The sequence below is a fragment of the Kitasatospora sp. CM 4170 genome, assembly GCF_032110285.1.
Classification (GTDB): domain Bacteria; phylum Actinomycetota; class Actinomycetes; order Streptomycetales; family Streptomycetaceae; genus Kitasatospora; species Kitasatospora aburaviensis.
In genome coordinates this window covers 2,625,317-2,681,870 of the sequence record NZ_CP134877.1, presented here as the reverse complement: position 1 = coordinate 2,681,870, position 56,554 = coordinate 2,625,317, and the positions used below count along the sequence as shown (strand labels likewise).

Below are 56,554 nucleotides of genomic sequence, written 5' to 3'. Positions count from 1 at the left end.
CCGCCGCCGGCGATCTGCGCGGCCGGGCCGGTGGAGCAGACCAGGTCGGCCCACTCCGGGCGGCCGGCGCAGGCGCCGGTGCCGGTGGCGCCGTAGTACGCGGTCACCGTGGTGGCGGCGTCGGAGCCGTTGGAGTTCGGACGGCTCTGCGAGGTCACCCGGCCGCCGGCGTCGTAGCCGGTGGCGGTGGTGATCTTCAGACCGGCCGGGTCCTGGACGGACTGGGTGGGCAGGCCCTGGGCCCAGTCGTAGGAGGTGGCGGTGGTGCGGGTGTCGGCGTCGGCGGTGTAGCCGTCGATCCGGGCGCCGACCGTGCTGGAGGTCGCGCGGTCGCTGACCGCGGCGCCGGCCGGGCGGCCCTCGTCGTAGCCGGTCACGGTGTGGGCGCGGGCCGCGACCTCGGCGCCGGCCGTGAGGGCCGGGCTGCTGCCGGAGGCGGCCAGGTCGTGCTCCAGGGTGACCAGCTGCAGCGGGTCGAACTGCTCGGTGAGGCGCTTGCCGTCGGCGGAGAAGACCGAGGCCGAGGAGAGCAGCTGGGCGCGGTCGGCGGTCGAGCGGCCGGCGATCCCGAGCGCCTGGAGCTTGGCCAGGCCCTCACCGGTGGTGGCCAGGGCGAGGATGCGGTTCTCCGCGGAGAGGGTCCGCACCGGGCTGCCGTAGGCGTTGTACTCGGTGGTGGTGATGCCGCCGCCGGGGGTGGCGGTGTTGACCTCGCGCCCGGAGGCGTTGGTGTAGGTCAGCGAGGCGCGGGCGTACGCGGCGGTGCCGAGCACCTTGCCGTCGTGGCCCGCCGGGACGGCGTCGGGCGGGAGCACCGCGGTGGCGTCGGTGGGGGCGTCGGTCTGGCCCCAGGCCGCGACGTCGGACGGCGCCAGCGGGTAGGGCGCGTTGGCGCCGCTCAGCGGCACGTCGTAGACCACCGAGGTGGTCGCGGTGCCGTCGGTGACGTCCTTGCTGCCCTGCTTGAGGGTGGGCCGGGAGGCGGCGAGCAGCATGCCGTCACCCGCGGTGGCGGCGTTGCCGGCCTTGCCGTACTCCAGGGTCCACGGCAGCTCGCCGGCCTCGGTGACGGTGGTGACCCGGCCGGCGGCGTCGTAGGCGTAGGCGGTCTTCAGCGCCGGGCTGATCCGCGGGTCCCAGACCTCGCGCAGTCGGCCCTGGTCGTCGTAGGCGTACTGCGAGACCACGACGGGGGTGGCGGCGGAGGCGCCCGGGTCGGTGGACCAGAGCCGGATCTGCTTCACCTGGCCGGCCGTGTCGCCGAGGGCGGACGCGGTGGCGGTGGTGGTGTCGGCGTACACGTACTCCAGCACCCGGCAGCCGGCCGTGGACGGCACGGCGGCGCAGTTGGCGGAGGCGGTCGCCGAGGTCGGCGCGACCACGTACTTCGGGCGGGCCAGGGTCTTGCCGCCGGCCACGACCTTCTCCGAGACCACCGAGGTGGTGGAGTTGTCGCTGGGCAGCGAGGAGCCGGAGGCCTGCCAGGTGGTGGCGGCCGGGTCGACCTTGGCGAAGGTGACCGTGGTGCCGGCGGTGTCCTTCAGGGTGAAGGCACCGCTGAGCGCGCCGGTCAGGGTGAGGTCCTCGGCCCCCGGCTCGGGCTTCCAGCCGCCGGCGCCGGTGGCGGTGAAGCCGACCTCGGAGCCGTCCGCGGAGACCACCGAGAGCGAGGTCGCCGAGGTCTGGCGGAGGTAGGAGTAGTCGGCGTCGGTGATCTCGGCGGTGGTGCCGGAGCTCCACTGCGGGCCGAAGATCGCCGCCTGGCCCTCCTGCGCCGAGCCGTTCAGCGGCCGGCGGGAGGAGAAGGAGCGCTCGGCGCTCAGGCCGAAGCCCTCGGCGTCGGTGGCGGAGAGGCCGAGGTCACCGGTGAGGGTGTTCACCTCGCCCGGGCCGACCTTGGTCTCCGGCGCGGTGCCGGCGTTGCGGTCCACCGTGATGGTGTTCGGCTCGGTGGCGTCGGTGGCGGTGCCGTCGGTGAAGACCGCGCGGACGTCCACCGGGCCGTTCTCGGCCAGGGTGTCGGTGATGTTCCAGTTCAGCGCGGCCGGCCTGCCGCCGGGGGCGGCGAACGGCCAGGCGGACACCGGCTTGCCGTCGGTGGTGGTGACGTTGGCGACCGGGACGTCCTTCCAGGCGTCCGTCTCGCCGCGGCGGTACTGGTAGCGCACACCGGTGTAGGTGGAGTTGCCCTCGGCCTGCAGCGAGGTGCGGCGGGCCGGGCGCTCGCCGGCGCCGGGGGCGACCAGCGCCGAGCCCTTGCCCGCGAAGAAGGCGTACGTCCGGTCGGCGGAGACGTTGCCCGCGGCGTCCCGGCTGTGCGCGGTGACGGTGTGGGCGCCCGCCTTGAAGGTGAGCCTGGCCGTGACCGGGGCGCCGGTGGTGGCCGCGGTCACCCAGGCGCCGCCGTCCAGCTTGTACTGGACGTCCTTCACGTCGCCGGTGGGCGGGGTGAAGGTGAAGTTGCCGCTGTAGTCGCCGTTGGCGTCCGGGGCGCCCGCCCACTGGCCGGCCGGGAAGTCCCCGGAGGCGATGGTGGTGGCGCCGGGCGCGGTGGTGTCCACCGTGAAGGTGCGGAAGGCGGACCAGGCGCTGTTCGCGGTGCCGTCCCAGGAGCGGGAGCGCCACTTGTAGCCGCCGGCGGGCAGCGCGGTGCCCGGCGTCCAGGTGAACGTGGAGCCGGAGGCCGCGTAGGCGGTGTGGCCGGACTGCAGCGCGGCGGTGCCGTTGGACGCCCAGACCTCGAAGTCCAGCAGGACGTTGCCGCCGTCGGGGTCGGTCGCCTTGGCGGAGAGCGTCGGGGTGGAGTCGCCGGTCAGCGCGCCGTCGGCCGGGGAGACCAGGGTGGAGACACCCGGCGCGGTGTTGAAGGTGACCGACAGGTACGGCGTGTTCGAGGACGCGTTGCCGGAGTTGAACTTCTTCCAGCCGTACGGGTCGGTCTCGTCGGTGGCCCGGATGCCCAGGGTGTTGTTGGACTTGCCGTTGGCGGCCCAGGCCTGCACCAGCGAGGTGATGTCGGTGTTCACCCAGCCGTCGTTGCAGGAGCTGGAGTAGCCCTTGGTGGCCGTGGAGGTGGCCCACTTGCGGTTCCAGGTCGGCTGCGCCGTCCACCGGGTGGCGGTGCTCGCCGAGTTGGTGTCCCAGACCTCCCAGCTCTTGGCCGTGCAGGACCAGGAGTGGAAGTTCCACAGGTTGAGCTTGCCGCTGGTGATCTGCTTCCCGGCGATCTGGGCCATCGGGAACTGCAGGAACGAGCGGGCGACCTGGCCGGAGCCGTTGTTGCCCAGCTTCAGCTCGGTCTGCGAGGAGACGTCGGTGGCGTAGCCCTGCTGGACGAAGGTGTCGAAGCCGACTCCGATGTTGACCGCCGGGTCGACGGTGACCGGGTACCTGGTCTTCGGGTCGTTCAGGAAGGCCGCGTCCGGGGTGAGCGTGAGGTCGACGGCGTCGCCGTTCTGGGTGACCTTCAGCCCGACCGGGGCGGTGTGGGTGTGGTCGCCGCTGCGCTCGTCGACCTGGGCGTCCCACATCACCGGCGCGGGCAGCTGGCCGGCCTCCTGGCCGGTCCCGGGGTCGATGAACGAGACGGAGCCGTCCGCGTTCTGGCGCGCCCGGAGACCGGCCGCGTTCAGGGTGAGGGTGACGCTGCCGTTGGCGGCCACGGCCGAGCGGTCCTTGAGCTCCAGGAACTGCTCGAAGCCGGTGCGGGTGGACTCGATGACCAGGTCGGTGGCGGTCAGCGCGTCGGCGTACCGGGCCCTGGTGCCGTCGACGGTCGGCGCGGGCAGGGCGCCGCGCCAGGACAGCGACATGCTGGTGCCGTTGCCGTTGTCCAGCGAGACCAGCGGGGTGGCGGGGGCCTGGGCGTCGCCCGCGGGGGCGCCGGAGGCCTTGAACTTCGACGCCGCGGCGGCCGGGGTGGCGCCGGCGAGGGAGAGGTTCAGCGGGTGGCCCTTGGCCTTGACGCTGCCGTCCGGCTGCTTGGCCAGGTCGATGTCGATCGGCTGCAGCTTGCCGGACCCGTCCTTGTACCGGACCGGGCCGGAGGCCATGTCCAGGGTGGTGGTGCCGTCCGGGTTGATCCAGGTGGTGGTGGACTCGGTGCGCTCGTCGACCACCTCGATCCGGCGGTTCTCCAGCCGGGCCTTGAGGTGGGCGGTGGCGACGTCCTTGGCCTCGGCCGGGCCGAACGCCTCGGCCGGCCTGGGGGCGGGGGCCTCCGGGGTCACCGCGACGGCCTGACCGGTCGTCATGATGACGGCGGCGGACTCGGCGGCGAGCACCACGGCGAGGGCGACGGCGGTCCTGCCGAGGACGCCGCGCCGGCGGCGTGCGGACGATACGGGCGGGGCGGCGTCCCCGGCCCGGAGCCGGGGCCGGGGATCGCCGTTCGGGCGTGACATGGAACTCCTCGACGGTCTGGTGGTGCGGTGGGATGAGAGGTCTTGCGGGGGTTCTTGTCGTGGATATGTCAGTCGGGTCGGAACGGGCGGCCGATGCGAATCGGCCAAGTTTCCGAGGGGTCGGGATCGGTGGGGACCCCGGCGGAGGACCGCCTGCTCCCCGCCCGTCGGCGCGGTGGAGGCGGTCGGTGGAGACGGCTGGTGGAGGCGGCCGGTGGGTCGGTCGAGACGGCCGGGGTGCCGGGCGGGGTCAGTCCCAGCCGATGCCCGGGGTCCCGGCCGGCGCGACGTCCCAGCCGATCGGTCCGCGGGCGGCGGTGCCGGCGGCCGGGGTGTCCCAGCCGATGCCGCCGTCGTCCGCGGCGGTGACGGCGACGACGGTCGAGGTGGCGGCGGCCGGGGCGGCGGGCCGGGCGGTGGCGGGTGCGACGGCGGTGGCGACGGCGAGTGCGAGGGCGGTGGCGGCGAGCAGACGGACGGTCTCGGGCACGACGGGTCCTGTTCTGTACGGGCGGTTCGGCGTCGGTTCAGGGCGGTGGAGCGGGGTGGGAGGTGGAGCGGAAGGGCGGCGGTGCGGTGGAGGGGGAGCGCGCGCAGGGGAGATCCTTCCGGTACGGACGCGCCGGCGGGGAGGGGGGGCTGCAGGCAGCATCAGGACAGGCAGGATGCTGCAACCCCCCGGAGGGCCGGCCCGGAGGTCCCGGAGGCGCGGTCGAGCGCCGGGGGCGCGAGTGGCCGGATCGCGCGCCCGGTTCGAGCGCCGACCGTGCGTCAAGTCGCGTGACCGGATCATGTCTTGTGGTTCCGCTCCCCCCGGCGGCATGATCGGGGCCGGCGGACCGTTCGGACATTCCCTCACATCCCTCCACGACGATTCAGGGGTCGTTGAACAGTGCTGGAACTGCTGGGGCTGGACTCCGTCGCCGAAGCCGTCTACCGCGAGATGCTGACCGACCCCGAAGGCGGCGTCCCCGAACTCTGCGCACACCTGCGGCTGTCCGAATCCGCCGTGCGCGAGGCCCTGGACCGGCTCGCCGACCTCACCCTGCTGCGCGCCTCCCGGGAGCGCCCCGGCGCGCTCTGGCCGGTCAGCCCGGAGCGCGGGCTGGAGCTGCTGCTGCGCCGGCAGGAGGAGGAACTCGCCCGACGGCAGCAGGAGTTGGCCGTCTCCAAGGCGGCCGTCGCACGCGCCGTCGCCGAGTACGCGACGCTGCGCACCAGCAGCCTGGTGGACGGCGGCGAGCGGCTGGTCGGCCTGGACGCGATCCAGGCCAAGCTGGAGGTGCTGACCGCCCGGCTCACCGACGAGTGCCTGGCCGTGATGCCCGGCGGCGCGCAGTCCGCCGCGAGCCTGGCCGCCTCCCGGCCGCTGGACGAGGACGCCCTGGTCCGCGGGGTGACCCTGCGCACCATCTACCAGGACAGCGTCCGCAACGACCCGGAGACCTTCGGGTACGTGCAGTGGATGACCGGCCTCGGCGGCAAGGTGCGCACCGCGCCGGTACTGCCGCCGCGGATGCTGGTCTTCGACCGCGCCACCGCGGTGGTGCCGATCGACCCGGAGAACACCCGGATCGGCGCCCTGTGCACCGAGGAGCCGGGGATCGTCGCCTCGCTGGTCGCGCTGTTCGAGCAGACCTGGGAGACGGCCGTCCCGCTCGGGGCCGACCAGCCGGAGGACGCCGGGACCGGCCTGAGCGCCGGCGAGCGCGAGCTGCTGCGGCTGCTCTCCACCGGCCTGACCGACGACGCGGCGGCCAAGCGGCTCGGCGTCTCGGTCCGGACGGTGCGTCGGCAGATGGCCGCGCTGATGGAGCGTCTCGACGCGGCCAGCCGCTTCGAGGCCGGCCTGAAGGCGGCTCAGCGCGGCTGGCTGTAGGGCCTGATCTGCGGAAATGGGCTGTAACCGGGCGCCGAGTCTGTAGTCAACCTCACAGTGTGGTCTTTCACTCCTCCGGCGGAATCAAAAGTTCACCGCCGGGGTCTTGTCGCGTCATTTTCTACGCGCGTATCTTCTAGCGCTGCGGGGGGCGTTCCGGCTCCCGTGCTGCCTTCTACGCGGGTAGCGCACCAGCTGCGCCTACCTGACCCACCCTCACGGCCCGTCGGCCCCACGCCGGACGGACGCCACATGTGCCACCCCCACCGCCTGCCACGGCCACGCCGGCCGGCAGAACGAAGGAGTCCTGCCCGGTGACCACGCCCTCCGCCTCCCGCCGCCCGCGTCGTGCGCTGCTGCGCGCGACCCTCGTCCCGGCCGGTCTGGCCGCCTCGCTGGTGCTCGTCCCGCTTCCGGTCGCCTCCGCCGCGACCGCCGCCGGGCCGACCGAGCCCGGCAGCCTGCGCATCCACGACATCCAGGGCGGTACCCGGATATCGCCGCAGGCCGGCAAGACCGTCACCGGCGTGCCCGGCATCGTCACCGGCGTGCGCACGTACGGCTCCAAGGGCTTCTGGATCCAGGACCCGAACCCGGACGCCGACCCGGCCACCAGCGAGGGCGTCTTCGTCTTCACCGGCGGCGCGCCGACCGTCAAGGTGGGCGACTCGGTGCTGGTCAGCGGCAAGGTGACGGAGTACTACCCGAACTTCGGCGGCGGCTCGCAGTCGCTCACCGAGATCAGCTCCCCGGCCGTCACGGTGCTCTCCTCGGGCAACCCGCTGCCCGCGTCGGTCGTGGTGGACACCCGCAACATCCCGGGCACCTACACCCCGCAGACCCCGGCCGGCGCCACCACCATCGAGGGCCTGGCGCTGAACCCGGAGAAGTACACCCTGGACTTCTACGAGTCGCTGGAGGGCATGCTCGTCGAGGTCAAGGACGTCCGGGTGATCCAGGCGACCGACAAGTACAACGAGCTCTGGGTCGCCGCCGACAAGCAGGACCAGAAGAGCAAGCGCGGCGGCGTGCTCTACGAGTCCTACGCCGAGCCCAACGTCGGCCGTCTGATGGTGCAGCAGCTGGCTCCGGTCGCGCAGCAGCCGTTCCCGGTCGCCAACGTCGGCGACGTGCTCACCGGCACCACCAGCGGCCCGCTGGACTACAACCAGTTCGGCGGCTACACCCTGGTGGCCGGCACCCTCGGTGCGCTCCAGGACAACCACCTGCAGCGCGAGGTGACCGCCCCGGCCACCGACCGCGAGCTGACCATCGCCACCTACAACGTGGAGAACCTGGCCCCGGGCAACCCGGACGGCAAGTTCGCCGAGCTGGCCCAGGCCGTCGTCACCAACCTGCGCTCGCCCGACGTCCTCGCCCTGGAGGAGATCCAGGACAACAACGGCGCCAAGAACGACGGCACGGTGGACGCGAGCCAGACCGTGGCCAAGTTCATCGCCGCGATCAAGGCGGCCGGCGGCCCGGCGTACGAGTGGCGCTCGATCGACCCGGAGAACGGCAAGGACGGCGGCGAGCCCGGCGGCAACATCCGCCAGGTGTTCCTGTTCAACCCGCAGCGGGTCTCCTTCACCGACGTCCCCGGCGGCAACGCCACCACCGCGGTGGACGTGGCCGGCACCGGCGCGGCCACCGCGCTGACCGCCTCGCCCGGCCGGATCGCCCCGGCCGACGAGGCCTGGGCCAACAGCCGCAAGCCGCTGGTGGGCCAGTTCTCCTTCCGCGGCAAGAAGGTCTTCGTCATCGCCAACCACTTCAACAGCAAGGGTGGCGACCAGGGCATCGACAGCCGGTTCCAGGAGCCGACCCGTAGCTCCGAGGTGCAGCGGATCAAGCAGGCGACCGTCGAGCAGGCCTTCGTGGCCAAGCTGCTGGCCGCCGACAAGGAGGCCAAGGTGGTCTCGCTCGGCGACTTCAACGACTACCAGTTCTCGCCCGCCCTGGCCACGCTCACCAAGGACGGCGTGCTGCGCGACCTGGTGAACGAGCTGCCGGAGAAGGAGCAGTACTCGTACGTCTACCAGGGCAACTCGCAGGTGCTGGACCACATCCTGGTCAGCCCCGAGGTCGGGTACGCCAAGTACGACGTGGTGCACATCAACAGCGAGTTCGCCCAGCAGGCGAGCGACCACGACCCGCAGGTGGTCCGCATCAAGCCGTGACGTCCGTCGGGGCGTGACCGAGGGGGCGGTGACCGGGGTCTGGTCACCGCCCCCTCGGGGTCTTCGGACGCGGGCGGGCCCGGCCGGCGCAGGGCCGTCGGCGCCGCGCGGCCTACCGCAGGGCGGCGAGCACCGCGTCCGCCATCACCTTCTCGCCGGTGGCGTTCGGGTGGAACGGGACGGCGGGGGAGCCGGGCAGCGCGCCCTCGATCCACCGGTCGTCCGAGCAGACGTCGTGGCCGGCGGTCGGGGCCGCGGTGTCCACGTAGGTGGCGCCGTTGGCGGCGGCGGTGGACTTCAGCATCGCGTTGAGCTCGCCCAGCACGCCGTGCAGGTACGGGACGTCGCCCGGGGCGATCGGCTGGCGGAAGACGCACGACGCGCCGTCGGCCGGCAGCACGGACGGGTACCCGACCAGCAGCACCCTGGCGTTCGGGGCTTTGGCGTGGATCCGCTTCAGCACGTCGGCGACCTGCGGCCGGGCCGCCTCGATCCGGTCGGCCAGGTCGTCGTTGCCGTACTGCCAGGACCAGCTGGACCAGTCCCAGTAGCCGTGGTGGAAGACGTCCTTGCAGGGGGTGCCGAGCGGGTTGACCACCGCTCCGGCGATGCAGGTGGCGACGAGGTCGCCCAGCCCGAGGTCGGTGACGCCGAGGTCGTTGCCGCCGATGCCCAGGGTCACCAGGTCGGTGTCGGCGGTGACGGCGTCCAGCTGCGGGTCGTTGACCCGGATGAACGCGTCGTACTGGGCCTGCGTCATCGCCTTCACCTTGGCGGCCGCGCAGGTGACGTCGGTGTAGTTCGCGGCCTTGAGCGCGGCGGCCACCAGGTGGCCGTAGTTGCGGTCCGAGCGCAGGCAGAGGCCGGCCGACTGGCCGGGTACGCCGGCGCCGGCGGCGTAGGAGTCGCCGAGGGCGACGTAGTGCCGGGGCGCGGGGGTGGCGGCCTGCGCGCTGGTGGAGGTCAGCGCGAGCGCGGCGCCCAGCGCGGCGGCGCCGAGCAGGGCGGACTTCCGGGGGGTCCGGGAGTTCCGCGCGGAGTTCCGGACGGGGTGGGGGCCGGAGGCGGTGCGGAGTTTCCGGGCAGGGCGGAGCACGGTTCCTCCTGGGGGAGAGAAACGACGGTGGGTGGGGGTCGTGCCAGCCGCGGCCACAGCTACTCACAGGTAAGTTACTTCCAGGTTTCGCAGGCGTCCATGCCTGTCGCTGAAATTTCCGAAATTCCGTCAGACGGTATTTCGAATTTCGCTCCACGGCGTATCGGAGGTATTTCCGGTACGCAGTGGAGCGGAATTGCCGCCGGGTCCGGTTACCGACCGGTTGACGGTCCGTCGCCGCAGGCCGCAGTATCGGGCGCACGCCGCAGTATCGGGCGCACACCGCACCGCCGGAGCACCGATGGAGGATCCCGCATGGCCCTGGACGCCGACGTCATCGTCATCGGAGCCGGACTCGCGGGGCTCGCCGCGACCGCCGAACTCGCCGACGCCGGACGGAAGGTGATCCTGCTCGACCAGGAGCCCGCGGCCTCGTTCGGCGGCCAGGCGCACTGGTCCTTCGGCGGCCTCTTCCTGGTCGACTCGCCGGAGCAGCGCCGGATGCGGATCCGCGACTCGCACGCGCTCGCCTGGCAGGACTGGCTCGGCACGGCCGGCTTCGACCGCGCCGAGGACGCCTGGCCGCGCCGCTGGGCCGAGGCCTACGTCGCGTTCGCCGCCGGCGAGAAGCGGGCCTGGCTGCGGGAGATGGGCGTCCGGTTCTTCCCGGTCGTCGGCTGGGCCGAGCGCGGCGGCCTGCTCGCCGACGGCCCCGGCAACTCCGTGCCGCGCTTCCACATCACCTGGGGCACCGGCCCCGGACTGCTCGAACCCTTCGTCCGCCGGGTCCGCGACGCCGCCCGGCGCGGCCTGGTCGACCTGCGGTTCCGCCACCGCGTCACCGGGCTGGCCGCCACGGCCGGGGCCACCGACACGGTCAGCGGCGAGGTGCTGGTGCCCAGTCCGGCGGGGCGCGGGGAGGCCAGCTCGCGCGAGGTGGCCGACCACTTCGAGCTGCGCGCCCAGGCCGTGGTCATCACCTCCGGCGGTATCGGCGGCAACCACGACCTGGTCCGCAAGTCCTGGCCGGCCCGGCTCGGCACCCCGCCGGAGCGGCTGCTCTCCGGCGTCCCCGCGCACGTGGACGGGCTGATGCTGGGCATCGCCGGCGAGGCCGGGGCCAGTCTGATCAACGGCGACCGGATGTGGCACTACACCGAGGGCATAGAGAACTGGGACCCGATCTGGGCGCGGCACGGCATCCGCATCCTGCCCGGCCCGTCCTCGCTCTGGCTGGACGCCCGCGGCCGCCGGCTGCCCGTCCCGCTCTTCCCCGGCTTCGACACCCTCGGCACCCTGGAGCACATCCGCTCCACCGGGTACGACCACACCTGGTTCGTGCTCAGCCAGAAGATCATCGAGAAGGAGTTCACCCTCTCCGGCTCCGAGCAGAACCCCGACCTCACCGGGCGCTCGCTGCGCGGCGTCCTCGGCCGGGCGCTGCCCGGCGCCCCCGGCCTGGTCCGGGCCCACCTGCGGCACGGGCCGGACTTCGTGGTCGCGAGCAACCTCGGGGACCTCGTCCGCGGGATGAACGCCAAGACCCGCGAGCCGCTGATCGACCCGGACGAGCTGCGCCGCACCGTCGAGGCCCGGGACCGGCAGCTGGCCAACCCGTTCGCCAAGGACCTCCAGGTCACCGCGATCCACGGCGCCCGCCGCTACCTCGGCGACAAGCTGATCCGCACCGCGGCGCCGCACCGGATCCTCGACCCGGCCGCCGCCCCGCTGATCGCCGTCCGGCTGGGCATCCTCACCCGCAAGTCGCTCGGCGGGCTGGAGACCGACCTCTCGGCCCGCGTCCTGCGGCCCGGCGGCGAGGTGCTGGACGGCGTCTACGCGGCGGGCGAGGCGGCCGGCTTCGGCGGCGGCGGTGTGCACGGCTACCGCTCGCTGGAGGGGACCTTCCTCGGCGGCTGCCTGTTCTCCGGGCGGACGGCGGGTCGGGCGGCGGCGGCCGCGACGGCGTAGCGCCCGGCGGTCGGGGCCGGTCGTTCAGGGCCGGCCGTTCAGGGCTGGGCGCCCGGCGGCCGGCGCTCGTCGGCCTGTGCTCGTCGGACTTTGCTCGTCGGCCTGTGTTCGGCGCTCAGCGCTCGTCGGTCAGGCCGAGGCGCAGGTGGTCGACGTGGTAGACCGCATGGTCCAGCAGGGCGGCGACGTGGTCGTCGTGCAGGGAGTAGACCACCGAGCGGCCGCGGCGCTCGCCGACGACCAGGCCGAGGTTGCGCAGCAGGCGCAGCTGGTGGGAACAGGCGGACTGCTCCATGCCGACGGCGTCGGCGAGTTCGGTGGCGGCCCGCGGCCCTTCCCGGAGCTGGGCGAGTATCAGCAGGCGGGAGGGGGCGGCGAGGGCCTGGAGGGTGTTCGCCACCTTGGCCGCGTTGGACGCGTCCAGGCGCATCTGCGGCACGGCGTTCTCGGCGGCTGCGTGTCCCATGGGGGAATCCTACGGGGCCGGTCCGCGGCCGCCCCGGGCGAAAGCCGCGGTGCGATCTACATATGAAAGCTTGTTCATGTGTTCCTGTATGGTGGCGTCCATGCCCGCCACCCCCGCGTCCAGCGCCCTGCTCACCCGGCCGCCCGGCCCCGCGGCCCCCGCGCCACCGCGACCGCGCCGCACCCGGGTGCTGGCCCTGCCGGAGGCGCGCTGGGCGGCCGTGGCCACCGCCGCCTTCCTGGCCGCGCTCGGCGTCCAGCTGCTCGGCGGTCCGGGCTGGGCGGCCGGCCCGCTGTACGCCGCCGCCTACCTGGCGGGCGGCTGGGAGCCGGCCCTGGCCGGGCTGGCGGCCCTGCGCGTGCGGACCCTCGACGTCGATCTGCTGATGGTGGTCGCCGCGCTCGGCGCCGCCGCGATCGGCGAGGTGGTGGACGGCGCCCTGCTGATCGTGATCTTCGCGACCAGCGGCGCCCTGGAGGCGCTCGCCACGGCCCGCACCGCCGACTCCGTCCGCGGCCTGCTCGACCTCGCCCCCGCCACCGCGACCCGGCTGCGCGAGGACGGCGGCGAGGAGGCCGTCCCCACCGCGGAGCTGGCCGTCGGCGACGTCGTGCTGATCCGCCCCGGGGAGCGGGTCGGCGCCGACGGGACGGTCCTGGACGGCGCGAGCGAGGTCGACCAGTCCACCATCACCGGCGAACCTCTGCCCGCCGCCAAGACGGTCGGCCACGAGGTGTACGCCGGGACGCTCAACGGCTCCGGCGCGCTGCGGGTCCGGGTCGCCCGGGACGCCGCCGACACCGTGATCGCCCGGATCGTCGCCCTGGTGGCGGAGGCCTCCGGGACCAAGGCGCCCACCCAGCTCTTCGTCGAGCGGATCGAGCAGCGCTACGCCGCCGGGCTGGTGGCGGCCACCCTGCTGCTGTTCGCCGTCCCGCTCGTACTCGGCGCCGAACTGGACGGCGCCCTGCTGCGCGCGATGACCTTCATGATCGTGGCCTCGCCGTGCGCGGTGGTGCTGGCCACCATGCCGCCGCTGCTCTGCGCCATCGCCAACGCCGGCCGGCACGGTGTGCTGGTCAAGTCGGCGGTGGTGATGGAACGTCTCGGGCAGGTCGACGCCGTCGCCCTGGACAAGACCGGCACCCTCACCGAGGGCACGCCCCGGGTCACCGAGCTGCGCCCGCTCGACGGGGTGACGGCGGAGCAGCTGCTGGCCCTCGCGGCCGCCGCCGAGCACGGCTCCGAGCACCCGCTGGGCCGGGCCGTGGTCGCCGCCGCCCGCGGGCGCGGCCTGCCGCTGCCGCCGGCCGAGGGCTTCACCGCCACCCCCGGCGTCGGGGTGCGGGCGCTGGTGGACGGATCGGTGGTCGCGGTGGGCGCGCCCGGCCCGCACCGCTCCCGGGGGCCGGCCGCCGCCCCGGTCGCCGAGCTGGAGCAGGCCGGCCGGACCGCGGTCGTGGTGCTGCGCGACGGCGAGCCGGCCGGGGTGCTGGGGCTCGCCGACCGGCCGCGCGGGCAGGCCGCCGCCGCGGTCCGCGCGCTCGCCGTGCTGACCGGGCGTCCGCCGGTGCTGCTCACCGGCGACAACCCGCGCGCCGCCGACCGCCTGGCCCGCGAGGTCGGCCTGACCGACGTCCGGGGCGGGCTGCTGCCGCACGACAAGCTGGCCGCGGTGCGCGACCTCGCCGCGGGCGGCCACCGGGTGCTGATGGTCGGTGACGGGGTCAACGACGCACCCGCGCTGGCCGCCGCGCACAGCGGCGTCGCGATGGGCCGGGCCGGTGCGGACCTCGCGCTGGAGACCGCCGACGCCGTCGTCGTGCGGGACGAACTGGCCGCCGTCCCGGCCGTGGTGGCGCTCTCCCGGCGGGCGCGGCGGCTGGTCGTGCAGAACCTGGTGATCGCCGGCAGCTGCATCGCCGTGCTGGTGGTCTGGGACCTGGCCGGTACGCTGCCGTTGCCGCTCGGCGTCGCCGGGCACGAGGGCTCCACCGTGATCGTCGGCCTCAACGGCCTGCGACTGCTGCGCGAACGGGCGTGGCGGCGGGCCCTGCCGCACGAGGCCCTGGGCCGGGAGGAGAGCTGAACCGATGAGCCGTCGGGACCGGGACCGCGAGCGGGACCACACGCGCGGACGGACGGGGGCCGGAGCCCCGGTGACCGTCACCGTCTGCCGCGGCTGCTGCTGCGGCACCCAGGAGAAGCACCCGGGCGTGGACCACGCCGGCCAGTTCGAGCGGCTGCGCGCGGCGGTCGGTTCGGCGGGCACCGTCCGGGCGGTGAAGTGCCTGGACGCGTGCGCGCACTCCAACGTGGTGGTGGTCGGCCCGTCCAGCGAGGGTCGCGCGGCCGGTGGCCGCCCGGTCTGGCTCGGCTGGGTGCTGGAGGACGACATGGTCGGCGAGATAGCCGAGTGGGTGCACGCGGGCGGCCCCGGCCTCGCCGACCCGCCGGGGCTGCTCGACCTCCAGCTGATCAGCGTCTCCCGGCGGGTCCGGGACGGCCTCCCCGGCTGACCGGAGCGGCCCCACGGCCCGCCGTCGCCCGCCGCCCGGCCGCCGTCCGACCCGGTCCGGCCGCCGTCCGACCCGGTCCGGTCGGCGGGCCGGGGCACTACCATTTCCCGGGGCGCCCCGGCTTGGGAGGAATCACAACGTGACCACGGTCTGCCGCATCTGCGCGGGCACCGGCCGCACCGCCGGCCTCAGCTGCCGCACCTGCCAGGGCACCGGCACCACCGAGGTCGGCGGCGGGGGCGGCAACTGCTTCCTCTGCGACGGCACCGGCGTTTACGTCCGCTACCGGGTCGACGCGGCCGGCGCCAAGCACGCCTACCGGGACGAGATCTGCCGCACCTGCGACGGCACCGGCAACCGCTCGGCCTCCACCTGGGACGAGATCGCCTGACCCGGCGTCCGCGCCGCGCTCGCCTTCCCCGCCGGCCGCCGTTTCCCGCCCGTCGCTCCCGCGGGCCACGACGGCGCATCAGGGACCGTGCCGTGACGGATGATCCGGCCACGACCGGTTCCGTGGGGGCGGCTTTGCCGAGGCATGGTCGAACATTGGCGTTCGACTGACCGGCACGCCGGGGCTCGTTCACCGTACGTCCGTGTCCGGTCAACTCGCCGGTGGAAGAGTCCCGTCCATGGATATCCCCAACATGGGCGTGCCCGCGAAGCTCGCCGACCGCATGAGCATGGCCGAGCAGCACGAGTACCTGCGGGCCCGCTTCTCCCGCCGCCGGATGCTGCGCGCCGGTGCCGTCAGCGTCGGCGCCCTCGCGGTGGGCGGTGCGCTGGGCAGCGGCACCGCGGCCGCCGCCCCGGCCTCCCCGCAGCTGCTGACCGGCGGCACCGCCGACGGCGTCGACGGCTCGCTGGTCGCCCCGATCGGCCGTCACCTCGCCTTCGGCCCCGAGCCGGACACCCAGTTCCGGGTCTCCTGGCAGGTCCCGGCCCCGGTCAAGAAGCCGTTCCTGCGCTTCGGCAAGCACCCGTGGGACCTCGGTCACAAGGTCCAGGCCGAGGTGCGCGCCCTGCACACCCCGGCGCTGACCCCGACCGGCCAGCCGGTCGACCAGTTCTACCTGCACGTGGCGCTGGAGGACCTCCAGCCCGACACCACGTACTACTACGGCGTCGGCCACCAGGGCTTCGACCCGGCCTCGCAGCAGGCGATCTCCACCCTGAGCACCTTCCGCACCGCCCCCTCGCGCGACCACCGCTGGGGCAAGGTCTACGAGCCGTTCACCTTCACCGCCTTCGGAGACCAGGGCGTCAGCTCCCACGCGGCCGGCAACGACCACGTCATCCTGGCCCAGAACCCGGCCTTCCACCTGCACGCCGGCGACATCTGCTACGCCGACCCGGCCGGCTCCGGCCAGGACTCCGACAAGTCGGTCTACGACGCCCGCACCTGGGACGCCTTCCTGGTGCAGACCGAGACCGTCGCCTCGAAGGTGCCGTGGATGGTCTCCTACGGCAACCACGACATGGAGGCCTGGTACTCGCACAACGGCTACGGCGGCGAGAACGCCCGCTTCCACCTGCCCGACAACGGCCCCGACCCGCGGACCGTCCCGGGCGTCTACAGCTTCCGGTACAAGAACGTCGGCGTCATCTCCCTGGACGCCAACGACGTCTCCTACGAGATCCCGGCCAACCTGGGCGTCTCGGCGGGCAAGCAGACCACGTGGCTGCAGCGCACGCTCAAGGACCTGCGCAACGACGAGACCGTCGACTTCATCGTGGTCTTCTTCCACCACTGCGCCTTCTCCACCACCCACCAGCACGCCTCCGAGGGCGGGGTCCGCGAGGCCTGGGTGCCGCTGTTCGAGAAGTACCGGGTCGACCTGGTGATCAACGGTCACAACCACGTCTACGAGCGCACCGACGCGATCCTCGGCAACAAGGTCGCCAAGGCGGTGCCCAGCGGCGCCACCGTCGAGCCGGCCACGGACGGCGTGGTGTACGTGACGGCGGGCGCGGCCGGCCGCAGCCTGTACCGCTTCGACGCCCCGGACACCTACGAGGGCCACGAGAACCGCGTCGACTCGGTGGATACCTACTACTTCGCCAAGGGCGGCGGCAAGGTGACCGAGAAGGTCGAGTGGTCGCGGGTCCGCTACACCGGCTACTCCTTCATCAAGGTCGACGTCACCCCCGCCCACCTGGGCGCGAAGTCGTCCATGAAGGTGACGGCATTGGCCGAGGACGGCACGCAGGTGGACCACTACACGATCCTGCGCAAGGTCGGCGAGGGCTGGGACGGCGACCGCGACGACGACGGCGAGGGCGGCGGCTGGGGCTGGTAGCCCGCCCCGCGCGGTGATCCCCGAGGGCCCCGGTGCTGAACGCGGAGCAGTGGTTCAGCGCCGGGGCCCGTACATGATCACAGCGACCCCGGCGAGGCAGATCAGCGCCCCGAGGACGTCGTAGCGGGTCGGGCGGAAGCCGTCCACCAGCACGCCCCAGAGCAGCGAGCCGGCCACGAAGACGCCGCCGTAGGCGGCCAGCACCCGGCCGAACTGGCTGTCCGGCTGGAGGGCGGCGACGAAGCCGTACCCGCCGAGCACGACCACGCCCAGCCCGGCCAGCCACCACGGCCGGGACTCGCGCACGCTCTGCCAGATCAGCCAGCAGCCGCCGATCTCGGCGAGGGCGGCGAGGGCGAACAGGGCGGCGGAGCGCAGGACGGTCATGGTCGCCAAGCCTACGGACGGCCGGCCGCGGGGCGTACCCGCGGGGCGTACGGGCGTACCTACGGGGCGTAGAGGTCGCCCCCGTAGTTCGGCCCGTAGTACTCGACCAGCTTCTCCAGCGGCTCGTCCGTGCGCTCCAGCGCCTTGGAGATGACCGCGCGGGAGGGCGCCGCGTCCGGCGCCCAGGTCTCGGGCTTCCAGAGCGCGGAGCGCAGGAACGCCTTCGAGCAGTGGTAGAAGACCGCCTCGATCTCGACCAGGACGGCGAGCCGCGGACGGTGGCCCTTGACGGTCATGGCGTCGAAGAACGGCGCTTCGCGCACCAGCCGGGCCCGCCCGTTGACCCGCAGGGTGTCGCCGCGGCCGGGGACGATGTAGATCAGCCCGATGTGCGGGTTGGCCAGGATGTTGTGGAAGCCGTCCGCGCGCCGGTTGCCGGGGCGCTCCGGGATCGCGATCGTCCGGTCGTCCAGGACGAGGGTGAAGCCGGCGGGGTCGCCCTTGGGTGAGGCATCGCAGGTGCCGTCGGCGCCGGCGGTGGCCATGATGCAGAGCGGCGCGGCGGCGATGAAGGCCCGGTCGTGCTCGTGCAGGGCGCGACGCTCCTTGGCGGCGTCGCGGGCGCTCGGTTCGCCGAGCAGGGCGCGCAGTTCAGCGGCGTCGGTGATCTCGGTGATCCCCTCCCGCCCGGTGGCTTCGGTGCGTGTGCCGGTGCGTGTGCCGGTGTCCATCGGTCGTCCCCCTTCGATCCGGTGCGGGACCGATGGTACGCCCGGACCCCGCGGTGTCCGCGGGGACCGGGCGGCGGCGCGACGCCGGGTCAGACCTGGCGGTAGGTGGCGAGGAAGCGGCCGATCCGGTTGATCGCCGTCTCCAGGTCGTCGGCCCGGGGGAGGGTGACGAAGCGGAAGTGGTCCGGGCGGGGCCAGTTGAAGCCGGTGCCCTGGACGACGTGGATCTTCTCCCGGAGCAGCAGGTCCAGCACGAACTGCTCGTCGTCGACGATCCGGTGCACCGCCGGGTCGAGCCTGGCGAACGCGTACAGCGCGCCCTTGGGCTTGACGCAGCTGACGCCCGGGATCTCGTTCAGCGCCTTGTACGCCACGTCGCGCTGCTCGGTGAGCCGGCCGCCGGGCAGCACCAGGTCCTGGATGGACTGGTGGCCGCCGAGCGCGGCCTGCACCGCGTACTGGGCCGGGACGTTGGGGCAGAGCCGCATGCCGGAGAGCATGGTGAGGCCCTCCAGGTAGTCGGCGGCGTGCTGCTTCGGCCCGGAGACGACCAGCCAGCCGCTGCGGAAGCCGGCGACCCGGTAGGACTTGGAGAGGCCGTTGAAGGTGAGGGTGAGCACGTCGTCGGCGAGCGCGGCGAGGCAGTGGTGCTCGGTGCCGTCGTAGAGGATCTTGTCGTAGATCTCGTCGGCCAGGACCATCAGCCCGTGCCGACGGGCGAGGTCGAGGACGCCCTCCAGCAGTTCCTTCGGGTAGACCGCGCCGGTGGGGTTGTTGGGGTTGATCACCACGATGGCCTTGGTCCGGGCGGTGATCTTGGCGGCGATGTCGTCGAGGTCGGGGTACCACTCCGCCTCCTCGTCGCACACGTAGTGCACCGCCTTGCCGCCGGCCAGCCGCACCACGGCCGTCCAGAGCGGGTAGTCCGGCATCGGGACGAGCACCTCGTCGCCGTCGTCCACCAGTGCGGTGACGGCCATCTGGATCAGCTCGGAGACGCCGTTGCCGAGGAACACGTCGTTGACGGTGACCCCGGAGACGCCGCGCTGCTGGTAGTACTGCACGACCGCGCGGCGGGCCGGCAGGATGCCGCGGGAGTCGCTGTAGCCGTGCGCGTTGGGGAGGTTGCGGATGATGTCCTGGACGATCTCCTCCGGCGCCTCGAAGCCGAACGTGGCCGGATTGCCGGTGTTCAGCCGGAGCACGCTGTGCCCGGCCTCCTCCAGCGCGTTGGCCCGGTCGACCACCGGGCCGCGGATCTCGTAGCACACGTCCTTCAGCTTGCTGGACTGCCGAAACTCCATCTGCGGCCTCCCGACCGTCGCCCGCCGTCGCTGCTGCGCGCCGACCGGCACGCCGTCCTGGTTGCTTTGTTCTACCAAGTAACCACTTGGAAAGTCCAACCTTTTGGCTATGCTGATCCACATGTCACGCCGAAGCTACGACCAGTACTGCGCCGTTGCCCGCGCCCTGGACGCGGTGGGGGAGCGCTGGAGCCTCCTGATCGTCCGTGAACTCCTCGCCGGTCCGCGCCGCTACACCGACCTGCACGCCGACCTGCCCGGCGTCTCCACCGACATCCTCGCGGCGCGGCTCAAGCAGCTGGAGGGCGAGGGCCTGGTGCTGCGCCGGCGGCTCGAACGGCCGGCCAACGCCACGGTCTACGAGCTCACCGACCGCGGGGCGGCGCTCCGTCAGGTGATCGAGGCCCTCGGCGCGTGGGGCCTGCCGTCCCTCGGCGAGCAGCGGCCCACCGACGCCGTCCGCGCCCACTGGGTGACCGCCCCGGCCGGCTGACCCGGGGCGGCCGGGGCGCGGTGGCCGCCGGGGTGGCGGGAACGGAACGGGCCGCGGCCCACCGCCCTCCCGGAGGGGGCGATGGACCGCGGCCGGGTCCGCGGGGGAGCGGTCAGCTGCCCCACGCCGAGAACTCGACGACGGCGTTGTTGCCGGAGCCGCCCGCCTTGCTGAGGTGGAACTTCAGGTCGGAGCCGGCCCAGTCGTACGAGTTGGAGCCGACGTACGGGTTGTTCCAGTGCACCCGCACCAGGCGCCCGTTGAGGAGCGGGTTCGCGCAGTTCTCCGAGTAGAACTGCGCGAAGCCCTCCGTGCCGGTGGCGAAGCCGTTGGACTCCGACGACCAGAACCCCTGCTTCTGGTCGTAGATCCGCACCGGCGGCAGGAGCGTCCAGATGCCGTGGCTCAGCTCCCACGACTCCCGGGTGAGCGTGCACCCGGTCCAGTTGTTCAGGTAGACCACGGTGCTCCGGGCCGCGATGGCGGTGGCCTGGACGCGGGCGGTTCCGTTCGCGCCGTCCGCGGTGGCGGGTGCGGCCGAGGCGGTCCCGGCGAGGCCGGCCGTCAGCGCGGCGGCGGTGGCCAGGGTGACCGCGACGGCGCGGCGGCGGTTGGTGCTGCTCATGGTTCCCCCCGATGGTGTGACGGGTTGCGTGTTCCCCGTTGTGGCGCCGGGTCTCCCTCCCGACGTGCTCCACTGTGGCCGCCGCCGATAAACGGAGGATCGGCAATCGATCGGCGCCCGCGGTCAGGTGCGCGGCCGGCCTCCGCTTCCGGGTCCGCGTTCCCGCGCGTGCGGGGCCGGGGAGGGGGCGGGGGACCCTGCGCGTACGATCGTCGGGCCATGGAGAACACTGCGGAGAACAGCGCGCGCACCGCGCCCACCAGGTACACCGGCTACGCCAGTTACGTCGCCCTCGGGGACTCCTTCACCGAGGGCATGTGCGACGACGTCCTGCCCGACGGGCAGTTCCGCGGCTGGGCCGACCGGGTCGCCGGGCGACTCGCCGCCGAGCGGCCCGGCGACGGCTTCCGGTACGCGAACCTCGCCGTCCGCGGCAAGCTCATCGGCCAGATCCACGACGAGCAGCTCGCGCCCGCCGTCGCGATGGGCGCCGAGCTGGTCACCCTGGCCGGCGGGCTCAACGACGTCCTGCGGCCGCGCTGCGACATCGCCCGCGTCGAGGAGCTGCTCGGCCGCTCGGCGACCGCGCTGCGCGCCGCCGGCGCCACCGTGGTGATGTTCACCAGCACCGACCCGACCCGCCGGATGGCGGGCTCTGCCCGGCTGCTCCCGACCATCCTGCGGATGAAGGCCTTCGTGCACGAGCTCGGCCAGGACCCGGGCATCGCGGTGGTCGACCTGTTCTCCGCGCCCTGCTTCGACGACCGCCGGCTCTGGGCCGACGACCGCCTGCACCTCTCGCCCGAGGGTCACCGCCGGGTCGCCGAGGCCGTGCTGGAGGCGCTCGGCCGGCCGACCGGCTTCGACTGGCGCGCCCCGCTGCCCACCGCCGCCCCGCCGAGCCGCGGCGAGAAGCTGGCCGCCGACGCCCGCTGGGCCCGCACCCACCTCGGCCCGTGGATCGGCCGCCGCCTCACCGGCCGCTCCTCCGGCGACGGCCGTCCGCCGAAGCGCCCGGAACTCGCCCCGTACCCGGGGGAATGATCCCTTCGGACCCGCTCCTCGGTCCCCGCGGAGCGCACCTGACAGGAAGTTGTCGGAATGCTGGGCTCCGCTGTCGGAGCGGTCGGGCGGTGGCGTCGAATCGGTGTGTCCGGAACTCCTCCGGGCGCTGACGAACCACCTGAGGAGCACACCGATCATGCGTACCCTTCTCAAGGCCGCGGGCCTCGCGGCCGGCGCGGCCGCCCTCGCCCTGTCCACCCCGGTCGTGGCCGGTGCGGCCCCCGCGTCCACGGGCTCCGACACCCCGCCCTCCTGTGTGGTCGCGGAGACCGGCATGGTGGACCAGTACGTCGGCTTCGCCAAGGCCACGAACAACTGCGACACCACCCAGCAGGTGAGGTTCATGTACTTCTGGTGGCCCTCCACCTGTATGACGCTCGCGCCCGGCCAGACCGGAGAGGTCCGCGGGGCCGGATCCCCCTTCGGCTTCGGCCTGCGCACCTGCTCGTCCTGACGACCGTGCCCGCCACCGCGTCCCGCGCGGTGGCGGGCCGACCCGGCCGGGCGGCGGGGGCCGTCAGCCGCGGAAGAGGTTGTGCCCCACGTCGCTCGGCACCTCGTCCTGGTACGGGGTGCTGTCCGGGCCGGGGACGTGTTCGCCGGGGACCGGCTCGGAGCCCTCGCGGTGCAGCAGCACCACGCCGTCCTCGGACCAGACCTGCCGGTAGCCGTGCGCCAGGAGCAGCTCGATCCGGGCCGCCTGCTCACGGTCGGTCTTGAACGGGAACGCCCGCTTGTCCGAGCGGATCAGGACGTACTCGCGCCCGCGCGGCTTCTCGTCCACCAGGACGACGTCGGTCCGCGCCGAGAGCCGGGGTGCGGCCTGGTTGTCGGCCTCGACGCTCGCGCCGTCCGGGATCCGCTCGGCGCCGCGGAGCAGCGCCGCCTCGCTCGGCTTCGGCTGCCAGTAGGCCGGCACGAACAGGTTGGCCGCGCCGAGCGGCAGCGCGGCCGCGACCGTCACGGCGGCCGCCGCCACCCCGAGCCGCAGGGTGCGCCCGCTCGCGTGCCGGCGGCCCAGCACCTCCACCGCCGCGACCAGGAGGATCGGCCAGAGGAACGCGTCGTAGTGGCGGGCGATCGACCAGTGGTTGGGGTTGCTGGAGAGCACCCGCTCGGCCAGCAGCGGCACGGCGCAGAGCACCGTCGCCGAGCGGAGCGGGAGGGCGAACAGGGTGCCGAAGATCCAGAGCAGCAGCAGCGGCTTCAGCGGGGCGTCGACGAGGGTGGAGACGAGGACCGTCGGGTTCCGCAGGACGTGGGCGAGGGCGTCGCCGCCGTCCGCGCCGAGCGACTGGTAGTTCCAGTAGTAGCCCGGCGCACCGCCCATCGCCGGGATCAGCAGGCCGATCGCGAGGGCCGAGGCGAGCGGCCCGCCGAGCAGCAGGCCGAGGCCCCAGCGGACGGCCCGCCGGCGCCGGCCCGGGTCGTCGTCCCGGCGCCCGCGCAGGATCAGCACCAGCCCGTACGCGCCGACCGCCAGCCCCAGGTCCTCCTTGGTGCAGCAGAGCAGCAGCCCGGCCAGCGACGCCGTGCCGTAGCGGCGGGCCATGCCGCGCTCCAGCATCAGCAGGGTGAGCGGGACGGCGAAGGCCACCTCGTGGAACCCGCCGCGCGAGGCCACCAGCAGCGGCCAGCCCAGCCCGTACGCCAGCCCCGCCAGGTCGGCGGCGCGGCGGGCGGTGCGCGGTGCGGCGTCGGCGAAGCAGCGGGCCGCCACCCGGCGGATCAGCGGCACGCCGGCCGCGAAGCAGAGCGCCTGCCCGACGAGCAGCGAGCGCGGGTCGTCCCAGAGCCAGTAGAGCGGCGCCATCAGCGCGATCACCGGGGAGAAGTGGTCGCCGAGCAGCGAGAAGTCCGCCGGGAACTCGTGGTGGAAGCTCTTCAGCGAGGAGACCGGCAGGCCGAAGTGCGCGTAGCCGCGCACGCCCTGGTCGAAGATGCCGAGGTCGAAGCCGCCGAGCTGGAGGGCGGTCCACTGCTGGAAGGCGATGCCGAGGCAGACCGCGAAGCAGAGCAGGGTGAGGGCGGCGGTGCGGGCGCGCGGGGAGAGCCGCAGGGTCTCGGCGGCGGCCGCGGCGGCCGCGGCGGCCGGGGTGGTGGGGGTGTCCCCGCCGTTCCCGGCGTCCCCGGTGTCCGGAGAGCCCGTCGGGTCCTCGATGTCCGGGTACGGCGTCACGTCGTGCCGGGACATGCCTGCTCTCCTCCAGTGGTCGGTCGATCCGGTGGCTCCGGTGCCCCCGATCCCGTGCGGACCCGGACGGCACCGGCCGACCACACTAACGGACTGCCGCGACCGGCCCCCCGGTTCCCGCCGGGCGACCGGCCCGGCGCCGGCCGGGCGGCCGTCTCGGTACGCTCTACCACGCACCATCACGTCGTACGGAGGACAGGAACACAGTGACCGCGCCCGATCCCACGCCCGTCAGCCTGGTGTCCGACTGCGGGAGCTGCTTCGGGCTCTGCTGCGTCGCGCTGCCCTTCGCCGCGGGCGCCGACTTCGCCGTCGACAAGTCGGCCGGCACCCCCTGCCGCAACCTGCAGACCGACTTCACCTGCGGCATCCACGCCCGGCTGCGCGACAGCGGCTTCCAGGGCTGCACGGTGTACGACTGCTTCGGCGCCGGCCAGCGGGTGTCCCAGATCACCTACGGCGGCCGGAGCTGGCGCGAGGAGCCGCCGGGCACGTCCCGGATGTTCGAGGTGTTCCCGGTGGTCCGGCAGCTGCACGAGCTGCTCCGGTACCTCACCGAGGCGCTCTCCCTCGCGCCCGCCCGCCCGGTCCACGGCGAGCTGCGCCGCGCGCTGGCCGAGACCGACCGGCTCGCCGCCGGCACCCCGGAGGAGATCCTCGCGGTGGACGTGCCCGCGCACCGGCAGGCCGTCGCGGAGCTGCTGCTGAAGGCGAGCGAACTGGTCCGGGCCGGCGTCCCGCGCCGCCGCGAGCACCGTGGTGCCGACCTGTTCGGCGCCCGCCTGCGCGGTGCGGACCTGCGCGGGGCGAACCTGCGCGGCGCCCTGCTGGTCGCGGCCGACCTCGCCGGCGCGGACCTGCGGCTCGCCGACCTGATCGGCGCCGACCTCCGGGACGCGAACATGGCCGGGGCCGACCTCACCGACACGCTCTTCCTCACCCAGGCGCAGCTCAACGCGGCCCGCGGCGACGCGACCACCCGCCTCCCGGCCGGGCTGACCCGGCCCGCGCACTGGCCGGAGACGGCCCCCGCCGGCCCGGCGGCGGGCGCGGGCGCCGGCGCGGGCCGGTCCGGTGGCAGGCGTTCCGGCGGCGGCGCCTCCGGCGGCCGCGCCCAGGGCGGGCACTCCGGTGGCCGGTCCGGCGGCGGCGCCACCGGTGGCGGTGCTTCCGGCGGTGGCGTTTCCGGCGGTGGCCGCCAGGCCGGCCGCGGGCAGGGCGGTTCCGGTTCCCCGAGCGGCCGCGGGCAGGGCCGGGACGGGCGTGGCGGGGGCCGTCAGGGCAGGCCCGGCCGGGGCTGACCCGGCCCTCGGCGGCGGCCAGCAGCGCAGGAGGTCGGCCCGGCCGACTTCCTGCCCGTGGGCAGGCCCAGGGGCGGACGGAGACGCAGGGGCCGAGGGCCTAAGCCGAGAGCAGGCGGGCGTGCAGCCGGCCGATCAGCTCCTCGTCGATCCCGAGGGCACCGGTGACGTAGGCGCGGACCGATCCGTGGGCGGCCGCCAGGTCGGCGAGCGTGAGCCGGATCACCTGCTCGGGGGCCCGGCCGAACGACGGCCAGCGCAGCGCCCGGCCCGGGTTGGCGGCGTGCCAGTCGGCGACCAGGCGTGCGGTGACCAGCTCGGTGAGCGCGAAGTCGGCGGCGATGTCGTCCTCCGAGACCCCGAGCAGGGTGAGCACCAGGGCGGCGATCAGCCCGGTGCGGTCCTTGCCCGAGGCGCAGTGGAACACCACCGGCCGGTCGGCCGCGGCGATCAGCTCCAGGACCTGTCGGATCTCCGCGACGCCGTCCGCCGCCACCTCCGCGAACCGGTCCGCGAGGTAGCGCCAGGGGTCGACGTCCGGGTCGATCTCCGCCTGGTCGTAGGGCCGGTGCTCGATGGACAGGTTGTGGTAGGCCACGCCCTCCAGCTCGGGGATCCGGCCCCTGCGGGCGATCTCCCACGGGTAGCGCAGGTCGATCACCGTCCCGATGCCGAGCGCCCGGAACCGCTCCAGGTCGGCGCGCGTGGCGAGCTTGCCGAGCGAGTCCGACCGGTACAGCAGGCCCCGGCGGACCGCCCGCTCGCCGGCGCCCGGGTAGCCGCCGAGGTCGCGGAAGTTGAACGGACCGTCGAAGATCAGATGGCGTGTCATGTTCGCACCCTAGGGCCTGCCTTCAAGGCCCTGGGCCCGGAGCGGGAAGTCGGCCGGTCCGACTTCGCGCTCCCGACCGACTTCCCGCTCCCGGCCGGCTGCCGCTCCGGGGGCTCAGCGCTGCTCGGGTGTGCCCACGACGGCGCCGAGCAGCCCCGGGAAGGCCTCGTCGAACTCCTCCGCGCGCAGCGCGTTCATCCGGGAGGTGCCCACGTAGTACTGCCGGATCAGCCCGGCCTCGCGCAGCACGTGGAAGTGGTGGGTGGCGGTGGACTTGCCGACCGGCAGGTCGATCGCGCCGCAGGCGAGGTCCTGGTGCGCGGCGTGCAGTTCACGGACGATCAGCCGTCGGACCGGGTCCACCAGGGCCTCCATGGCCTGCTGGAGTCCGACCGTCCGGACGTCGGGGTGCGGCGGGACGCGGTCCCGACCGGTCCGTCGCGGCGGCGGCGTCGTCCCGTTCGCCTTCGCCGCCAGAGGTGTTGCCGTTCCTGGTGTCGCCGCCATCGTCCCGTCGTCCTCCCTGGGTGTCGTCTTCCCGCGGCCATCGTACGGCGCAGGCCGAAGTATGGCGATGGTCAAAGTATGTCGGTCATCGAAGTTTGACAGCAGCCGTACTTTGGGGTTGAGTCGGCTCCGTCGGCGCGGTCGCCCGGGCCGGCTTCATCGGTGGGGAAGGGGAGTTGAGTGATGGTCAGGACGGTGCGGTTCCACGAACTGGGCGGGCCCGGGGTGCTGCGGTTGGAGGAGGCCGGGATCGGCGTGCCCGGCCCGGGCGAGCTGCTGATCCGGGTCGACGCGATCGGTCTCAACCGGGCCGAGGTGCTCTTCCGCAGCGGCCGCTACATCGAGCCGGTACGGGAGTTCCCGGCGCGGCTCGGCAGCGAGGCCGCGGGGGTGGTCGAGGCGCTCGGCGAGGGTGTCGAGGGGTTCGCCGTCGGTGACGCGGTCAGCGTGGTGCCGGCCTTCTCGATGAACGACTACGCCGTCTACGCCGAGCGCGCGATCGTCCCCGCGCGGGCCGTCCTGCACCGGCCGGAGGGGCTCGACGCGGTCGGCGGCGCGGCGGTCTGGATGCCGTACGTGACCGCGTACGGGGCGCTGGTGGACGCGGGCCGGCTGCGCGCCGGGGACACCGTGGTGGTCACCGCCGCGTCCAGCAGCGTGGGCCTGGCGGCGATCCGGATCGCCAACCGGGTCGGCGCGGTGCCGATCGCGACGACCCGTACGGCGGCCAAGCGGGACGCGCTGCTCAAGGCCGGCGCGGCCGAGGTGGTGGTCACGGCGGAGGAGGACGTCGCCGAGCGGGTGGCGGCCCTGACCGGCGGGCGCGGCGCGGATTTCGTCTTCGACGCGGTCTCCGGCCCGGGGGTGTCGGAGCTGCTGGGTGCGCTGGCCCCGGGCGGCACGCTCTTCGTCTACGGCGAGCTGAGCGGGCGGGAGGGGCTGTTGCCGCCGCTGGCCCTGCTGGCCGGGCGCAGCATCCGCGGTTACACGCTGCACGAGGTCACCCGCGACCGCGGGAGCCTGGCCCGGGCGGAGGCCTTCGTCGCCTCCGGCCTGCGGAGCGGGGCGTTCGCGCCCGTGGTGGACCGGGTGTTCGGGCTGGCGGAGATCGCCGACGCCCACCGGTACATGGAGGCCGGGGAGCAGGTCGGCAAGATCGTGGTCACCGTGGACCACTGACGCCCGGCAGGGGATGCCCGGGGCGGCCCGCGCGGCGGGCCGCCCCGCCGAGGCCGGGCTCAGACGCTCCGGTCGGCCAGCACCTCGCGGATCACGTGGCGGGCGTTGGCGGCGAGCGCCGGGTTGGTGGACCGGTAGTAGGGGAGTTGGATGAGCGCGATGGACAGCGCCCAGGCCCGTCCGCGCTCCCAGGCGGCGTCGTCGGCGGCGAGGGCGGTCCGGAAGGCCGGGCGGGCCCCGGCCGGGAGCAGGTTCCACGCGGCGATCAGGTCCACGGTCGGATCGCCGACCCCCATGGCGCCGAAGTCCAGGACGGCGCTCAGCCGTTGGCCCGCGAGCAGCAGGTTGCCGGGGGAGAGCTCGCCGTGCATCCAGGCCGGTCCGCCGGGGTGTTCGGGGAGGCGGAGGGCCTTCTCCCACAGCGCCGTTGCCGCCGCGGTGTCGATCGTCCCGTGCAGCCGGCCGATCGCCGCCCGGGTGGGCGCGTCCCGCGCCGCCAGCGGCACCCCGCGCGCGGCCGGCGGGCCGTCGCCGGGGTCGACCGCGCGCAGGGCGTTGACGAACCCCGCCAGATCGTGGGCGAGTTGGAGCGGCGCGGCGAGCGAGCCGACGACCGGGTTGGCGCCGCCGAGCCAGCGCAGCACCGACCACTCCCACGGGTAGCCGGCGGTCGGCCGCCCGGCCGCCAGCGGCACGGGTATGGGGCGCGGCAGGCGTGGCGCGAGCCGCGGCAGCCAGTGCCGCTCGCGTTCGACGCCCGCCGAGGCCCACGCCACCCGAGGCAGCCGGACGGCGAGTTCGGTGCCGAGCCGGAACATGGCGTGGTCCGCCCCGGAGGCGGCGACCGGCGAGAGCGGCAGGCTCCGCCACTGCGGGAACTGGGCGGCCACCAGCCGTCGCACCAGGGCCGCGTCGATGTCCGGTTCGTCGTCATGCATCCTGACGGCAGCGCACATGCCCGGCACTGTACCGCCGGGATCGCGCCGATCGGCCGGATTTCGAACACTGGGGAGGGTGCGATGGCGGCCAAGTGGGACCGTTGGGTCATGTGGGGGGCGCTCGGTGGTGCGGGGGCGCTGATGGTCGCCGCCGTCACCGGCCGGGTGAACCGCCGGTCGGGCGGGCTCCTGGTCCTGCGGGAGTGGCTGGACCGGCCGTTGCTGTTCGGGACGCTGGTGCTGGCCCTGTTCTTCGTGGCGCTGGTCTCCTCGCGGGGGAAGGTCTGGGCGCGCAGTGCGCTCGGCGCGATGGTGGTGGCGCTGGCGGTGGGCACGGTGCCGCTCTGGTTCCTGTCCGGCGTCTTCTCCGGCGACCACCGGACGACCCGCACCGAGGCGGCGCCCGGCCGGCCGGACCGCAGACTGGTGGTGCAGGAGGACACGGCGGGGTTCGGACCGGACCCGCTCTTCTGGGTCTACCTCGACGAGGGCACCGGCCTCGCGACCCGCCGGTGGGACGTCGCGTACGTCAACGGCGACGCCAACAGCATCAAGGAGCTCGGCTGGGCCGCTCCGGACCAGCTCCGCCTGGTGACGGAACAGGGGACCCATCTGATCCGCATCGCCGGGAACGGCAGGCCGGACCGCACGGTCGAGGACCGGTACTGAGCCGACCGCACGCGCCACGCCCGGCCGTGCCGGGGCGGGCGCGCCGTCGGCACCTGCCAGAATGCCGGGGTAGGGGAACAGCAACTCTGGAGAAGGTGACCGGCTTCGTGACCACGCCAGTCGAACAGGTGGCCCAGCAGGCGCAGCAGGCGATCGAGCGGAAGATCGCCGAGGAGCTGGACGTCCGCACGGGCCAGGTGAAGGCGGCCGTCGAGCTGCTGGACGGCGGCGCGACCGTGCCGTTCGTGGCCCGCTACCGCAAGGAGGTCACCGGCTCGCTCGACGACGCGCAGCTGCGCACCCTGGAGGAGCGGCTGCGCTACCTGCGCGAGTTGGAGGAGCGCCGCACCGCCGTCCTGGAGTCGATCGAGGCGCAGGGCAAGCTGGACGACGCGCTGCGGCGGCAGATCCTCGCGGCCGACTCCAAGGCGCGGCTGGAGGACATCTACCTCCCGTACAAGCCGAAGCGGCGCACCAAGGCGCAGATCGCCCGCGAGGCCGGCCTGGAGCCGCTGGCCGACACCCTGCTCGCCGACCCGACGCAGGACCCGGCCGCGCTGGCCGCCGGCTACCTCAACGAGGCGGTGGCCGACGGGGCCGCCGCGCTGGAGGGCGCGCGGGCCATCCTGGTCGAGCGCTTCGGCGAGGACGCGGACCTGGTCGGTTCGCTGCGCGAGCGGATGTGGACGCGCGGCCGGCTGGTCGCCACCGTCCGCGACGGCAAGGAGCAGGACGGCGCCAAGTTCGCCGACTACTTCGACTTCGCCGAGCCGTACACCAAGCTCCCCTCGCACCGGATCCTGGCGATGCTGCGCGGCGAGAAGGAGGAGGTGCTCGATCTCGAACTCTCCCCGTACGACGGCGAGGAGGCCGGCGACCTCCCCGGGGAGAGCGACTACGAGCAGCGGATCGCCGCCCGCTTCGGCATCGCCGACCACGGCCGCCCGGCCGACAAGTGGCTGGGCGACACCGTCCGCTGGGCCTGGCGCACCCGCGTCCTGGTCCGGCTCGGCATCGACCTGCGCGGCCGGCTGCGCCAGGAGGCCGAGGAGGAGGCGGTGCGCGTCTTCGCCGCCAACCTGCGCGACCTGCTGCTCGCCGCGCCCGCCGGCACCCGCGCCACCATGGGCCTCGACCCGGGCTTCCGCACCGGTGTGAAGGTCGCCGTCGTCGACGCCACCGGCAAGGTGCTGGCCCACGACACGATCTACCCGCACCAGCCCGCCAACAAGTGGGACGCCGCGCTGGCCACCCTGGCCGCGCTGGCGAAGCGGCACGCCGTCGACCTGGTCGCGATCGGCAACGGCACCGCCTCCCGCGAGACGGACAAGCTGGCCGAGGACCTCATCAAGCGCCACCCGGAGCTGAAGCTCACCAAGGCGATGGTCAGCGAGGCCGGCGCCTCCGTCTACTCGGCCTCCGCGTTCGCCTCCCAGGAGCTGCCCGACCTGGACGTGTCGATCCGCGGCGCGGTCTCGATCGCCCGGCGGCTGCAGGACCCGCTGGCCGAGCTGGTCAAGATCGACCCCAAGTCGATCGGCGTCGGCCAGTACCAGCACGACCTGAGCGAGGTGAAGCTCTCCCGCTCGCTCGACGCGGTGGTCGAGGACTGCGTGAACGCGGTCGGCGTGGACGTCAACACCGCCTCCGCACCGCTGCTCACCCGGGTCTCCGGCATCACCGGGACGCTGGCCGACAACATCGTCGCGCACCGCGACGCCAACGGTCCGTTCCGCACCCGCAAGGAGCTCAAGGGCGTCGCCCGGCTCGGCCCGAAGGCCTTCGAGCAGTGCGCGGGCTTCCTGCGCATCCCGGACGGGGACGACCCGCTGGACGCCTCCAGCGTGCACCCGGAGGCGTACCCGGTGGTGCGCCGGATCCTCGCCACCACCGGCGGGGAGCTGCGGCAGCTGATCGGCAACAGCAGCGCGCTGCGGGCGCTGAAGCCCGGAGACTTCGCCGACGACACCTTCGGCATCCCGACCGTGACCGACATCCTCGGCGAGCTGGACAAGCCGGGCCGCGACCCGCGCCCGGCGTTCCGCACCGCGACCTTCAAGGAGGGCGTCGACAAGATCGGCGACCTGGAGGTGGGCATGGTGCTGGAGGGCGTGGTCACCAATGTCGCGGCCTTCGGGGCCTTCGTCGACGTGGGCGTCCACCAGGACGGCCTGGTGCACGTCTCGGCGCTGTCCAGGAACTTCGTCAAGGACCCGCGCGAGGTGGTCAAGCCCGGCGACATCGTCACCGTGCGGGTGACGCAGGTGGACGTGCCGCGCAAGCGGATCGGGCTGACGCTGCGGCTGGACGACGAGGTCGGGCGCCCGGGCGGCGGCCGCGAGCGTTCCGGCGACCGCTCCGGTGAGCGCGGGGGCGACCGGGGCGGGCGGCAGTCGCGCCCGCCGCGGCAGGACCGGCGCGGCTCGGGCGGCGGCTCGGGCTCGGGCGGCCAGGCCGCGCCGGCCAACAGCGCCATGGCGGACGCCCTGCGCCGGGCCGGCCTGGCCGGCGGCGGTGCGGGCTCCGGCTCCGACGGCGGCCGCCGCTCCGGGCGGCGCTGACCGGCCGAAGCGGTGAGGTCCGGTGCCGACGGGCCGAAGCGAGCCGCCTGGTCCGGTGCGGACCTGCTGAAGCGGCGCGGCGGGCCGGTGGACGTCCGTCCACCGGCCCGCCGCCGTTGCCGCCCGGGCGCGGGTCAGACCAGGAGCTTGTCCTTGGCCTTCTGGTACTCCTCCTCGCTGATGGCGCCCTTGGCCTTGAGGTCGGCCAGCTTGGCCAGGTCCTCGACGTGGCTGCGGCCGCCACCGCCACCGCCGTCTCCGGTGCCGCCGCCCTGCCCGGGCGTCTCGGCGGCCGCGTCGCGGATGTAGGCCTTGAAGGCGTCCTCGTTGCGCTGGGCCTGGGCGACGTCCCGCTCGCCCATCGATCTGCCGCGGGCGATGACGTAGACGAGCACACCGACCAGCGGGATCAGGATCACCAGGATCAGCCAGCCCGCCTTGGCCCAGCCGCTGAGGTCGTGGCTGCGGAAGATGTCCGTGATGATCTTGAACAGCAGGAAGAACCAGAGGATCCAGAGGAACAGCTCCAGCATCGTCCAGAAGATGTTCAGCAGCGGGTAGTTGTCCATGACGCTCCTGTCGGTGCGGACTCGAGTTCAAACCGAGTTCAAACGAGTCTTATCACCGCATATCGGACAATGCGCTCCGCTGTTCGGCCATCCCGGTGATCTTCGGCGCCGCCGGGAATACCGTGCCGGCAGCCCGCCGGGCTCAGCCCTCCGCGGCCCGCTCCCGCAGCTCGACCGCCAGCCCGATCAGCTCGCCCCACCACGCGTCGCGGCCGCCCACCAGCAGGCGCTGCGCCTCGGCCGGCTCGACCGCCCGCACCTCGACCACCTGCTCGCCGTCGTCCGGGTTGGTCGGGGCGGACTCCACCGCGACCTCCGCCCAGCCCCAGAGCCAGGCCTTCTCGGGGTGCGGCTGCCAGGGCCGGTACGGCTCCGGCAGGTCGGTGACGCAGCGGTGCGCGCCCAGCCAGGCCGGCTCGCCGAGCAGTCGGGCGCCGGCCTCCTCGCGCAGCTCCCGGACCAGGCAGGACTCGATCGACTCGCCGTGCTCCCGGGTGCCGCCCGGCAGGAACCAGTGGTCGCGCTCGTCCCGGCAGAGCACGACCCGCCCCTCGGAGAAGCCCACCAGGTGGATGTTGGTGATCAGCTCGTCCGGCGGCAGCGCGAGCGAGAACCGCGCGTCGTAGCGGCCCCAGGACCAGTACTGCGGCGCGTGCAACGCGGGGAACCGTGCGGCCAGTTCGGCCGCTCTGGCGGTGGTGTCCGGTCGGTCCGTGGTGTCGGTCATCCAGTGATCGTAGTCCCGGCCGGGCGGTGCGCGGGGGTGGCCGGTCCGGCGAGGGTGAGGCCGTCGTCGTGGGTGCGCAGGCGGTGCGGGATCGCGGCCTGCAGCGGGACGCCGACCCAACTGCCCAGTGAGATCTCGGCGGTGATGCCCGGTCCGAAGCCGGCGATCAGGCCCTGGGTGCCGTCGGCGACCGACCCCTCCTCGAACAGCCGGGCCAGCGCGTCGAAGACCACCGCACTGGCGATGTTGCCGCGCTCGGTGAGGGTGGCCCGGCTGAACCGGAAGGCGGCCGGCTCCAGTTCCAGGAAGCGGCAGAGGTCGTCCAGGATGCGCGGACCGCCCGCGTGCACGATGTAGAAGCCGAGCCCGGAGGCGTTCCAGCCGTGCTCGGCGGCCAGCGCGCGCAGGGCGGGGGCGAGCATCTCCATGGTGCCGGGCACGCGCTTGTCGAGCTGGAAGTGGAAGCCGGTGTCCTTGACGCCGTAGGAGATCCAGTCCTCGGTGTCCGGCACCAGGTGCGAGCCGTTGCGCTCGATCCGCACGCCGGTGCCGCCGCGGCCGCGCACCACGGCGGCGGCGACCGCGTCCCCGAACAGGCCGTTGGAGAGCAGCGAGCCGACGCCGAGGTCGGTCGGCTGGTAGCAGAGCGAGCAGAACTCGCAGGCCGCGATCAGCACGTTGGCGCCGGGGTAGGCGCGGCAGAAGTCGTGCGCCCGGTTGACGGCGGCACCGCCGGCCGCGCACCCGAGCTGGGCGATCGGCACCTGGCGGGTGTCGGGGCGGAAGCCCATGGTGTTGATCAGCCACGCCGTCAGCGAGGGCATCATGAAGCCGGTGCAGGAGACGTAGACGATCAGGTCGATCTCCCGGGCGGACAGCTCCGCGTACCCGAGGGCGCGCTCGACCACCTCGGGGACGCGGCGCTTGGCCTCCCGCTCGTAGACCGCGTTGCGGGTGGTGAAGCCGGGGTGCCGCAGCGTCTCGTCGATCGGCTGGACCAGGTGCCGGGTGCGTACGCCGGTGTTCTCGATCAGCCGCAGGGCGAGGGGGAGTTGCGGGTGGTCCGGGTGCAGGGCGCGGGCCAGGTCGAGCGTCTGGTCGAGGGTGATGACGTGTTCGGGTACGGCGACGGCGGGTCGGCAGAGTGTTGCCATGGCTGGAGGTCTCCCCTGGTGGCCGGCGCCGGTCGGTGTGGGGCGGCGCGGGCGGTGGCCTACGGGTGCGTCGGGCGGGCGCCGGGACGGCGCGGCGGGGAGGTGGTCACCAGGCGACCGGCAGGGTCCGGGGGTAGCGCCAGATCGAGCCCGTCCGCCAGTCCAGCTCCGCCGGCGGTACGGCGAGGCGCAGCCCGGGGAAGCGGCGCAGCAGCGTGCCGACGGCGACCTGGAGCTCCATCCGGGCCAGGTGGGCGCCGGCGCAGTGGTGGGTGCCGTAGCCGAAGGTCATGTGGGTGGCCGTGCCGCGGTCGAGGTCCAGCTCGTCGGGCCGCTCGAACACCGCCGGATCCCGGTTGGCGGCCAGGTAGGAGACGTGCACGGCCTCGCCGGCCCGGATCGACACCCCGCCCAGCTCGACGTCCTCGGTGGCGACCCGGGCGATGCCGACCCCCTGCCGGAACGGGATGAAGCGGAGCAGCTCCTCGATCGCGCGCGGCAGCTCCTCGGGCCGGGCCCGGAGCTTCTCCAGCTGCTCGGGGTGGGTGAGCAGGGTGTAGACGATGTTGCCGATCTGGTAGGTGCTGGTGTCGTGGCCGGTGACCAGCAGCACCATGGCCATGACGGCGAGCTCCCGGTCGTCCAGCAGCTCCTCCTCGTCCCGGGCGGTGGCGAGGGCGCTGATCAGGTCGTCCCCGGGGTCGCGGCGCCGGGCGGCGGTCAGCTCGGTGAAGTAGGCGCGCAGGGCGGCCTTGGCGCGCACCTGGCCGTCGCCGCTGCCGGGGCCCATCGCCATCATCGCGACGGCGTGGCCCCGCAGTTCGGCGCGGTCCTCCGCGGGGATGTCGAGCAGCTCGCAGATGGTGGTCATCGGGAGCCGGCCGGAGAGGTGGTGCACCAGGTCGGCCGGGGCGCCGTGCTCCTCCATGGCGTCCAGGTACGCGTCGACGGTGCGCTGGGTCCGCGGGCGCAGCTGCTCGACCTGCCGGTTGGTGAAGCCCTTGGCGACGAGCCGGCGCAGCCGGTTGTGGGCGGGCGGGTCCATCAGGTTGATCGCCTCGGCCTGGGCGATCGGCGCGGGCGTCATCCGGGGCAGGTCGCGGCCGATCCCGGCGGCCCGGCTGAACCGACGGTCGGTGGTGACGACGCGGACGTCCTCGTACCGGGTGGCCAGCCAGGCCTCGCCCTCGCCGTGCGGCAGCCGGATCCTGGCGATCCGCTCCTCGGTCAGCAGCCGCTTGAGGAGGGGGTCGAACTCCAGGCCTTCGGTGTGGTCGAAGGGGCAGTCCCACACGGGGGCGGAGGTAGTCACGGGCTGATCCAAGTGGCCGGAGTCGGGTGCCGCCCGGACTTGGTTCGTACGGGCGCGGACGAGGCGATGTTCCCCCGTCCCGCGGCGGAAATCCCGATCGTGGGGATACTTCGCTCGATCGAGCGAGATAGCTGATTGTCTGCCGATATGCCGTGTACCGGCGGGGAGTTGGGGCCGGGTCGGACGGCCGGTCCGCGGCCGGCACGGGACCCGACCGGGGAGGAGCGCGCCTCGGCCGGCGCCGGGCCGGTGCCGGCCGCCGGCCTCCGCGGCGACGGCTGCGGAGCGGTCAGAACCGGCGGGCGTTCGAACGCGTCCGTCCTGGAGTGATCAAAGCTGTCCTCGGCACGATGCCGATGTTCTGGCCCGGGCTGCTCTGCTCGCTGGTGCCGGCCGCCCTGCTGAACCGGGTGGTCGGGCGGTGGCTGCGCGCGCACTGGGCGGTGGCGTTCGTCCTGCTGCTCGCCCTCGGCGGGCTGGTGACGCTGACCCTGCTGCCCGACGCCTGGGGCCCGTTCTGGGCGTACTCCGGCCGGGCCGCGCGCCACTGCGACCTGACCGGCTTCGGCCTCCGGCCGCTGCGCGCGTTCACCACCGTCAACCCCACCAGCCTGGACGTGGCGCTGTTCGTCCCGATCGGCCTCGCGGCGGCGCTCGCCGGCACCCGGGCCCGGGCCGCCGCCGTCCTGCTGGGCGCGACGGCGCTGCCCTTCGCGGTCGAGGCCGTCCAGTACGCACTGCCCGGCATCGGCCACGCCTGCACCGCGCAGGACGTGCTGGACAGCCTGCTCGGCCTCGCCCTCGGTGCGGCGGCCGGCCTGCTGGCGGGACCGGTCGCCCGGGCCGGGGTGCGCTCGCTCCGGGCGGGGGAGTTCCCGCCGCACCCATAGGGCCGATCTATGAGGTCATAGGATCACCGCCCCTACCCCCTCCCGCCGGGCCGGGATTTGCTTCAACCGTCCGATCCCCACGCCACTCCGGAGGAGCGCTCCACCATGTCCCGCCCGATCCGTGTGGCGATCGTCGGCGCCGGCCCCGCCGGCATCTACGCCGCAGACGCCCTGCTGAAGTCCGACGCCGCCCAGGCCCCCGGGGTCTCCATCGACCTGTTCGAGCGGATGCCCGCCCCCTTCGGGCTGATCCGCTACGGCGTGGCACCCGACCACCCGCGGATCAAGGGCATCGTCACCGCGCTGCACCAGGTCCTGGACAAGCCGCAGATCCGCCTCTTCGGCAACGTCGACTACCCGGGCGACCTCACCCTGGACGACCTGCACCGGTTCTACGACGCCGTGGTCTTCGCCACCGGCGCGACGGCCGACCGGGCGCTGGACCTGCCCGGCATCGGGCTGGAGGGCTCCCACGGCGCCGCGGACTTCGTCTCCTGGTACGACGGGCACCCCGACGTCGCCCGGAGCTGGCCGCTGGAGGCGGAGAAGGTCGCGGTGCTGGGCGTGGGCAACGTCGCCCTGGACGTGGCCCGGATCCTGGCCAAGACCGCCGACGAGCTGCTGTCCACCGAGATCCCGCCCAACGTCCACGCCGGCCTGGCCCGCAACCGGGCCCGCGAGGTGCACGTCTTCGGCCGCCGCGGCCCCGCCCAGGCCAAGTTCAGCCCGATGGAGCTGCGCGAGCTCGACCACTCCCCGACCATCGAGGTCGTCGTCGCCCCCGAGGACATCGAGTACGACGCGGGCTCGATCGCCGAGCGCCGGGCCGCCAAGCACGTCGACATGGTCGCCGCCACCCTGGAGAACTGGGCGATCCGCGACGTGGGCGACCGCCCGCACCGGATCCACCTGCACTTCTTCGAGTCCCCGGTCGAGGTGCTCGGCGAGGACGGCCGGGTGGTCGGGCTGCGCACCGAGCGCACCGAGCTCGACGGCACCGGGAACGTCCGGGGGACCGGCCGCTTCACCGACTGGGACGTGCAGGCGGTCTACCGGGCCGTCGGCTACTACTCCGACGAGCTGCCCAAGGTGCCCTTCGACCCGGTCTCCGGCACCGTCCCCAACGAGGCCGGCCGCGTCCTCGCCGCCGACGGCTCGCACCAGAGCGCCACCTACGTCACGGGCTGGATCAAGCGCGGTCCGGTCGGCCTGATCGGCCACACCAAGGGCGACGCCAACGAGACCGTCGCCCGCCTGCTCGCCGACCACGCCGGCGGACTCCTGCCGGGCGCCGTCGACCCCGACCCCGGGGCGGTCGTCGCCCACCTGCGCGAGCAGGGCGTCCGTTACACCACCTGGGAGGGCTGGCACCGGCTCGACGGGCACGAGCGCGCGCTCGGCGCGGCGGAGGGCCGCGAGCGGGTCAAGGTGGTGGAGCGCGAGGACATGCTCCGGCAGAGCGGCGTCTGAGCCCGCGGAGCGCGGGCCGACGCGGGGACAAGTGCCCGTCACGGTTCCGTTCACGGTGGTCCCGTGGTGATCCGACGACGATTTCGTGACCTTGATCCCACCCGGATGCGGGCCGGGAGCGATAGCGTCTGCTCCGGGGCGTGTGGGGCGCGGATGTCGCGCCGGGCGCCGAGGGGAGCGTGGACATGCAGCCGCTGGCAGCGGACGATCCGCGGCAGGTGGGCGAGTACCGGTTGCTGCGGCAGCTCGGCGCGGGCGGAATGGGCCGGGTCTACCTGGGGCGGACCACGGGCGGGCGGACGGTGGCCGTCAAGGTGGTCCGCCCCGACCTGGCCGGGGACACCGACTTCCGGGCCCGGTTCCGGCAGGAGGTCGCGGCGGCCAGACGGGTCGGCGGGGCCTGGACGGCACCGGTGCTGGACGCCGACACCGAGAGCGGGCACCCCTGGGTGGCCACCGGCTACGTGGCCGGGCCGGCGCTCGGCTCCGCCGTACGGGACTTCGGGCCGCTGCCCGAGCCGGCCGTCCGGACGCTGGGCGTCGGGCTGGCCGAGGCGCTCGGCCACGTGCACGGGCTCGGACTGGTGCACCGGGACGTCAAACCGTCGAACGTGCTGCTGACCCTGGACGGGCCGCGGCTGATCGACTTCGGCATCACCAGGGCACTGGACGCCACCACCGCGCTCACCCAGTCCGGATTCGTGGTCGGCTCGCCCGGCTTCATGTCCCCCGAGCAGGCCGACGGCCGGCCTGCGGGGCCGCCCAGCGACGTGTTCTCGCTCGGCGCGGTGCTCGCGTACGCGGCGACGGGCACGATGCCGTTCGGCTCCCGGGTGAGCGCGGCGGTCCTGCTCTACCGGGTGCTGCACGAGCAGCCGGACCTCTCCGGGCTGGAGGGGCCGCTGCACTCCGTGGTCCGGGCCTGCCTGGCCAAGGACCCGGCCGCCCGGCCGACGCCGGCCCGGCTGCGGGAGCTGCTGGACGGTGACGGCTCGGCCTCGGCCCGGCTGGGGCACGGGGACTGGCTGCCGCGCGGATTGGCGGCGGCGGTCGGGCGCAGTGCCGTGCAGCTGCTGGACCTGGAGGGGGAGGGGGACGCCGTGGGGAGCGGGGCCGCTGCGGCGGCTGCGGCCACCACCGTCCGGCAGGCGGGGCCGCCCCCGGCGATGCCGCCCGGCTTCGGCCCGCCGACCGGAGGACCGTTCGAGCCGACGTCGACGCCGACCCCGTTCCCGACGCCCCCGTTTCCGGCAAACCCGTTCCCGACGACCCCGCTCTCGACCCCACCGCCGATGGCCCCGTTCCCGACCACACCGCCGTCGGCGCCGGTCACGGCACCGGGCTACCTGACGTACCCGCAGCCGCCGCGCGGCCGACGGGGGTTCGGCGCGGTGGCGGCCGTGCTGGCCGCCGCGTTGCTGGCCGGCGGCGGATTCCTGCTGTTCCAGGAGCTGCGGGACGGGGACCGGCAGACCGGCGGTTCCACCGCGGCGTCGAACCCGGCGCGCCCCGCCCCCACGGTGGGGGCCTCCGACTCGGCGTCCGCCCCGGCGCCGGGCAGGACGGCGTCCGCCGGCCCGGCCTCGGACAGCCCCGAGCCCACCGACGACGAGTCCGAGCCCGGCGCGTCCCCGATCGGCCCGGGGGCCCCGGGGGCGGGCGCCATCCCCGCGAAGTTCCTCGGGACGTGGGTCGGTGAGCGCAAGGCGGCCAACGGGGACGTCACCACGGCCACCCTCACCATCGGCCAGTCGGCGCCGAGCCAGTCGAAGAGCACGATCCGCACGGAGACGGCCGACGCCGGCACCTGGTGCGAGGCCGTCTGGACGCTCAGCACCGCCGAGGAAAGCAAGGTCACCTACGCGTCCATCGTGACCAAGGCCTCGGGCGGCGACACGTGCAAGCTCGGGGACGTCAACTACACCGTGGTCATGATGCTGCCGGACGGCACCCTCCGCTACAGCATGGACCTGCTCAGGCAGGACCAGTTCATGGTGCTGCGGAAGAAGGGCTGAGTCCGTTGTGCAACCGCTGAGCGGGTGGGCGGCCCCGGACCCGGTCCGGGGCCGCCCACCCCTCGGCCCGTCCTCCGGTCAGCCGGTCAGCCGCCGAAGTTGAGCGCGTAGAGCGAACGCACCAGGTCGGCGGTGACGAAGTCCATCGGGACGGTGCCCAGCACCGGGCGGGCGGGCCGGTCCAGGCGGTCGAGGTAGCCGCGCAGCTTGGGGGTGATCGCGTCGGCGGCCTGGCGCGGCCAGAGCCCCCAGCCGGAGCTGGAGGTGAAGGTGAGGAAGAGCCGCTGCGGGTCGGTGGCGGCGCGGGCGGCGTCCAGGTGCGCGGAGACCTCGGGCCACTTGCGGGAGTTGAGCTCGAAGATGGTGCCGATGTCGAAGTCGTCCTCGATGTCGGTGTGGGAGCCGCCCCACCTCAGGCCGGGCAGGCCGGAGTTGTCGGCGAGCAGGACCACCCGGCCGCGGACCTCGCCGAGGCGGGGGACTTCGCCGCCGGTCCAGAACAGGCCCGGCCAGCGCTGCTGGTAGCCGGCGAAGAGCGCGCCGAACTCCGTGTCGGAGACGGTGGAGTACTCCTGTCTGACCCTCATCACCAGGGTCTCGCCGGGGTGGGTCGCGAGGAAGGCCAGGCACTGGTTGAGCACGTCACCGAAGAAGATCTTCTGGAAGACCGGTCCGTGGTGGATCGCCAGCACCCCGTCGATCGCCCGGCAGCGGATGTCGAGGAAGCGCACTCCGGCAGCCAACTGGTCGGGGAGGGAGAGGTTCTGGGTCTGCGTCAGGGCGCCGCCGTAGAGCGAGCAGGTGTCGTGGGTGCCGGGGAGGGTGAGCCGGGCGAGGGAGGCCTGCGGGTCGACCGCGGCCAGCCAGTCGCTCCCCGCCGGGACGGCGGCGGCCGCTGCGGGGCGGGCGGTCAGGCTCGCACCGGCGGTGGCGAGGGCGCCCAGCAGTGCGGCGCGGGTGAAGGTGCGGCGGCTCATCGTCGGTGCAGACGTGGTCAAGGGCACGGCGTGGAACCCCCGTTGGGCGTGGGCGGACGGGAGGGGCGAGTGGCATGCTCATTGTCGGCACGCCGTGCGGGTTTGCCCAGGGGTGCGGCGGGGTGCGGATGACGACGGTTGCCGGCGCTGCGGTTCCGCGGGTTCGGCGGGGTCGTGGGAGTGGGCGGCTCAGCGCGGCGTGGGCAGGTAGGCGATCCAGAGCGTGATGGGGGTCTTGAGGCCGACCGACCGCCCCTTCACCGGGTCGGTGCGGGTGGCCAGGCCGGCGGCCGTGCTGGTGCTCGGCTCGGTGGAGACCGTGATGTTGGTGAAGTGGTGATCCTTGAGGGCCTGTTCGGCCTGGGCCTGGGTCTTGCCGGCGACGTCGGGGACCGTCGCCCTGCCGTCGGAGATGTGGAGGAACACCTTGCTGCCGGGAGCCACCCTGGCGCCCGCCTTGGGCTCCGTGCTGATGATCTGTAGCTCCGGGACGCCGTTGCTCGCCACGTAGTCCCCGTCGACGGCGAGGCCGAGAGCCTGCAGCTTCTGCGCGGCGGCCTCCTGGTCGAGGCCGACCAGGTCGGGCACGGCGACCGTCGTCGCCGTCGGGCTGGTGGGGGGTGACGTGGTCGGGCGGGTGCGGGTGGGGGACGGCGTGGGCCTGGTGATGGTGGGCCGGGCCGTGCTGGGCTCCGCGGTCGGGGACGGCGGTGCGGACGGGGTGGGGGCGGGCGCGCCGCTGTCGCCGCTGCCGTCGCCGTCGCTGCTGCGGCCGAGGCCGAGCAGGACGGCGGCCAGGACGGCCAGGACCAGGAGGACGATCAGGACGACGGCCAGCGGCCCGCAGCCGCCGGAGCCGCGGGTCGGTGGCCTGGTGGGCGGCTGGGTCGACGGCCGGGTGGGGGGCTGGTGCGGGCCGGGCCGGGGCCGGCCGCCGCCGGTACCCGGGCGGGTGGCGCCGCCAGGGCGGGCGGACGAACCGGGCCCGTCCGGCCCGCCGGAGCTGTCCGGGCCGTCCGGACGGTCCTGCCGGTTGCCCCGGTCGCGGTCGGGCGTCTGGTCGAGGTCGGGATCGAGGTCGATGCGGCCCGGGACGTCCACCGCGAAGGCGGCGCAGGCGGCACCCAGGACGTCCGAGTCGGCGGTCACCCGCAGCGCGACCCCGAAGCGCTCGCTCCGGGCCCCCTGCACCTGGCCGGCCAGGTCGGCGCCGGGCACGCCGAACAGCGAGGCGATGTCGAGCCCCGTGCCGATCCGGTCGAACGGGAGGGTGTAGCGCAGCTCCACCTGCCGGGTCTGCCCGGGCGCCAGCGGGGCCGCGACCGCCGACCGGTCGTAGTCCAGCCGCCCCTCCACGGGCTCGACCGGTTCGAGGTGGTAGCCGGTGCTCACGGTGCCGGCGTTGCGGACGACCAGGTGGACCACGACCGTCCGGCCCGCCTCGCCGAGCCGCCGGGCCGGCTCGCACCAGGCCTGCACGGCGGCGCCCGGGCCCGCCCGCAGGTCGGTCCCGCACCGCTCGCCGGGGCAGTGGACGCCGAGCCGCTCGACGCCGTCGGTACGGGTGCCGCACAGGCGGCAGTAGAGCGGCATGGCCGTTCCCCCCTTCGGCCCCGGCCCACCCCCTGGGCCCGGTTCCCTCCCCCGGGTACCCGGCCGCCGCCGTACGGAACCGCAGGGGCCGGAACCGCGACCGGCCCGTGACCGATCGACCGCACTATCGTCATCATGGCGGCCAACTGTGGTGTGCGTGGCGACAGTTGGGCGGAGCGTCGATCGGACGTCCGGCCCGCGGCACCCGCCCCGGGCGGCGGCCGGGGGTGCGCACCCGGGGGCGAACGGGCGCGGACGCGGCCGAGCGGTGCCGGCCCCGGGCGACCCGCGGGGGACACGGCATCTCTCCAGAAGCCTCACCGCGAGGTGTGGAATCCCCACAGGTGTGCTGCCTAGGCTCCGCATGCGCACGACGGCGTGCGCGGCGCCGGCGGCGAAGGACGACGACCGGCGAGGCCGGCGAGGGCCCGGCACTCCGGCAGCACGGGAAGATCACATGGACTACTGCGCACCCTGCCGCCGCCACCTCAACGGCGCGCTGGCCTGTCCCGGCTGCGGGGCCCTCGCGACCGGCCCGGACCAGGCGGTGCCCCCGGCCCCGGCGGCGCCGGGGCCGGGGCCGGGCTCGCGCCCGGCGCCGGCCGAGCCGCGGCCGGTGCCCGCGGCGTCCGAGCGGTCGGGCGGACGGACCGCCGCCCGGCGCGGCGGCCGGCGGGCCGGACGGCGTCCGGGGCGGCTGGTGGTCTCGGTGGTGGGCCTGGCCGTGGTGGGGCTCGGTGCGGCGGCCCTGGCCGCGAACGGCTCGGAGACGACGCCGTCCGAGCCGGGTGCCGGCCGCCCGGCCACCGCGGAGCCGCAGAGCGGCCCGGCCTCGGGGCCGGCCACGCCCACCGGTGTGCCGAGCCCGAGCGCGACCTCGGTCGCCCCGGCCACCCAGCGCCCCAGCCCCCGCCCGACCACCGCGTCCCGATCGGCCTCGACCTCGGCCTCGGCGTCCGCCGCCGCCTCGTCCAAGGGCGGCGCACCGGCCGGACCGGAGACCACCCCGGCGCCCGACCCGGGCGCCCAGGGCTCGGTACCGCCCTCCCGGCCGGCGCCGAGCACGGTCCCGGCCACCACCCCGCCGCCCCCGACCACCCCGGCCCCCAAGCCCACGCCCACCTGCACGCAGTTCCTGTTCTGGTGCTCCTGAGTCCGGTGCCTCAGCAGGGCGGCCGTCACCAGGCCGCCTCCCGGTAGTCCTTGAGGAAGACCCCGGAGACCGGCGCGCCGGCCTCGCCGCGGACGATCGGGTCGTAGACGCGGGCCGCACCGTCGACGATGTCGAGCGGGGTGCGGAAGCCGGCGGCCGCGAGCCGGGCCTTCTTGGGAGCCGGGTTCTCGTCGGTGATCCAGCCGGTGTCGACCGCGCACATGTACACGCCCCGGGCGGCGAGTTCCGCGGCGCTGGTGCGGGTGAGCATGTTGAGCGCGGCCTTGGCCATGTTGGTGTGCGGGTGGCCGCCGGTCTTGTTGCGGACGGCGAACCGGCCCTCCACCGCGGTGACGTTGACGATGTACCGGCGCGGGTGCGGCGAGGCGAGCAGCAGCGGGAGCAGCCGGTCGCAGAGCAGCGCGGGCGCGACGGCGTTGACCAGCTGGGTCTCCAGCAGCTCGCTCGGGTCGAGCTCCCCCAGCCGGGCGGACCAGGAGTTGTCGGGGGCGAGGTCGGGCAGCAGTCCGGCCTCGTCGACGGGCCCGGTCCCGGTCGTCAGCGGTGCCGGTGGCGCGGTGAGTCCGGTGACCGGCCAGGCCGGGGCGAGCGCTGGCATCGGCCGGAACCCGGGTGCGTGCGCGACGGCGGCGGCATCGGCGGCGGGCAGCGCGGCCTGCTCGCCGGAGGCCAGCCGGGCGTAGGACTCGGGCGGGCGGCGCAGGGTCTGCGCCGCGTTGTTGACCAGGACGTCCAACGGCCGTCCGTCGGCGCGGAGGCGCTCGGCGAGGCCGAGCACCTGGCGCGGGTCGCGCAGGTCGATGCCCACCACGGTGAGGCGGCCCCACCAGTCGGCGGAGCCCGGGGCGGCGCGGAACCGGCGGACGGTGTCGTGCGGGAACCGGCTGGTGACGATCAGCTCGGCGCCGTCGCGCAGCATCATCAGGGCGAGCTGGAAGCCGATCTTCACCCGGCCGCCGGTGAGCAGCGCGCGGCGGCCGCGGAGGTCGGTGGCCAGGGCGCGGCGGGCGGTGTTGTCGGCCGCACAGGCGGGGCAGAGCATGTGGTAGAACGCGTCCACCCGGTGGTAGGGCTGCTTGCAGACGTAGCAGCGCCGGCCCAGTCGGAGCTCGCCGAGCGGCGCGGGGCCGCGCTCGGGGAGCGGGGCGTCCTCGCGCCGGTCGAGGGCACCGGTGGCGGTGGCGGCGAGCAGCGCGGCGTCGGCCTGCCGGGCCTCGTCGACGGCGCTCTGGCGGCGGAGCCTGCGGCTCTCGCGGACGTAGGAGTGCAGCTGGCGTTCGGCGTGCTGCCGGACGGCGCTGTCGGCGGGCAGGGCGCGCAGGCGGCCGAGGGTGCGGCCGAACGCGGCCAGCTCCTCGGCGGTGACCTCGTGCGTCGTGTCCGAGTCCGTGCTCGGGTCTGTCCGGACCGTCATGTCCGCCCCCTCGGTGCGCTGCTGCGGTGGTCCCGACCGGACGCGAACCGCTGCGCGAGCGCCTGGGTCCTGTCCGGGGCGGCGCGCGGTCGCTCCGCCACGGGACCGTGGCCTGCCGGGGAGGCGCCTGCCGCTGCGCGACCCCCGGGCAGTGGGCAGGACTGTACCGGCCGAGCCGGGGGAGTGGGATCACATTATCGACGGGGCGGGCCCCGGACGGAGAGGGACCGAGCCTCCGGGCCCACCGGCCCCGGAGCGGCCCGCGCGGCGGCTCCGCCGGCGCCCGTGGACACCTCGGCGACGCCCGTGGACACCTCGGCGGGGCCCGGGGCCCCGCCGCTACCGTGGCGCGATGATCAGCGATCTGCGTATCTGCTTCGCCGGGGACTCCTTCACCCAGGGCGTGGGCGACCCGGAGTTCCGGGGCTGGGTGGGGCGGGTGCTCCAGGCCACCTGCGCGCCGGCGGCGGCGTCCGACCTCACCGGCTTCAACCTGGGGATCCGGCGCAACACCTCGGCCGACGTGCTGGCCCGGATCTGGACCGAGGCCGGCTCCCGCTTCCTGCCCGGGGCCGACAACCGGCTGGTGCTCTCGGTCGGCAGCAACGACGCCACGCTGGAGGGCGGCCGGCCGCGGGTGGCGCCGGAGCAGAGCCTGGGACACGTCGCCGCGCTGCTGGACGGCGCCCGCGAGCGCGGCGTCGGGGTCCTGCTGGTCGGACCGCCGCCGGTGGTCGGCTGGGACGAGGGCCACCTCGACCGGCTGCTGGAGCTGGCCGGGGGGCAGGCCGGGCTCTGCGCCGCCCGCGGCGTGCCGTTCGTCGACGTGACCCGGACGCTCGCCGAGGACGCCGACTGGGTGGCCGAGGCCGTCGCCGACGACGGGGCGCACCCCGGCCGGGGCGGGTACCGGCGCCTCGCCGGGCTGGTGCTGGACGGCGGCTGGCGGGAGTGGATCGAAGGGGCTCCGGCGGAGCGGACTTGACCTTGAGTGCACTCGAAGGTGGAGGGTGGATCCCGTTGATCGACAGCGCGGACCGCCGCACCGGTCGCACCCTTCGCCGCGCCTTCCGCGCGTCCCGCCACACGAACGGAGAACCGTCATGCGCACCACCACCTTCGGCAGCCAGGGCCCCGAGGTCGGCGCCATCGGCCTCGGCTGCATGGGGATGACCTGGGCCTACGACCTCCGCAACCGCGACGACGAGGCCTCGGTCCGGGTGATCCGGCAGGCGCTGGACCTCGGCGTCACGCTGATCGACACCGCCGACATCTACGGCCCGTACGACAACGAGGAGGTCGTCGGCGCGGCGCTGGCAGGCCCGTACCGGGAGCGGGCGTTCCTGGCCACCAAGGTCGGCCTGGTGCCGGGCACCGAGGGCAAGCGGGCGGACAACGACGGCCGGCCGGAGCACGTCCGGCGCGCGATCGACGAGAGCCTGCGCCGCCTCGGCACCGACCACGTGGACCTCTACCAGTTGCACCGGGTGGACCCGGAGGTGCCGATCGAGGAGACCTGGGGCGCGCTCGCCGAGGCCGTCCAGGCCGGCAAGGCGCGCCGGATCGGGCTCTCCGAGGTGACGGTCGAGCAGATCGAACGGGCCCAGGCGGTGCACCCGGTGGCCTCGGTCCAGAACGAGCTGTCGCTCTGGACCCGGGACTCGCTGGCCGAGGTGCTGCCGTACACCGAGGCGCGGGGGATCGCCTTCCTGCCGTTCTCGCCGCTCGGCCGGGGGTTCCTGACCGGCGGCATCTCCTCGATCGAGGAGCTGCCCGAGGACGACTTCCGGCGCTCGCTGCCGCGCTTCCAGCAGGACGCGCTCAAGGCCAACCTGGCGCTGGTGGCGAAGGTGCAGGAGGTCGCCGCCCGGGTCGGGGTGACGCCCGCACAGGTGGCGCTGGCCTGGGTGCTGGCGCAGGGCCGGTACGTCCTGCCGATCCCGGGCACCAGGACGCCGCGCTACCTGGTCGACAACGCGGCCGCGGTGGACGTGGTGCTGTCGGCGGCCGACCTGGCCGAGCTGGACGCCCTGCCGGCCCCGACCGGCGACCGGTACTGATCCGCAGGCGTCGGGCGTCGGGCGTCGGGCGCCGGACGCCGGACGCAGGGGCGGGGCCGCAGGGCGGGGCCGGGCGGGGCGCGGGCCCGGCAGGGCGCGGGGCCGGCACCGGGAACCCGCCGGTGCCGGCCCCGCGCCCGCTCAGCGCTCCTTGACCCAGATCTGCTGGCGCCCGGTCTCGCCCGGCGCCCGCACGGCCGCGTAGGCGGTCCGGTCGAGCCGGTAGCCGAGCTTGCGCGGCACCGCGGCGCTGGCGCCGTTGGCCTGGTCGCAGTGGATCTCCACCCGCCCGATGCCGGGCAGGGCGAGGGCGGCCGCGGTCAGCGCCTCGGCGGCGGTGGTCGCGATGCCCCGGCCGACGTGCTCCGCGCTCACCCAGTAGCCGATCTCCAGCGCGCCCGGGCCGATCCGGCCGTGCAGGCCGAACGAGCCGATCACGCTGCCGGGCCGGGCGTCCAGGCCGACCAGGTAGAGGAAGTCGGTGCCGGCGTCCCAGGCGGCCGAGCCGGCCCGCGCCAGCTCCTCGGTCTGGGCCGGGCTGGGCGCCGCGGCGGCCCACTCCAGCCAGGGGCGCAGGTGCTCAAGGTTGGCCCGGACGGCGGCGTTGAGCGCGGCCGCGTGCGCGACCGAACGCCGGTGCAGGGAGATGCCCCCGGCCAGCCGCAGCAGCTCCGGCGGCCGGCCGGGGGAGGCCTCGCCCGGTCTGCGCGTGCGCGCCGGCGGACCGCCGGCGCCGGTCCGGGCGGTGCGGCCGGGGACGTTCTCACAGGACCGTGGCGTGGGTTGGCTCATGGCGGCGATTATCGTCGTGGTCCGGTCAAGCGACCACCGGCGAACCGCCGGAGCGCGGGCGCCGCCCCGGGGCGCGTCAGAGGCGAACCAGGAGGTCGCCGAGCTCCTTGCGCCGTAGGTCGGGGACGCGCGCGCCGTCCGCCGGGTAGCCGACCGGGATGACGTAGGCGGCCCGCTCCTCGGCCGGCCGGTCGCACACCTCGTTGAGGAACTTCATCGGGCTCGGCGTGTGGGTGAGCGTCGCCAGCCCGGCCTGGTGCAGCGAGGCAAGCAGCAGGCCGACCGCGATGCCGACCGACTCCTTGGTGTAGTACGGGCGCGGCGAGTCCGGGCCCTTGTGCACCTCGAAGACGACGATCACCGCGGGCGCGTCCTCCAGGAAGGGCTTCCGCCAGTCGGTGCCGATCGGCGCCAGCGCCGCCAGCCACTCCTCGGACGCCCGGTGTGCGTAGAACTCGCGCTCCTCCGCCTCGGCGGCCTCGCGCAGCCGCCGCTTGCGCTCCGGGTCGGTGATCACCACGAACCGCCAGGGCTGGACGTGCGCGCCGCTGGGGGCGGTGCCGGCGGTGCGGACCGCCCATTCCAGCACGCCGTCCGGGATCGGCGCGGTCGAGTAGTCGCGGACGGTCCGGCGTCGCGCCATCACGTCGTGGAAGGACCTGCTGCGGGCCTCCGCCTCGTGGGCGGGCACCGTCATCGGGCGGTGCGGAACGCTCGGGTACGAGGTTCCGGCCGCCGCTGTGCTGTCAACCATGGCCGACAGCACAGCACATGACGGGCGGTCCGGGAAGAGGTCGAGACCAATTCCGGACCGCCCGGCCGTCGGGGAGCGGTGGCCGGGCGGCGCCGCCGCGCTGGTTCAGTTCTCGTGGACGCGCCCGTCCCGGACCTCGATCCGCCGGTTCACCGCCACCGTGTCCAGCATCCGCCGGTCGTGCGTGACCAGCAGCAGCGTGCCGGTGTACGAGGCGAGCGCGGACTCCAGCTGCTCGATGGCGGGCAGGTCCAGGTGGTTGGTGGGCTCGTCCAGCACCAGCAGGTTGACCCCGCGGGCCTGGAGCAGCGCCAGCGCCGCCCGGGTGCGCTCGCCGGGCGAGAGGGTGCCGGCCGGGCGCAGCACGTGCGCCGCCTTCAGCCCGAACTTGGCCAGCAGGGTGCGCACCTCCTCCGGCGTGAACTCCGGGACCGCGGCGGCGAAGGCCTCCGCCAGCGGCTCGCCGCCCAGGAAGAGGCCGCGCGCCTGGTCCACCTCGCCGACCACCACGCCGGAGCCCAGTACGGCGCTGCCGGAGTCGAGTTCGAGCCGCCCGAGCAGCGCGGCCAGCAGGGTGGACTTGCCCGCGCCGTTGCCGCCGGTGATGGCGACCCGGTCGGCCCAGTCGATCTGCAGGTCCACCGGGCCGAAGGCGAAGTCCCCGCGCCGGGCGGCGGCCCCGCGCAGGGTCGCGACCACGGCGCCGGAGCGCGGTGCGGTGGCGATCTCCATCCGCAGCTCCCACTCCTTGCGCGGCTCCTCGACCACGTCCAGCCGCTCGATCATCCGCTGGGTCTGCCGGGCCTTGGAGGCCTGCTTCTCGGTGGACTCGGCGCGCATCGCGCGCCCGATCTTGTCGTTGTCGCTCGACTTGCGGCGGGCGTTGCGCACGCCGTGCTCCATCCAGCCGCGCTGCATCCGGGCCCGCGCCTCCAGCGAGGCCTTGGTGTCGGCGTACTCCTCGTAGTCCTCGCGGGCGTGCCGGCGGGCCACCGCGCGCTCCTCCAGGTACGCCTCGTAGCCGCCGCCGTACAGGTTGACCTGCTGCTGGGCGAGGTCCAGCTCCAGCACCCGGGTGACGGTGCGGGCCAGGAACTCGCGGTCGTGGCTGATCAGCACCGTCCCGGCGCGCAGGCCCTTGACGAAGGCCTCCAGCCGCTCCAGGCCGTCGAGGTCGAGGTCGTTGGTCGGCTCGTCGAGCAGGAAGACGTCGTAGCGGGAGAGCAGCAGCGAGGCGAGGCCGGCCCGGGCCGCCTGGCCGCCGGAGAGCGCGGTCATCGGCAGGTCCAGCGAGACCTTCAGCCCGAGCGAGTCGGCGACCTCCTCGGCGCGCTCCTCCAGGTCGGCGCCGCCCAGGTCCAGCCAGCGGTCCAGGCTCGTCGCGTAGGCGTCGTCGGCGCCGGGCCGGCCCTCGACCAGGCCCTCGGTGGCCTCGTCCAGTGCCGTCTGCGCGGCGGCCACGCCGGTCCGGCGGGCCAGGAACTGCCGGACCGACTCGCCCTCGCGGCGCTCCGGCTCCTGCGGCAGGTGGCCGATGTTGGCGCTCGCCGGGCTGAGCCGCAGCGAGCCGCCCTCGGGGGCGTCCAGCCCGGCGAGCAGCCGCAGCAGGGTCGACTTGCCGGCGCCGTTCACCCCGACCAGCCCGATCACGTCGCCGGGGGCGACGACCAGGTCCAGGCCGGAGAAGAGGCTGCGGTCGCCGTGGCCGGCGCTGAGGTCCTTGACTACGAGTGTGGCGCTCATGATGCCCCCGATTCTAGGAGAGCGGGGCGCGTGGCCGGGAGCGCGGACCCGGGAGGGCGGGGAACGGCGCGGGGGCCGCAGCCCGTCGGCTGCGGCCCCCGCGTCCTCAGGACGTGCCCGGGGTCACTTGGCCTTCTTGGAGATGTACTCCAGCGCGTGCTGGGCGACGTCGTCCAGGTACGGGCCGGCCTCCCAGGTGTTGTCGTTGCCCCCGATGGAGGTGTCCGAGACCAGCACCTGCTTGCCGTCCTTCATCGCGAACCAGCCGCCGCCGCTGTCGCCGCCGGTGCCGTTGCAGCCGATGGTGAGCATCGCCGGGCGGCTCGGGTCGATGGTGTGGCGGACCGGCTTGCCGGCCTCGCAGCGGTCCAGCTCCATGCCGTCGAAGGGCTTGCCTGCCGGGTAGCCGTAGCTGCTCACGGCGGTGATCTGGTCGCGCGGGGCGTTGAACCAGACCGGCACCGAGCCGCCGACGACCTCCTCCAGCGACTTGTTGCTGCCGTCCGGGTTGGCCACCTTGATGATCCCGAAGTCGTACTGGCTCCACGCGCCGCCGTACTCCGCGTCGGCCTCGCCCGCCCAGGTCGGGGAGATGATGCCGGCGACCGCGCCCCACTCGCCGTACGGCTCGGCCTGCGCCAGCGAGGCCTGCTTGCCGCCGCTCAGCGCGCCGCTGCTGTTGAACGCCGGGGCGAAGACGATGTTGGTGTGGGACTTGCCGCCCTTGCCGCCGTGCAGGCAGTGGCTGGCGGTCCAGACCAGGTTGCTCTTGCCGGGGTTGGCCGGGTCGGAGACCACGGTGCCGGAGCAGACGTACTCCTGGTTGCCGTCCTGGAAGAACAGCTTGCCGTTCACGTGGAGGTTCTTGGCGAACGGGTGCGGGAGCGGCTTCATCTCGACCAGCTTCGGCAGCGGGTCGTTGCCGTTGTCGGCCGGCGGCTGGGCGGTGGGCTGCGCGGGCGCCGAACCGGTCGGCTGGGCGGTGGGCTGCGCCGAGGGCTGGTTGCCCGGGCCGGGCTTGGACGGCTTGGCCTTCAGGATCTTCTGGAGGTCCCAGTAGCCCTTCACGGCCGGAGTGATCACGTTCTGCTGGGCGAACTTCTCCCAGTCCTCGAACTTCCACTTCTTCAGCTCGTCGAGGCTGGGCAGCTTGATCGGGGCGGCGCCCGGCTTGTCGGTGCTGGTGACGGCGGCGGTGGGAGCCGCGGTCTGGGCCCCGGCCGGGTCGTTGTCCGGCCCGCACGCCGTCGCGACCACCATCGTCAGTGCGACGACCGAGGCGCCCAGCGCGGCGCGCGTCGTCCGGGATATCGGTGACATGAGTTCAGTTCCCCCTGTGGATGAGCGCCGTACGGCCCGGGACCGCCCGGGCCCGCGGGTACGGCAGGAGGAGTCTGCCATGCGGATAAAGGCGTCCTTACGCCCGGACCGGACCGGGACGCGCCCGTCACCGGATCGGCACGTGATCGGCACGCGAAGCGCGCCGAAAAACCCGTTGCGGACCCCGGCCGGCCTTCGTAGCGTGATCCCTGCCACCCGCCGGAACAGGAGAAGGCCGTTGCTCTACTGAGGTCCCGAGACACCGCCCCCGCCACGACGCAGCCCTGCTGACGCAGGCCTGCCGCGGCAGTGGTGCTGCGACAGCGCTGCCCGTGCAGCCCTGCTGTCCCGATGCAGCCCGCTGTGCTGCCGCAGCCCCGCTGCGCGTGGTGCGCGAGTGTGCGAGTGCGCGACCTCAGTGGTGAGCCGGCCGGCCCTCCGTCCCCGTGACGGCCCCGGCCGTCCCCCCAGGCTCCCCGCACTCCCGCGGTGTCTCCCGTGTTGCTCCCCCAGACCGCAGGCAACCACCCGGGAGGCCACTCATGGCACAACCCAGCACCTCCGTCCTCTGCACCGACCTCGCCTTCGACTGGCCCGACGGCAGGACCGTCCTCGACGGCTTCCACCTCGCCGTCGGCCCCGGCCGCACCGGCCTGATCGGGCTCAACGGCGCCGGCAAGTCCACGCTGCTGCGCCTGATCGCGGGCGAGCTCACCCCCACCGCCGGCACCGTCAAGGTCGGCGGCGAGCTCGGCCACCTGCCGCAGGGCCTCACCCTCGACACCGGGCTGCGGGTCGACGAGGCGCTCGGCATCCGGGCCGTCCGCGAGGCCCTGCACGCCGTCGAGGCCGGCGACACCCGCCAGGAGCACTTCGACGCCGTCGGGGACGACTGGGACGTCGAGGAGCGCGCCCGCGCCACCCTCGACCGGCTCGGGCTCCAGCGGCTCGGCCTCGACCGCACCACCGCCGAACTCTCCGGCGGCGAGGCCGTCCTGCTGCGCCTGGCCGCCCTGCTGATGCGCCGCCCCGACGTGCTGCTGCTCGACGAGCCCACCAACAACCTCGACCGGGCCGCCCGCGAGCGGCTCTACGAGACGGTGGCGGGCTGGCACGGCGTGATGCTGATCGTCAGCCACGACCGCGAGCTGCTCCAGCACGTCGACCAGATCGCCGATCTGAGGGACGGGCAGGTCACCTGGTACGGCGGCAACTTCACCGACTACGAGCGCACCCTCGCCGCCCAGCAGGAGACGGCCGAGCGGCTGCTGCGCAACGCCGAGGCCGACGTCCAGCGACAGAAGCGGGACTTGGCCGAGGCCCGGATCCGGCTGGAGCGCAGCGCCAGCTACGGCAAGAAGCGCTCGGTCACCCGCAACGACCCGCACATCTTCGCCGGCAAGCTCAAACGCCAGGGCCAGGAGACGGCCGGCCGGCTCCAGGGCATGCACACCGAGCGGCTGGACGAGGCCAGGCAGCGGCTCACCGAAGCCGAGGAGGCCGTCCGCGACGACGCCGAGATCCGGATCGACCTGCCCCGCACGGCCGTTCCGGCCGGCCGCACGGTGCTCACCCTGCAGAAGGTCCGGCTGCCCTACGGCACCACCGCCGACCTCGACCTGCGCGGCCCCGAGCGGATCGCCCTGATCGGCCGCAACGGGGCCGGCAAGACCACCCTGCTGCGCACCATCGCCGGTGAACTCGCCCCGCTGGAGGGCGAGGTGACCACCCCGGTGCCGCTGCGCCACCTGCCGCAGCGGCTCGACCTGCTGGACGACCGGCTCACCGTGGCGGGGAACGTCAAGCTGTTCGCGCCGAACGCCGGGGACAACGCGATCCGGGCCCGGCTGGCCCGCTTCCTGTTCCGCGGCGGCCGGGCGGACCAGCCCGCCGCCACGCTCTCCGGCGGCGAGCGGTTCCGCGCCACCCTGGCCGCGCTGCTGCTGGCCGACCCGCCGCCGCAGCTGCTGCTGCTCGACGAGCCGACCAACAACCTCGACCTGGCCAGCGTCCGCCAGCTCACCCAGGCGCTGGCCGCCTACCAGGGTGCGCTGATCGTCGCCAGCCACGACCTGCCGTTCCTGCGCGGCCTGGGGATCACCCGCTGGCTGGAGCTGGACGGCGAACTGCGGGCGGTGGAGCCGATGTAGCGGCCCGGACCCGACGGCGGTCGGAGCGTCACCGGGGGCGCCGGCCGGCGCCCCCGGAGGGATCGCCGATCCTGCCGGGGGCGCACAACCCGCCCGGAGCGCCGGTCGGTTGGCGTCGTTCCGGTTCCCCGGGCGGTACCGCTCCAGTACCATCGGCGCCATGCCTGCACTCAACATCGAGTACACGGAGCACGAACTCGCCGCGATCCGGGCGGCGGCCGCCGCCGACGGGAAGAGTGTCAAGGCGTACGTCCACGACCTGAGCGTGCGGGAGCAGCAGCGACGGGACTTCGTCGAGCATGCGGTGGCGTTCTGGGCGTCGCACCGGGCGGAGTTCGACGCGGCGTTCCCGGAGGACGCGCCGGCGGCGTGAGCCGGGCGGGTACGAGGGTGCGCGGCGGCACAGGGGTGACGGAGTGACGCTGCTCCACGTCGACCTTCGCTGGCTGCTCGACGTACAGGAGCAGGCCTCGCCGGAGGACCTGAGCGTCCGGGACTACTCGGCGCTGCAGGCGGCGGTGGCGCGGCACCGGGTCAACACCGCACAGCTCGGCCACGACGCCGACCCGGCCTGGTGCGCGGCCACCCTGATGCACACGATCGTGCTGCTGCGGCCACTGCCGGTGCGCAACAACCTCTACGCCTGCATGGCCACCGCGGCGTACATGCACGCCGCGAAGGAGGGCATCGACCCGCCGTACGGTGCCCTGGTGGAGCTGGCCCGGGACATCGGTGAGGGGCGGGCGGACGTCTACGCGGCGGCCGACCGGATCCGCTGCTGGCGGATCTGAGACGGCCGCCGCGACGGACGGTCGGACGACGTGTCCGCGACGGACCGTCAGGCCGCGGGCTCCGTGCCGGACTGCGCGGCGGCCGGGCGGAGCCGGCCGGCGACCAGGGTGCCCAGCCGGTCCAGGCCCACCACGGCGGCGGCGAGCACGATGAACTCCACGGTCAGCAGCGCGATCTGGCCCCAGACGTAGCCGTAGCCCTTGGTGGTCGGGTCGAAGAAGAAGTAGGGGTAGGGCAGCGGGTAGTTCGAGAACAGCGCGTTGCGGGCCAGCACGATCGCCGCGTACCCGAGCGGGAAGGCCAGCCAGAGCGGGATGTCCCGCCAGGCCGAGGCGTTGCGCGGCTTCAGCGCCAGCCAGTCGGCGATCACCAGTACCGGTGTGACGTAGTGCAGGAAGAACGACGACCAGTGCTGCAGCTTGTCCGGCCCGTCGAACAGCCCCGGCAGCGGGTTGGCGCCGTGCTCCAGCAGGATGTGCGAGACCAGACCGGTTATCAGGATGTAGAGCGTGGCGGCCCCGCGCAGCCGGGGCGCGGGCGCGTCCACCGTGCCGCGCTCGATCATCCAGTACACCGCGCCGATGAAGTAGCCGAGCACGATCACGTTGCTCTGGACGGTGAAGTAGACCAGGCTCGACGTCCCGAGGGTCAGGCCGAGGCCCGCCGAGAGCACGATGCCCATGCGCCACCAGAGCGCGGGGCTGGTCCGGACTGACATGCGGCCACCAGTTCGTTTCGGGCCGATACGGGAGGTATCGGGCGGTAGACGGGGGAAGGCCGCACTCTACTCGCTGGTATGTCCGGAAAGGAAGAAACGTTCCGGCAGCCCCGCTCGGGCCCGGGGCCGCCACCCCGCGGCCCCGGCGCGCGCCGCCACCCCGGCGCCCTCCGCCACCGCTATCCCGGCAGCACGAAGCCCGACTCGTACGCGGCGATCACCGCCTGGGTGCGGTCCCGGGCGCCCAGCTTGGAGAGCACGCTGGCGACGTGGGTCTTCACCGTCTCCTGGCTGACCACCAGCCTCCCGGCGATCTCGCCGTTGTTCAGCCCGGCGGCCATCAGCCGCAGGACCTGGCCCTCCCGCTCGGTGAGCCGGCCGATCGGGCCCTTCCCCGGGACGGCGCCGCGCCGCCCCGCCGGGACCTGCCGCAGCGCGAGCTCGCGCACCGCGGCCGGGAAGAGCAGCGAGTCCCCGCGCGCGACCAGCCGCACCGCCTGGACCATCTCCTCCACGCTGGACCGCTTGAGCAGGAACCCCGCGGCACCCGCGCGCAGCGCGTCGTACACGTGGTCGTCGTGCTCGAAGGTGGTCACCACCAGGATCTTCGGCGGCGACTCCATCCCGCCGACCAGCTGCTCGGTGGCGCGGATGCCGTCGATGCCGGGCATCCGGACGTCCATCAGCACCACGTCCGGCCGCAGCGAGCGCACCAGCGGCACGACCTCGGCGCCGTCCGCGGCCTCGCCGACCACGGTCAGGTCGGGCTCGGCGTCGATCACCACCCGCAGGCCCATCCGCACCAGCCGCTCGTCGTCCGCGATCACCACCCGCACGGACCCGGCCGCCGCCCCCGCGCCGCCCGCCGCGGCCCCGTCCGCCGCCGCCGCTCCCACCTGCACCGCTCCGGCCTCCACCGCTGTCGCCTCCACCGCTCTCACCTGTACTGCTTCCGCTTCCGCCGGCGCCGCCGGCACCGGTCCGCCGGGCGCCGCCGCTTCCCCGCTCAACCCGTTCCTCCTGCTCAACCCGTTCCTCCCACGGGCAGCCGGACGGCCAGCCGCCAGCTCGCCCCGTCCTCGGTCGGCCCGGCCGTGCACTCGCCGCGCAGGACGGCCGCGCGCTCGCCGATCCCGCGCAGCCCGCGCCCGCCGCCGGGCCGGCTGGGCCGGGCGGTGCCGAGCGGGTTGGTCAGCTCGATCTCCAGCAGCCCCGCGGCCAGCCCCACCCGGAGCCCGGCGGGCGCCGTCGGCCCGGCGTGCCGCAGCACGTTGGTCAGGCCCTCCTGCACGATCCGGTACGCCTCGCGGGAGAAGGCGGTGGGCAGCCGGTC

The 56,554-nt window shown here is 74.5% G+C and carries 47 protein-coding genes and 2 pseudogenes (2 of these 49 cut by a window edge); 22 read left to right on the top strand and 27 right to left on the bottom strand.

The features are described from left to right. Both RMN57_RS10830 and RMN57_RS10825 read right to left on the bottom strand, forming a co-directional pair. Window positions 1-4,403 carry the 5' portion of a DNRLRE domain-containing protein gene (locus RMN57_RS10830; RefSeq protein ID WP_313763181.1) on the bottom strand. Its footprint begins 1,810 nt before the window's first position, so 4,403 of the gene's 6,213 nt are visible here — the first part of the coding sequence; its start codon is at window positions 4,401-4,403; its stop codon lies beyond the left edge, outside the window. Window positions 4,404-4,653: 250 nt separating this feature from the next. Next, window positions 4,654-4,893: a hypothetical protein gene (locus tag RMN57_RS10825; protein ID WP_313763180.1), complete on the bottom strand. Its 240-nt coding sequence runs from the start codon at window positions 4,891-4,893 to the stop codon at window positions 4,654-4,656. A 402-nt stretch (window positions 4,894-5,295) separates the two neighbouring features. Here RMN57_RS10825 and RMN57_RS10820 point away from each other — a divergent pair, with 402 nt between their 5' ends. Then, window positions 5,296-6,282: a LuxR C-terminal-related transcriptional regulator gene (locus RMN57_RS10820; protein ID WP_313763179.1), complete on the top strand. Its 987-nt coding sequence runs from the start codon at window positions 5,296-5,298 to the stop codon at window positions 6,280-6,282. Between the two features lie 314 nt (window positions 6,283-6,596). Next, window positions 6,597-8,462: an endonuclease/exonuclease/phosphatase family protein gene (locus tag RMN57_RS10815; protein ID WP_380234638.1), complete on the top strand. Its 1,866-nt coding sequence runs from the start codon at window positions 6,597-6,599 to the stop codon at window positions 8,460-8,462. Window positions 8,463-8,574: 112 nt separating this feature from the next. Here the strand turns inward: RMN57_RS10815 and RMN57_RS10810 are convergent, their stop codons facing one another. Continuing rightward, window positions 8,575-9,558 (bottom strand): SGNH/GDSL hydrolase family protein, encoded by a 984-nt coding sequence (locus tag RMN57_RS10810; protein ID WP_313763178.1) that lies wholly within the window; start codon window positions 9,556-9,558, stop codon window positions 8,575-8,577. A gap of 315 nt (window positions 9,559-9,873) precedes the next feature. Here RMN57_RS10810 and RMN57_RS10805 point away from each other — a divergent pair, with 315 nt between their 5' ends. Beyond that, window positions 9,874-11,529, top strand: coding sequence for an FAD-binding dehydrogenase (locus tag RMN57_RS10805; RefSeq protein WP_313763177.1), 1,656 nt, complete (start codon window positions 9,874-9,876; stop codon window positions 11,527-11,529). Between the two features lie 115 nt (window positions 11,530-11,644). Here RMN57_RS10805 and RMN57_RS10800 read toward each other — a convergent pair whose 3' ends face one another. Beyond that, on the bottom strand, window positions 11,645-11,995 hold the full coding sequence (locus RMN57_RS10800) for a metalloregulator ArsR/SmtB family transcription factor (protein ID WP_313763176.1): 351 nt from the start codon (window positions 11,993-11,995) through the stop codon (window positions 11,645-11,647). A gap of 100 nt (window positions 11,996-12,095) precedes the next feature. Between RMN57_RS10800 and RMN57_RS10795 the strand changes: the two genes are divergently transcribed. The 4 genes from RMN57_RS10795 to RMN57_RS10780 all read left to right on the top strand — a co-directional run bounded on the left by RMN57_RS10795 (window position 12,096) and on the right by RMN57_RS10780 (window position 16,811). After that, entirely contained in the window at window positions 12,096-14,084 is a 1,989-nt protein-coding gene (locus tag RMN57_RS10795) for a heavy metal translocating P-type ATPase (RefSeq protein ID WP_313763175.1), read from the top strand. Between the two features lie 4 nt (window positions 14,085-14,088). Then, window positions 14,089-14,514, top strand: coding sequence for a (2Fe-2S) ferredoxin domain-containing protein (locus RMN57_RS10790; RefSeq protein WP_313763174.1), 426 nt, complete (start codon window positions 14,089-14,091; stop codon window positions 14,512-14,514). A 139-nt stretch (window positions 14,515-14,653) separates the two neighbouring features. Then, complete coding sequence (locus RMN57_RS10785) at window positions 14,654-14,905, top strand: hypothetical protein (RefSeq protein ID WP_313763173.1); 252 nt, start codon at window positions 14,654-14,656, stop codon at window positions 14,903-14,905. 238 nt (window positions 14,906-15,143) lie between these two features. Next, window positions 15,144-16,811: a metallophosphoesterase family protein gene (locus tag RMN57_RS10780; RefSeq protein ID WP_313763172.1), complete on the top strand. Its 1,668-nt coding sequence runs from the start codon at window positions 15,144-15,146 to the stop codon at window positions 16,809-16,811. A gap of 54 nt (window positions 16,812-16,865) precedes the next feature. Here RMN57_RS10780 and RMN57_RS10775 read toward each other — a convergent pair whose 3' ends face one another. From RMN57_RS10775 to RMN57_RS10765, 3 genes are all read right to left on the bottom strand, one after another. After that, on the bottom strand, window positions 16,866-17,198 hold the full coding sequence (locus tag RMN57_RS10775) for a YnfA family protein (RefSeq protein WP_313763171.1): 333 nt from the start codon (window positions 17,196-17,198) through the stop codon (window positions 16,866-16,868). A gap of 59 nt (window positions 17,199-17,257) precedes the next feature. Then, window positions 17,258-17,929 (bottom strand): pyridoxamine 5'-phosphate oxidase family protein, encoded by a 672-nt coding sequence (locus tag RMN57_RS10770; protein WP_313763170.1) that lies wholly within the window; start codon window positions 17,927-17,929, stop codon window positions 17,258-17,260. An 89-nt stretch (window positions 17,930-18,018) separates the two neighbouring features. Continuing rightward, the gene (locus RMN57_RS10765; protein ID WP_313763169.1) at window positions 18,019-19,233 is read right to left on the bottom strand and encodes a pyridoxal phosphate-dependent aminotransferase; all 1,215 of its coding nucleotides are present in this window, start codon (window positions 19,231-19,233) and stop codon (window positions 18,019-18,021) included. Between the two features lie 121 nt (window positions 19,234-19,354). Here RMN57_RS10765 and RMN57_RS10760 point away from each other — a divergent pair. Next, a pseudogene (locus RMN57_RS10760) lies at window positions 19,355-19,717 on the top strand (winged helix-turn-helix transcriptional regulator); the annotation flags it as partial. A 121-nt stretch (window positions 19,718-19,838) separates the two neighbouring features. On the opposite strand, the gene RMN57_RS10755 reads toward RMN57_RS10760, so the two are convergent. After that, a complete protein-coding gene (locus RMN57_RS10755) occupies window positions 19,839-20,351 on the bottom strand; it encodes an aegerolysin family protein (RefSeq protein ID WP_313763168.1) in 513 nt (170 codons plus the stop codon). Between the two features lie 219 nt (window positions 20,352-20,570). Here RMN57_RS10755 and RMN57_RS10750 point away from each other — a divergent pair, with 219 nt between their 5' ends. Together RMN57_RS10750 and RMN57_RS10745 are read left to right on the top strand one after the other, a co-directional pair. After that, a complete protein-coding gene (locus tag RMN57_RS10750) occupies window positions 20,571-21,395 on the top strand; it encodes an SGNH/GDSL hydrolase family protein (RefSeq protein ID WP_313763167.1) in 825 nt (274 codons plus the stop codon). Between the two features lie 157 nt (window positions 21,396-21,552). Next, window positions 21,553-21,870, top strand: a complete 318-nt coding sequence (locus RMN57_RS10745; protein WP_313763166.1) for a hypothetical protein — start codon at window positions 21,553-21,555, stop codon at window positions 21,868-21,870. Window positions 21,871-21,933: 63 nt separating this feature from the next. Here RMN57_RS10745 and RMN57_RS10740 read toward each other — a convergent pair whose 3' ends face one another. Then, on the bottom strand, window positions 21,934-23,610 hold the full coding sequence (locus RMN57_RS10740; protein ID WP_313763165.1) for a DUF2079 domain-containing protein: 1,677 nt from the start codon (window positions 23,608-23,610) through the stop codon (window positions 21,934-21,936). A gap of 206 nt (window positions 23,611-23,816) precedes the next feature. Between RMN57_RS10740 and RMN57_RS10735 the strand changes: the two are divergent. Beyond that, window positions 23,817-24,626: pseudogene (locus RMN57_RS10735) on the top strand (pentapeptide repeat-containing protein); the annotation flags it as partial. A gap of 385 nt (window positions 24,627-25,011) precedes the next feature. Here RMN57_RS10735 and RMN57_RS10730 read toward each other — a convergent pair. Together RMN57_RS10730 and RMN57_RS10725 are read right to left on the bottom strand one after the other, a co-directional pair. After that, window positions 25,012-25,743, bottom strand: coding sequence for a tyrosine-protein phosphatase (locus RMN57_RS10730; RefSeq protein ID WP_313763164.1), 732 nt, complete (start codon window positions 25,741-25,743; stop codon window positions 25,012-25,014). Window positions 25,744-25,857: 114 nt separating this feature from the next. After that, on the bottom strand, window positions 25,858-26,250 hold the full coding sequence (locus RMN57_RS10725; protein ID WP_313763163.1) for a helix-turn-helix domain-containing protein: 393 nt from the start codon (window positions 26,248-26,250) through the stop codon (window positions 25,858-25,860). A 183-nt stretch (window positions 26,251-26,433) separates the two neighbouring features. Between RMN57_RS10725 and RMN57_RS10720 the strand changes: the two genes are divergently transcribed. Further along, on the top strand, window positions 26,434-27,429 hold the full coding sequence (locus tag RMN57_RS10720) for a zinc-dependent alcohol dehydrogenase family protein (protein ID WP_313763162.1): 996 nt from the start codon (window positions 26,434-26,436) through the stop codon (window positions 27,427-27,429). Window positions 27,430-27,488: 59 nt separating this feature from the next. Here RMN57_RS10720 and RMN57_RS10715 read toward each other — a convergent pair whose 3' ends face one another. Continuing rightward, window positions 27,489-28,385, bottom strand: coding sequence for an aminoglycoside phosphotransferase family protein (locus RMN57_RS10715; protein WP_313763161.1), 897 nt, complete (start codon window positions 28,383-28,385; stop codon window positions 27,489-27,491). Between the two features lie 63 nt (window positions 28,386-28,448). On the opposite strand from RMN57_RS10715, the gene RMN57_RS10710 reads away from it, so the two are divergent. Together RMN57_RS10710 and RMN57_RS10705 are read left to right on the top strand one after the other, a co-directional pair. Continuing rightward, window positions 28,449-29,036, top strand: a complete 588-nt coding sequence (locus RMN57_RS10710; protein WP_313763160.1) for a hypothetical protein — start codon at window positions 28,449-28,451, stop codon at window positions 29,034-29,036. Between the two features lie 107 nt (window positions 29,037-29,143). Then, the gene (locus tag RMN57_RS10705; protein ID WP_313763159.1) at window positions 29,144-31,597 is read left to right on the top strand and encodes a Tex family protein; all 2,454 of its coding nucleotides are present in this window, start codon (window positions 29,144-29,146) and stop codon (window positions 31,595-31,597) included. Between the two features lie 134 nt (window positions 31,598-31,731). On the opposite strand, the gene RMN57_RS10700 is transcribed toward RMN57_RS10705, so the two are convergent. The 4 genes from RMN57_RS10700 to RMN57_RS10685 all read right to left on the bottom strand — a co-directional run bounded on the left by RMN57_RS10700 (window position 31,732) and on the right by RMN57_RS10685 (window position 35,359). Beyond that, complete coding sequence (locus RMN57_RS10700; protein ID WP_313763158.1) at window positions 31,732-32,166, bottom strand: SHOCT domain-containing protein; 435 nt, start codon at window positions 32,164-32,166, stop codon at window positions 31,732-31,734. Between the two features lie 142 nt (window positions 32,167-32,308). After that, entirely contained in the window at window positions 32,309-32,893 is a 585-nt protein-coding gene (locus RMN57_RS10695; protein WP_313763157.1) for an NUDIX domain-containing protein, read from the bottom strand. Further along, on the bottom strand, window positions 32,890-34,047 hold the full coding sequence (locus tag RMN57_RS10690) for a type III polyketide synthase (RefSeq protein WP_313763156.1): 1,158 nt from the start codon (window positions 34,045-34,047) through the stop codon (window positions 32,890-32,892). Before RMN57_RS10690 ends, RMN57_RS10695 begins: the two co-directional genes overlap by 4 nt. 106 nt (window positions 34,048-34,153) lie before the next feature. Beyond that, window positions 34,154-35,359, bottom strand: coding sequence for a cytochrome P450 (locus RMN57_RS10685; RefSeq protein ID WP_313763155.1), 1,206 nt, complete (start codon window positions 35,357-35,359; stop codon window positions 34,154-34,156). A gap of 326 nt (window positions 35,360-35,685) precedes the next feature. Here RMN57_RS10685 and RMN57_RS10680 point away from each other — a divergent pair, with 326 nt between their 5' ends. From RMN57_RS10680 to RMN57_RS10670, 3 genes are all read left to right on the top strand, one after another. Beyond that, window positions 35,686-36,249, top strand: coding sequence for a hypothetical protein (locus RMN57_RS10680; protein ID WP_313763154.1), 564 nt, complete (start codon window positions 35,686-35,688; stop codon window positions 36,247-36,249). Window positions 36,250-36,354: 105 nt separating this feature from the next. Further along, the gene (locus tag RMN57_RS10675) at window positions 36,355-37,719 is read left to right on the top strand and encodes an FAD-dependent oxidoreductase (RefSeq protein WP_313763153.1); all 1,365 of its coding nucleotides are present in this window, start codon (window positions 36,355-36,357) and stop codon (window positions 37,717-37,719) included. 185 nt (window positions 37,720-37,904) lie between these two features. Continuing rightward, a complete protein-coding gene (locus RMN57_RS10670) occupies window positions 37,905-39,734 on the top strand; it encodes a protein kinase domain-containing protein (RefSeq protein ID WP_313763152.1) in 1,830 nt (609 codons plus the stop codon). Window positions 39,735-39,820: 86 nt separating this feature from the next. On the opposite strand, the gene RMN57_RS10665 is transcribed toward RMN57_RS10670, so the two are convergent. The 4 genes from RMN57_RS10665 to RMN57_RS10650 form a co-directional block, all read right to left on the bottom strand. Beyond that, window positions 39,821-40,732, bottom strand: coding sequence for a phosphatidylinositol-specific phospholipase C (locus tag RMN57_RS10665; RefSeq protein ID WP_313763151.1), 912 nt, complete (start codon window positions 40,730-40,732; stop codon window positions 39,821-39,823). A gap of 168 nt (window positions 40,733-40,900) precedes the next feature. Next, complete coding sequence (locus RMN57_RS10660) at window positions 40,901-42,304, bottom strand: PASTA domain-containing protein (protein WP_313763150.1); 1,404 nt, start codon at window positions 42,302-42,304, stop codon at window positions 40,901-40,903. Between the two features lie 462 nt (window positions 42,305-42,766). Then, a complete protein-coding gene (locus RMN57_RS10655) occupies window positions 42,767-43,426 on the bottom strand; it encodes a hypothetical protein (protein WP_313763149.1) in 660 nt (219 codons plus the stop codon). Between the two features lie 56 nt (window positions 43,427-43,482). Continuing rightward, on the bottom strand, window positions 43,483-44,892 hold the full coding sequence (locus tag RMN57_RS10650; RefSeq protein WP_313763148.1) for an SDR family oxidoreductase: 1,410 nt from the start codon (window positions 44,890-44,892) through the stop codon (window positions 43,483-43,485). Between the two features lie 352 nt (window positions 44,893-45,244). Between RMN57_RS10650 and RMN57_RS10645 the strand changes: the two genes are divergently transcribed. Both RMN57_RS10645 and RMN57_RS10640 read left to right on the top strand, forming a co-directional pair. Beyond that, a complete protein-coding gene (locus RMN57_RS10645) occupies window positions 45,245-45,877 on the top strand; it encodes a GDSL-type esterase/lipase family protein (RefSeq protein WP_313763147.1) in 633 nt (210 codons plus the stop codon). A 118-nt stretch (window positions 45,878-45,995) separates the two neighbouring features. Continuing rightward, the gene (locus RMN57_RS10640) at window positions 45,996-46,952 is read left to right on the top strand and encodes an aldo/keto reductase (protein WP_313763146.1); all 957 of its coding nucleotides are present in this window, start codon (window positions 45,996-45,998) and stop codon (window positions 46,950-46,952) included. 141 nt (window positions 46,953-47,093) lie between these two features. On the opposite strand, the gene RMN57_RS10635 is transcribed toward RMN57_RS10640, so the two are convergent. The 4 genes from RMN57_RS10635 to RMN57_RS10620 form a co-directional block, all read right to left on the bottom strand. After that, a complete protein-coding gene (locus RMN57_RS10635) occupies window positions 47,094-47,744 on the bottom strand; it encodes a GNAT family N-acetyltransferase (RefSeq protein WP_313763145.1) in 651 nt (216 codons plus the stop codon). A gap of 76 nt (window positions 47,745-47,820) precedes the next feature. Next, the gene (locus RMN57_RS10630) at window positions 47,821-48,498 is read right to left on the bottom strand and encodes a nitroreductase family protein (RefSeq protein WP_313763144.1); all 678 of its coding nucleotides are present in this window, start codon (window positions 48,496-48,498) and stop codon (window positions 47,821-47,823) included. A 105-nt stretch (window positions 48,499-48,603) separates the two neighbouring features. Beyond that, window positions 48,604-50,241: an ABC-F family ATP-binding cassette domain-containing protein gene (locus RMN57_RS10625; RefSeq protein ID WP_313763143.1), complete on the bottom strand. Its 1,638-nt coding sequence runs from the start codon at window positions 50,239-50,241 to the stop codon at window positions 48,604-48,606. A 123-nt stretch (window positions 50,242-50,364) separates the two neighbouring features. Next, complete coding sequence (locus tag RMN57_RS10620; RefSeq protein WP_313763142.1) at window positions 50,365-51,561, bottom strand: hypothetical protein; 1,197 nt, start codon at window positions 51,559-51,561, stop codon at window positions 50,365-50,367. A gap of 542 nt (window positions 51,562-52,103) precedes the next feature. Between RMN57_RS10620 and RMN57_RS10615 the strand changes: the two genes are divergently transcribed. The 3 genes from RMN57_RS10615 to RMN57_RS10605 all read left to right on the top strand — a co-directional run bounded on the left by RMN57_RS10615 (window position 52,104) and on the right by RMN57_RS10605 (window position 54,502). Then, on the top strand, window positions 52,104-53,711 hold the full coding sequence (locus RMN57_RS10615) for an ABC-F family ATP-binding cassette domain-containing protein (protein ID WP_313763141.1): 1,608 nt from the start codon (window positions 52,104-52,106) through the stop codon (window positions 53,709-53,711). Between the two features lie 160 nt (window positions 53,712-53,871). Then, window positions 53,872-54,084, top strand: coding sequence for a hypothetical protein (locus RMN57_RS10610; protein ID WP_313763140.1), 213 nt, complete (start codon window positions 53,872-53,874; stop codon window positions 54,082-54,084). Window positions 54,085-54,127: 43 nt separating this feature from the next. Further along, window positions 54,128-54,502, top strand: coding sequence for a toxin Doc (locus RMN57_RS10605; protein ID WP_313763139.1), 375 nt, complete (start codon window positions 54,128-54,130; stop codon window positions 54,500-54,502). A 47-nt stretch (window positions 54,503-54,549) separates the two neighbouring features. Here the strand turns inward: RMN57_RS10605 and RMN57_RS10600 are convergent, their stop codons facing one another. The 3 genes from RMN57_RS10600 to RMN57_RS10590 form a co-directional block, all read right to left on the bottom strand. After that, window positions 54,550-55,221, bottom strand: coding sequence for a Pr6Pr family membrane protein (locus RMN57_RS10600; protein WP_313763138.1), 672 nt, complete (start codon window positions 55,219-55,221; stop codon window positions 54,550-54,552). A gap of 179 nt (window positions 55,222-55,400) precedes the next feature. Next, on the bottom strand, window positions 55,401-56,057 hold the full coding sequence (locus RMN57_RS10595) for a response regulator transcription factor (RefSeq protein ID WP_313767775.1): 657 nt from the start codon (window positions 56,055-56,057) through the stop codon (window positions 55,401-55,403). Between the two features lie 188 nt (window positions 56,058-56,245). Next, window positions 56,246-56,554, bottom strand: the end of a protein-coding gene (locus tag RMN57_RS10590; protein WP_313763137.1) for a histidine kinase. 1,158 nt of this gene lie beyond the right edge of the window; the window shows 309 of its 1,467 coding nt (coding positions 1,159-1,467); its start codon lies off the right edge, out of view; the stop codon is at window positions 56,246-56,248.

Coding starts and splice junctions, on each gene's coding strand:
- RMN57_RS10800 (WP_313763176.1), bottom strand. CDS start 11,995: ATGGGACACGCAGCCGCCGAGAACGCCGTGCCGCAGATGCGCCTGGAC.
- RMN57_RS10755 (WP_313763168.1), bottom strand. CDS start 20,351: ATGAGCAGCACCAACCGCCGCCGCGCCGTCGCGGTCACCCTGGCCACC.
- RMN57_RS10615 (WP_313763141.1), top strand. CDS start 52,104: ATGGCACAACCCAGCACCTCCGTCCTCTGCACCGACCTCGCCTTCGAC.
- RMN57_RS10725 (WP_313763163.1), bottom strand. CDS start 26,250: ATGGCGGCGACACCAGGAACGGCAACACCTCTGGCGGCGAAGGCGAAC.
- RMN57_RS10745 (WP_313763166.1), top strand. CDS start 21,553: ATGCGTACCCTTCTCAAGGCCGCGGGCCTCGCGGCCGGCGCGGCCGCC.
- RMN57_RS10740 (WP_313763165.1), bottom strand. CDS start 23,610: ATGTCCCGGCACGACGTGACGCCGTACCCGGACATCGAGGACCCGACG.
- RMN57_RS10795 (WP_313763175.1), top strand. CDS start 12,096: ATGCCCGCCACCCCCGCGTCCAGCGCCCTGCTCACCCGGCCGCCCGGC.
- RMN57_RS10630 (WP_313763144.1), bottom strand. CDS start 48,498: ATGGTTGACAGCACAGCGGCGGCCGGAACCTCGTACCCGAGCGTTCCG.
- RMN57_RS10790 (WP_313763174.1), top strand. CDS start 14,089: ATGAGCCGTCGGGACCGGGACCGCGAGCGGGACCACACGCGCGGACGG.
- RMN57_RS10780 (WP_313763172.1), top strand. CDS start 15,144: ATGGATATCCCCAACATGGGCGTGCCCGCGAAGCTCGCCGACCGCATG.
- RMN57_RS10750 (WP_313763167.1), top strand. CDS start 20,571: ATGGAGAACACTGCGGAGAACAGCGCGCGCACCGCGCCCACCAGGTAC.
- RMN57_RS10715 (WP_313763161.1), bottom strand. CDS start 28,385: ATGTGCGCTGCCGTCAGGATGCATGACGACGAACCGGACATCGACGCG.
- RMN57_RS10670 (WP_313763152.1), top strand. CDS start 37,905: ATGCAGCCGCTGGCAGCGGACGATCCGCGGCAGGTGGGCGAGTACCGG.
- RMN57_RS10770 (WP_313763170.1), bottom strand. CDS start 17,929: ATGGACACCGGCACACGCACCGGCACACGCACCGAAGCCACCGGGCGG.
- RMN57_RS10720 (WP_313763162.1), top strand. CDS start 26,434: ATGGTCAGGACGGTGCGGTTCCACGAACTGGGCGGGCCCGGGGTGCTG.
- RMN57_RS10610 (WP_313763140.1), top strand. CDS start 53,872: ATGCCTGCACTCAACATCGAGTACACGGAGCACGAACTCGCCGCGATC.
- RMN57_RS10640 (WP_313763146.1), top strand. CDS start 45,996: ATGCGCACCACCACCTTCGGCAGCCAGGGCCCCGAGGTCGGCGCCATC.
- RMN57_RS10675 (WP_313763153.1), top strand. CDS start 36,355: ATGTCCCGCCCGATCCGTGTGGCGATCGTCGGCGCCGGCCCCGCCGGC.
- RMN57_RS10625 (WP_313763143.1), bottom strand. CDS start 50,241: ATGAGCGCCACACTCGTAGTCAAGGACCTCAGCGCCGGCCACGGCGAC.
- RMN57_RS10690 (WP_313763156.1), bottom strand. CDS start 34,047: ATGGCAACACTCTGCCGACCCGCCGTCGCCGTACCCGAACACGTCATC.
- RMN57_RS10805 (WP_313763177.1), top strand. CDS start 9,874: ATGGCCCTGGACGCCGACGTCATCGTCATCGGAGCCGGACTCGCGGGG.
- RMN57_RS10695 (WP_313763157.1), bottom strand. CDS start 32,893: ATGACCGACACCACGGACCGACCGGACACCACCGCCAGAGCGGCCGAA.
- RMN57_RS10700 (WP_313763158.1), bottom strand. CDS start 32,166: ATGGACAACTACCCGCTGCTGAACATCTTCTGGACGATGCTGGAGCTG.
- RMN57_RS10710 (WP_313763160.1), top strand. CDS start 28,449: ATGGCGGCCAAGTGGGACCGTTGGGTCATGTGGGGGGCGCTCGGTGGT.
- RMN57_RS10635 (WP_313763145.1), bottom strand. CDS start 47,744: ATGAGCCAACCCACGCCACGGTCCTGTGAGAACGTCCCCGGCCGCACC.
- RMN57_RS10645 (WP_313763147.1), top strand. CDS start 45,245: ATGATCAGCGATCTGCGTATCTGCTTCGCCGGGGACTCCTTCACCCAG.
- RMN57_RS10660 (WP_313763150.1), bottom strand. CDS start 42,304: ATGCCGCTCTACTGCCGCCTGTGCGGCACCCGTACCGACGGCGTCGAG.
- RMN57_RS10765 (WP_313763169.1), bottom strand. CDS start 19,233: ATGGAGTTTCGGCAGTCCAGCAAGCTGAAGGACGTGTGCTACGAGATC.
- RMN57_RS10650 (WP_313763148.1), bottom strand. CDS start 44,892: ATGACGGTCCGGACAGACCCGAGCACGGACTCGGACACGACGCACGAG.
- RMN57_RS10600 (WP_313763138.1), bottom strand. CDS start 55,221: ATGTCAGTCCGGACCAGCCCCGCGCTCTGGTGGCGCATGGGCATCGTG.
- RMN57_RS10730 (WP_313763164.1), bottom strand. CDS start 25,743: ATGACACGCCATCTGATCTTCGACGGTCCGTTCAACTTCCGCGACCTC.
- RMN57_RS10775 (WP_313763171.1), bottom strand. CDS start 17,198: ATGACCGTCCTGCGCTCCGCCGCCCTGTTCGCCCTCGCCGCCCTCGCC.
- RMN57_RS10620 (WP_313763142.1), bottom strand. CDS start 51,561: ATGTCACCGATATCCCGGACGACGCGCGCCGCGCTGGGCGCCTCGGTC.